The sequence below is a fragment of the Streptomyces sp. NPDC059788 genome (genome assembly GCF_042732265.1).
Taxonomy (GTDB): Bacteria; Actinomycetota; Actinomycetes; order Streptomycetales; family Streptomycetaceae; genus Streptomyces.
This window is the reverse complement of record NZ_JBHWHY010000001.1, coordinates 102,113-159,783: the sequence shown is the minus strand read 5'-3', so window position 1 is coordinate 159,783 and position 57,671 is coordinate 102,113. Positions and strand designations below refer to the sequence as shown.

Annotated in this window: 36 protein-coding genes, 1 pseudogene and 1 riboswitch (2 of these 38 running past the window's edge); of the genes and pseudogenes, 11 read left to right on the top strand and 26 right to left on the bottom strand. The window is 73.5% G+C overall.

What is annotated here, in order from left to right; all coding sequences use genetic code 11:
• Window positions 1-351: the beginning of an SDR family oxidoreductase gene (locus ACFV57_RS00920; protein WP_385224262.1), read on the bottom strand. The gene continues 399 nt to the left of window position 1, outside the view; 351 of the gene's 750 nt are visible here — the first part of the coding sequence; it begins with the start codon at window positions 349-351; its stop codon lies beyond the left edge, outside the window.
• Window positions 352-743: 392 nt separating this feature from the next.
• On the opposite strand from ACFV57_RS00920, the gene ACFV57_RS00915 reads away from it, so the two are divergent.
• The 3 genes from ACFV57_RS00915 (at window position 744) to ACFV57_RS00905 (ending at window position 4,321) form a co-directional block, all read left to right on the top strand.
• On the top strand, window positions 744-1,754 hold the full coding sequence (locus ACFV57_RS00915) for a hypothetical protein (RefSeq protein ID WP_385224260.1): 1,011 nt from the start codon (window positions 744-746) through the stop codon (window positions 1,752-1,754).
• Window positions 1,755-1,865: 111 nt separating this feature from the next.
• Window positions 1,866-3,401: an amino acid permease gene (locus tag ACFV57_RS00910; RefSeq protein WP_385224258.1), complete on the top strand. Its 1,536-nt coding sequence runs from the start codon at window positions 1,866-1,868 to the stop codon at window positions 3,399-3,401.
• A 179-nt stretch (window positions 3,402-3,580) separates the two neighbouring features.
• The gene (locus ACFV57_RS00905) at window positions 3,581-4,321 is read left to right on the top strand and encodes a GNAT family N-acetyltransferase (protein ID WP_385224622.1); all 741 of its coding nucleotides are present in this window, start codon (window positions 3,581-3,583) and stop codon (window positions 4,319-4,321) included.
• Between the two features lie 54 nt (window positions 4,322-4,375).
• Here ACFV57_RS00905 and ACFV57_RS00900 read toward each other — a convergent pair whose 3' ends face one another.
• A complete protein-coding gene (locus tag ACFV57_RS00900) occupies window positions 4,376-7,663 on the bottom strand; it encodes an ATP-binding protein (RefSeq protein WP_385224256.1) in 3,288 nt (1,095 codons plus the stop codon).
• A gap of 162 nt (window positions 7,664-7,825) precedes the next feature.
• On the opposite strand from ACFV57_RS00900, the gene ACFV57_RS00895 reads away from it, so the two are divergent.
• Window positions 7,826-9,346, top strand: coding sequence for an FAD-dependent oxidoreductase (locus ACFV57_RS00895; RefSeq protein WP_385224254.1), 1,521 nt, complete (start codon window positions 7,826-7,828; stop codon window positions 9,344-9,346).
• Window positions 9,347-9,413: 67 nt separating this feature from the next.
• The gene (locus tag ACFV57_RS00890; protein WP_385224252.1) at window positions 9,414-10,082 is read left to right on the top strand and encodes an SGNH/GDSL hydrolase family protein; all 669 of its coding nucleotides are present in this window, start codon (window positions 9,414-9,416) and stop codon (window positions 10,080-10,082) included.
• Between the two features lie 52 nt (window positions 10,083-10,134).
• Here the strand turns inward: ACFV57_RS00890 and ACFV57_RS00885 are convergent, their stop codons facing one another.
• The 20 genes and pseudogenes from ACFV57_RS00885 to ACFV57_RS00790 form a co-directional block, all read right to left on the bottom strand.
• Window positions 10,135-11,097: a GNAT family N-acetyltransferase gene (locus ACFV57_RS00885; protein ID WP_385224250.1), complete on the bottom strand. Its 963-nt coding sequence runs from the start codon at window positions 11,095-11,097 to the stop codon at window positions 10,135-10,137.
• Window positions 11,098-11,133: 36 nt separating this feature from the next.
• Window positions 11,134-13,107 carry a CocE/NonD family hydrolase gene (locus tag ACFV57_RS00880; protein WP_385224248.1) on the bottom strand — a complete coding sequence of 658 codons (1,974 nt, stop codon included), beginning with the start codon at window positions 13,105-13,107 and terminating at the stop codon, window positions 11,134-11,136.
• Window positions 13,104-14,300 carry an alpha-hydroxy-acid oxidizing protein gene (locus tag ACFV57_RS00875; RefSeq protein WP_385224246.1) on the bottom strand — a complete coding sequence of 399 codons (1,197 nt, stop codon included), beginning with the start codon at window positions 14,298-14,300 and terminating at the stop codon, window positions 13,104-13,106. Before ACFV57_RS00875 ends, ACFV57_RS00880 begins: the two co-directional genes overlap by 4 nt.
• Window positions 14,297-14,620, bottom strand: a complete 324-nt coding sequence (locus ACFV57_RS00870) for a hypothetical protein (RefSeq protein ID WP_385224244.1) — start codon at window positions 14,618-14,620, stop codon at window positions 14,297-14,299. Before ACFV57_RS00870 ends, ACFV57_RS00875 begins: the two co-directional genes overlap by 4 nt.
• Window positions 14,617-17,733, bottom strand: coding sequence for an amino acid adenylation domain-containing protein (locus tag ACFV57_RS00865; protein ID WP_385224242.1), 3,117 nt, complete (start codon window positions 17,731-17,733; stop codon window positions 14,617-14,619). The genes ACFV57_RS00870 and ACFV57_RS00865 overlap by 4 nt, the downstream gene beginning before the upstream one ends.
• Window positions 17,734-17,738: 5 nt before the next feature.
• Window positions 17,739-19,076: an MFS transporter gene (locus ACFV57_RS00860; RefSeq protein ID WP_385224240.1), complete on the bottom strand. Its 1,338-nt coding sequence runs from the start codon at window positions 19,074-19,076 to the stop codon at window positions 17,739-17,741.
• Window positions 19,073-19,333, bottom strand: a complete 261-nt coding sequence (locus ACFV57_RS00855; protein ID WP_385224238.1) for an acyl carrier protein — start codon at window positions 19,331-19,333, stop codon at window positions 19,073-19,075. The genes ACFV57_RS00860 and ACFV57_RS00855 overlap by 4 nt, the downstream gene beginning before the upstream one ends.
• Before the next feature lie 4 nt (window positions 19,334-19,337).
• Entirely contained in the window at window positions 19,338-20,264 is a 927-nt protein-coding gene (locus ACFV57_RS00850) for an acyl carrier protein (protein WP_385224236.1), read from the bottom strand.
• A complete protein-coding gene (locus ACFV57_RS00845; protein ID WP_385224234.1) occupies window positions 20,261-21,247 on the bottom strand; it encodes an acyl carrier protein in 987 nt (328 codons plus the stop codon). The genes ACFV57_RS00850 and ACFV57_RS00845 overlap by 4 nt, the downstream gene beginning before the upstream one ends.
• Window positions 21,244-22,602: a condensation domain-containing protein gene (locus ACFV57_RS00840; RefSeq protein ID WP_385224232.1), complete on the bottom strand. Its 1,359-nt coding sequence runs from the start codon at window positions 22,600-22,602 to the stop codon at window positions 21,244-21,246. The genes ACFV57_RS00845 and ACFV57_RS00840 overlap by 4 nt, the downstream gene beginning before the upstream one ends.
• Window positions 22,599-23,630, bottom strand: coding sequence for a MupA/Atu3671 family FMN-dependent luciferase-like monooxygenase (locus tag ACFV57_RS00835; protein WP_385224230.1), 1,032 nt, complete (start codon window positions 23,628-23,630; stop codon window positions 22,599-22,601). Before ACFV57_RS00835 ends, ACFV57_RS00840 begins: the two co-directional genes overlap by 4 nt.
• A 2-nt stretch (window positions 23,631-23,632) precedes the next feature.
• Window positions 23,633-28,411, bottom strand: coding sequence for an SDR family oxidoreductase (locus ACFV57_RS00830; RefSeq protein ID WP_385224228.1), 4,779 nt, complete (start codon window positions 28,409-28,411; stop codon window positions 23,633-23,635).
• On the bottom strand, window positions 28,404-30,326 hold the full coding sequence (locus ACFV57_RS00825) for a non-ribosomal peptide synthetase (RefSeq protein WP_385224226.1): 1,923 nt from the start codon (window positions 30,324-30,326) through the stop codon (window positions 28,404-28,406). The genes ACFV57_RS00830 and ACFV57_RS00825 overlap by 8 nt, the downstream gene beginning before the upstream one ends.
• Window positions 30,323-31,444 carry a 3-hydroxyacyl-CoA dehydrogenase NAD-binding domain-containing protein gene (locus ACFV57_RS00820; RefSeq protein WP_385224224.1) on the bottom strand — a complete coding sequence of 374 codons (1,122 nt, stop codon included), beginning with the start codon at window positions 31,442-31,444 and terminating at the stop codon, window positions 30,323-30,325. The genes ACFV57_RS00825 and ACFV57_RS00820 overlap by 4 nt, the downstream gene beginning before the upstream one ends.
• 12 nt (window positions 31,445-31,456) lie before the next feature.
• The gene (locus tag ACFV57_RS00815) at window positions 31,457-32,689 is read right to left on the bottom strand and encodes a Coenzyme F420 hydrogenase/dehydrogenase, beta subunit C-terminal domain (protein ID WP_385224222.1); all 1,233 of its coding nucleotides are present in this window, start codon (window positions 32,687-32,689) and stop codon (window positions 31,457-31,459) included.
• Window positions 32,686-34,017 (bottom strand): aminotransferase class III-fold pyridoxal phosphate-dependent enzyme, encoded by a 1,332-nt coding sequence (locus ACFV57_RS00810; protein ID WP_385224220.1) that lies wholly within the window; start codon window positions 34,015-34,017, stop codon window positions 32,686-32,688. Before ACFV57_RS00810 ends, ACFV57_RS00815 begins: the two co-directional genes overlap by 4 nt.
• The gene (locus tag ACFV57_RS00805) at window positions 34,017-35,498 is read right to left on the bottom strand and encodes a 3-phosphoshikimate 1-carboxyvinyltransferase (RefSeq protein ID WP_385224218.1); all 1,482 of its coding nucleotides are present in this window, start codon (window positions 35,496-35,498) and stop codon (window positions 34,017-34,019) included. Before ACFV57_RS00805 ends, ACFV57_RS00810 begins: the two co-directional genes overlap by 1 nt.
• A gap of 541 nt (window positions 35,499-36,039) precedes the next feature.
• Window positions 36,040-38,527, bottom strand: a pseudogene (locus ACFV57_RS00800) (SpoIIE family protein phosphatase).
• A gap of 76 nt (window positions 38,528-38,603) precedes the next feature.
• Window positions 38,604-42,908 carry a HAMP domain-containing protein gene (locus ACFV57_RS00795; protein ID WP_385224216.1) on the bottom strand — a complete coding sequence of 1,435 codons (4,305 nt, stop codon included), beginning with the start codon at window positions 42,906-42,908 and terminating at the stop codon, window positions 38,604-38,606.
• Between the two features lie 281 nt (window positions 42,909-43,189).
• Window positions 43,190-43,939, bottom strand: a complete 750-nt coding sequence (locus ACFV57_RS00790) for an SDR family oxidoreductase (protein WP_385224214.1) — start codon at window positions 43,937-43,939, stop codon at window positions 43,190-43,192.
• Between the two features lie 317 nt (window positions 43,940-44,256).
• Window positions 44,257-44,484, top strand: a riboswitch (cobalamin riboswitch).
• Between the two features lie 167 nt (window positions 44,485-44,651).
• Here ACFV57_RS00790 and metE point away from each other — a divergent pair.
• Together metE and aceB are read left to right on the top strand one after the other, a co-directional pair.
• Window positions 44,652-46,970 (top strand): 5-methyltetrahydropteroyltriglutamate--homocysteine S-methyltransferase, encoded by a 2,319-nt coding sequence (gene metE, locus ACFV57_RS00785; RefSeq protein ID WP_385224213.1) that lies wholly within the window; start codon window positions 44,652-44,654, stop codon window positions 46,968-46,970.
• Between the two features lie 281 nt (window positions 46,971-47,251).
• Window positions 47,252-48,886, top strand: coding sequence for a malate synthase A (gene aceB / locus ACFV57_RS00780; RefSeq protein WP_385224211.1), 1,635 nt, complete (start codon window positions 47,252-47,254; stop codon window positions 48,884-48,886).
• 150 nt (window positions 48,887-49,036) lie between these two features.
• Here aceB and ACFV57_RS00775 read toward each other — a convergent pair whose 3' ends face one another.
• From ACFV57_RS00775 to fdh, 4 genes are read right to left on the bottom strand one after another with little or no spacing between them, the layout of a single operon-like run.
• The gene (locus tag ACFV57_RS00775) at window positions 49,037-49,423 is read right to left on the bottom strand and encodes a hypothetical protein (RefSeq protein ID WP_385224209.1); all 387 of its coding nucleotides are present in this window, start codon (window positions 49,421-49,423) and stop codon (window positions 49,037-49,039) included.
• Window positions 49,420-50,460 (bottom strand): NrfD/PsrC family molybdoenzyme membrane anchor subunit, encoded by a 1,041-nt coding sequence (nrfD, locus tag ACFV57_RS00770; protein WP_385224207.1) that lies wholly within the window; start codon window positions 50,458-50,460, stop codon window positions 49,420-49,422. The genes ACFV57_RS00775 and nrfD overlap by 4 nt, the downstream gene beginning before the upstream one ends.
• Complete coding sequence (locus ACFV57_RS00765) at window positions 50,457-51,404, bottom strand: 4Fe-4S dicluster domain-containing protein (RefSeq protein ID WP_385224205.1); 948 nt, start codon at window positions 51,402-51,404, stop codon at window positions 50,457-50,459. Before ACFV57_RS00765 ends, nrfD begins: the two co-directional genes overlap by 4 nt.
• Entirely contained in the window at window positions 51,401-54,649 is a 3,249-nt protein-coding gene (gene fdh / locus ACFV57_RS00760) for a formate dehydrogenase (RefSeq protein ID WP_385224203.1), read from the bottom strand. Before fdh ends, ACFV57_RS00765 begins: the two co-directional genes overlap by 4 nt.
• 352 nt (window positions 54,650-55,001) lie before the next feature.
• Here fdh and ACFV57_RS00755 point away from each other — a divergent pair, with 352 nt between their 5' ends.
• The 4 genes from ACFV57_RS00755 to ACFV57_RS00740 form a co-directional block, all read left to right on the top strand.
• The gene (locus ACFV57_RS00755) at window positions 55,002-56,480 is read left to right on the top strand and encodes an aminotransferase class I/II-fold pyridoxal phosphate-dependent enzyme (protein ID WP_385224201.1); all 1,479 of its coding nucleotides are present in this window, start codon (window positions 55,002-55,004) and stop codon (window positions 56,478-56,480) included.
• A 1-nt stretch (window position 56,481) separates the two neighbouring features.
• Window positions 56,482-57,027, top strand: coding sequence for a cysteine hydrolase family protein (locus ACFV57_RS00750; RefSeq protein ID WP_385224199.1), 546 nt, complete (start codon window positions 56,482-56,484; stop codon window positions 57,025-57,027).
• Window positions 57,028-57,229: 202 nt separating this feature from the next.
• A complete protein-coding gene (locus ACFV57_RS00745) occupies window positions 57,230-57,418 on the top strand; it encodes a hypothetical protein (RefSeq protein ID WP_199930990.1) in 189 nt (62 codons plus the stop codon).
• Window positions 57,415-57,671: the 5' portion of a hypothetical protein gene (locus tag ACFV57_RS00740; RefSeq protein WP_385224197.1), read on the top strand. The gene runs 571 nt beyond the window's last position; only the first 257 of its 828 coding nucleotides appear in the window; it begins with the start codon at window positions 57,415-57,417; its stop codon lies beyond the right edge, outside the window. The genes ACFV57_RS00745 and ACFV57_RS00740 overlap by 4 nt, the downstream gene beginning before the upstream one ends.

The following is a 57,671-nucleotide window of genomic DNA, read 5'->3' as shown; positions in this document are numbered from 1 at the left end:
CAGTGTGCCCCGCACGTTGATCCCGAAGATGTGGTCGTAGTCCGCTTCGGTGATCTCCCCCAGTTTCACCAGCGAGGCGGTCGCCGCGTTCGCGAACACGACGTCCAGCCCCTGACCCCGGGTGCGGACGGCGTCGTACAGCCGGTCCAGGTCGTCCATGTTCGAGATGTCACCCGCGACCGCCGTGACCCGCTCCGGGCCGATGGTCTCCACGGCGGCGTCCAGTTCGGCCTCGCGGCGGCCGGTGATGAACACGTACGCGCCCTCGTCCGCCAGCCGTACGGCGGTGGCCAGGCCGATGCCGGTGCCGCCGCCGGTGACGACGGCGGTCTTGCCTTCAAGCTGTCCCATGTCGAGCTCCACTTTTTTCTGTACCGATCGGTGCTGAACGAGACGGTAGCACTTCTGTACCGATCGGCATAGAACTCATGTGGTCGAGGACGGCGGACCCGGCGCGGGACGCCGACGGCGCCCGTCGCACGTATGGCCAAAACCTGCGTCTGAAGAACCGAACAACCGTGGTTTCCTCTGGCCATGTGCCTCCCCAGGCACTTAAGTACCTGTCGGGCACCCGCCGTCGGCCAAGGACGGCCGCCCGGCCGGACGCTGCGCCGACGGGCCCGCCCGCCCTGCGCGGCGGCCCGCACCACGCCCCTCGCACGTCCCCGTGCCACCCCGTCCCACCTGCCCTAAGGACCCGCGCTTATGGCCGCCGCCGCTCCGCCCGGCCGAGGGGAACGCTGATGCCCGGCTTCCACCCGGCCGGCCGCGACACGGACCTCTACCGAGCGGTACAGGACATCCAGGCGAGTTACTGGATGCAGATGCGGCAGGTGCTGGCCCAGACGGGCAACTGGCCGCAGTGGACGACCCGCACCCAGGTCCTGGGGGTCGTCGCGGCCGAGACCAATGTCGTGGAACTGTGGCTGGAAGAAGAACCGGAGAGCCGCGACGCGCGAGTGATGTACGCCAGAGTCGCGACCGAACGGGTCCTGCGGGCCCACCGCAGACGTTCGGCGCACGACTCCGGGCAGGCACGGGACCTGGAGAAACTGGCCGACGGGGCCCGTCAGGCGTGCCTCAGGGCGGGCGAGGGGAACTCCGGTGACCCGGTGCTCTACATCTGCCGCCTGGCCCTGGCCGAAGCGGACACGGCAGAGCGCTGTCCGGAGCACCGGGTGGCTCCGCCGCGGCCGGAGCACCTGCTGCCGCCGGGTCCGTGGGGCCTGCTGGGCGAGGCGCACCGGCGCGATCCGTTCAACCGCGAGGCCTGGCACCGCATGTCCCAGGCGCTCCAGGCCCGCCCCGGGCCGGCGGGCCGACGCGCGGTCGCGATGGACTTCGCCCGCTGGACGGTCTCGTTCGCGCCGGCCGACTCGCCACTGCTGATGCTGCCGGTCTACGCCCGCGTCCAGGAGCACCGGGAGCGGCGGGACCGGGGCGAAGCCGTCCTGAACCTGCTGTGGACCAGGGAGGACATCACGCAGGCCGTCGCGAAGGCGTACACCGGCTGGTTCAAGCGGTGCGATCCGGCGGGCAGTTCCCAACTGGACCTGAACTACCTGGCGTACGCCCTGCTGAGAGGCGGGTTCCCGCACTGGGCGGCCGAAGTGTTCGAGGCGATCGACGACTTCGTCACGCGGGACCCGTGGCAGTACCACGCGCCGCATCCGAACCAGTGGCGGGAGGCTTTCGAGGAGGCCCGCGACGCCTGCCTGAGAAGCCACCCGCCGCGCGCGGGGGGATACACGTGAGCGCCGGCCGGCCTCGCGGACGGGCTCCCCCGCGGCCCGCCGGAAGCCCGTCAGCGCCCGCCGCCCTTCCCCTTCCCCCTCCTTCTTCCAGCTTTCCTGTGTGGAGATCCGATGCGTACTTCGGTAAGAGCACGGCACCGGCTGCCGGGGCCACTGAACGACAACAACGAGGACGCGCGCATCCTCCAGTCACTGGGCTACACACAGCAACTGCACCGGCGCATGGGAGCCTTCGGCAATTTCGCCGCCTCCGTATCGGTCATCTCGATCATGTCCGGGACCTTGCTGCTGTTCGGCTACGGCCTGAACTCCGGAGGCCCCGCGGTGATCATGTGGGGATGGCTGGTCGTCGGGCCGCTGGTGCTGTGCCTGGCGGCGGCCCTGGCGGAGATCACCTCCCGCTACCCGACCAGCGGCGGCCTGTACTACATGGCCCGCCAGCTCGGCGGTGAGCGGTGGAGCTGGTACACCGGCTGGCTCAACCTGATGGGCCTGCTCGGCGGGATCGCCGCCCAGGACTACGGCATCGCGACGTTCACCGGCGCGTGGCTGCACCTGCAGTTCGGCTACACGCCGACGCCGGGTTCCCTGCTGACCCTCTACGCGGTCGTCCTCGCGCTGCACGCGGTCCTGAACCTCTTCGGCACCCGGCTGATGAACTTCCTGACGTCCCTGAGCGCCTGGTGGCACCTGACGGGGGCCCTCGTCATCATCGGCGCCCTGACGCTCGTACCCGCCCACCACCAGCCGGCCGGCTTCGTGTTCTCCGAGTTCACCGACAACACCGGCTGGAACGCCCCGGTATACGTGGTCCTGCTGGGCATGCTGCTGCCGGTCTTCGCCCTGGCCGGTTACGACACCTCGGCGCACCTGAGCGAGGAGACCAGCCGGGCGTCCGTCGCCGCCGCGCGCGGCATCATCCGCTCGGTGGCGGTGTCCTGGGTCGCCGGCGGCGTCCTGCTGCTCGCGCTGCTGTTCGCCGTCCAGGACTACGCCGCGACCCTGTCCGGTCCGACCGGCGTGCCGGTGGCCCAGATCCTCCTGGACGCGCTCGGCGTGGCCACGGCCAAGTCCCTGCTCCTGGTGATCATCGTGGCGCAGTTCCTGTGCGGCTACACCGTGACCGCCTCCGCCAGCCGCATGATCTACGCCTTCGCCCGGGACGGCGCCCTGCCGGGCTCGTCGCGCTGGCAGCAGGTCAGCCGCCGCACCGCCATTCCGGCCAATGCCGTCTGGCTGGCGGTCGGTGTCGCGTTCGTGCTCGCGCTGCCGTCCCTGTATTCCGCGACGGCGTTCTCGGCGGTGACCGCGATCTCCGTCGTGGGCTTCACCCCGGCCTACGCCATCCCGGTGCTGCTACGGCTGCGCCACCGCGACCGGTTCACCCCGGGCCCCTGGCATCTGGGCCGCTGGAGCCGGCCGATCGGCTGGGTGGCGGTGGTGTGGGCCGCCGGGGTGACGGTGCTGTTCCTGCTGCCGCAGACCAGTCCGGTCACCGCCACGAGCTTCAACTACACCCCTGTCGCCGTGCTGGTGGCCCTCGTCCTGGCCGCGCTGTGGTGGCGTGTCGGACGCCGCTCCTACCGCGTCCCCCGGCCCACCTCCTCGTCGGCGCAGGAGGCCGAGTTCGAAGGCCGCATCGTCTGACGACACCGGATTCCTCCGGCACACGTGACACAAACGCACACACCGCTGTCCCGGCTGTGCCGGAGTCGTCCACCATCTGCTCAGGGCTTTTCACACACTCGACGAATCATGGGGGTACGGTGCCTGTTCTCGCGGAGTCCGCCGAATCGGTGCGGCAGTTGGCCGTGGTCTGGCGTGCCATGGTGCTCGACCACGACGCGGACGCGGACGTGCGCGACCTGCCGGGTATCGCCGTTCGCTGGGCCGACTGCCCGTTCCCGTTCTGGAACTGCGTCACCTTGACCGAGGCGGGCGCGGGAAAGGAGACCGTACGGCACCGTCTCGACCAGGCGGCGGACATCATGCGCGCGAAGAAGCACCCGGGCTTCCTGTGGCTCTTCGAGGGCCTTCTCGACGACGACGCCCGCGCCACGTTGCAGGGCGCGGCCGAGCAGGCCGGCTTCCGGTACGCCTTCCCCGGTACGGGCATGGCCGGGGACCTGCTCCCCGTCCCCGAACCGGTCCATCCCGACCTGACGTTCACGCGCGTGCGCACCGAGGAGCAGTTGCGGGCCTTCGCCGATCTCCAGTCGTACGCCTACGGCTTCCCTTTGGAAGAAGTACGTGAAGCCCTCGCCGGGTCCGCGCTCTGGAAGAACGAGGTGTTCGCCTACCTCGGATGGCGAGGCGACGCACCGGTGGCGTGTGCCGCCACGATCGAAGCGGAGGGCCGCCTCTTCGTCGCGTTCGTCGCCACCGACCCGCAGTGGCAGCGGAAGGGCTACGGCGAGGCAGTCACCCGCAAGGCGCTGTACGAGGGCGGCCGGGCCACCGGACTGACCCGCGCCACTTTGCACGCGACCGCCGCCGGAGCCCCCGTGTACCCGCGTATCGGCTTCCGGCCGAACTCTCCGATCCACTTCTACCGTCTCGGAGACTGAGCCGACGAGCCGGGCGCCGCACCCGACGCGCACCAGGCGTTCGCCGCTGCGGGCTCAGGCCTGCCGTGCCGGTGCGCCGCCCGGTTCGGAAGGCGGGGCGGACGGCTCCGCGCGGCGCAGCCGTGCCGGGTCGGCCCGGGTCAGGGCCGCTGTCGTGTCCAGTTGCCAGCCGGTCCCGTACGCCTCGGCGAAGCGCTCGTCGCCGAGCGCGGCCCGGGCGCGGCCGCTCAGCGTGCGGACCTGAGGATCGGTGGGGTCGTGGGCGCCGCGCAGCCGGGCCGCCGCGCCGAGCACGACGGCGGCTTCGCGGTGCCGCCCGTACAGCGCGGCAAGGCCGGCCACGGCCACCGCCACCGTCGCCACGATCGGCATGTCCCCGCTGTCGCCCGCCGCCGCGTACGCCGGGCCCAGCGCCGCTTCGGCGCCCGGCCCGTCGCCGAATTCGAGACAGAGCGCGCCCCGCACCGCGCCGACCAGTGCCTGCCCCTGGTCGCCGGCGAACAGGGCGTGCTCGGACAGTCCGGCCTCGACCGCCTCGACCAGCTCGCGCGCCCGCGCCGGTTCGCCGGTTCGCAGCCGCAGGGCGGCTTCCCGCGCGTCGAGCAGAATCGCCGTCTCGGGCGACGCCGAGCGCAGCGCGCGCTCCCGGGCCAGGCCGATCATCTCGGCCGCCCGCGCGGTGTCGTCGAGCCGTACGTGCAGATCGATCAGGCGCAGGTCGACGAAGATCTCGTCGCTGAGGCTGAGCGAACCGAACTCGCCGGCCAGCCGCTTGGCCTCGGTGAGATCGGCCAGTGCGCCGTCGAGATCGCCGTCGTACTGCCGCACCAGGGCGTGCAGGGGCAGCGCCTTGGCCAGGCCCCAGCGGTCGCCCGACCGGAGGAAGCACTCCAGCGCGGCGCGCACGTCGCTGCGGACCTCGTCGAAGTGGCCGTCGTTCTCGGCGAACTGGGCCCGGAACATGTGGGCCATCCCGGCCAGCCACTCGTCGGGCCCGTCGACCAGCCGCTGGAGGACCGTCGGCGGCACCTCGGTCCGGGCCAGGGAGGCCAGGCCGACGGCGGTCAGCACGCCGCGCAGGCCCGGCAGCTCCGGATGGCTCAGCAGCCGGTCGGCGAGGGCCCGCAGTTCCCCACGCCGTTCCCTGATCCAGGGGCCGGCCGACACACCGCGGGTGGCGACGGTGTTGAGGAGCAGCAGCCCCTCGGCGATGTCGCGTTCCCTGCCCGGCCGCCCGGCCGGCAGCGCGAGCGCCTCACCGAGCCAGTAGGCCGCGTCGGGGTGCCGGCCGAGCATCTGCCAGTACCAGCTCAGGTTCACCGCCAGCGCGATCGCTCCGGCGGCGTCGTCGGTGTCGCACAGGTGGCGCAGGGCGGCGAGGGCGTTGTCGTACTCGGCGTGCAGCACGCGGAGCGCGTCGAGCTGCCCGGGGCCGCGGAGCAGGGGGTCGTGGCGGGCGACCAGCTCGGCGAAGTAGCGGGCGGCCAGGTCCCGCGCGCTGGTCAGGGTGCCCTGTTCTGCCAGGCGCTCCAGGCCGTATTCGCGCAGGGTCTCCAGCATCCGGTACCGGCCGGTGTCCGGCGCGAGCTGCAGCAAGGACCGGTCGACCAGGTCCGCGAGCAGCTCCGGGACCTCGGCGGCCGGCACCGCGGTGCCCGCACGGACCGCGGTGGCCGAGGCCGGTGTGACGCCCCCGGGCAGGACCGAGACGCGCTCCGCGACCACACGGGCGTCGGCGCCGAGCAGGTCCCAGCTCCACGCGATGACCGAGCGCAGCGTGCGGTGCCGGGGGAAGGCGGTCCGGCTGCCGGTGGTGAGCAGGCGGAACCGGTCGGACAGTCCGGCGGCCAGGCCGGTCAGCGAGAGCGTGCGCAGGCGGGCGGCGGCCAGTTCGAGTGCGAGCGGCAGACCGTCCAGGCCGCGGACGACGCGCAGTACCTCGCCGAGGTTGTGCTCGTCGACGTCGAACCCGGGCCGCACGGCCGCCGCCCGCTCGGTGAACAGGCGCACCGACGCCCTACGGCGGGCCCGCGCGACCTCGTCGTACGGCTCGGGCAGGGGCAGCGGGCCGAGCGGAACCAGCACCTCGCCGTCGACCGCCAGCGGCTCCCGGCTCGTGGCCAGCACCCGCAGCGCGGCGCAGCGGGCCAGCAACGCCGCGACCAGGTGTGCCACCGCGTCGATCAGGTGCTCGCAGTTGTCCACCACGAGCAAGGTCTCCCGGCCGTCCAGCCGGTCGGCCAGCAGGTCCGTTTCGCCGACCGGGTCGCCGCGCAGCCCGGCCGAGGTCTCGAACAGCGCCGAGCCGCGCAGGCCGGTCGCGGCCAGCAGCGCCGCGCCGACCTTGGCGGGTTCGGTGACCGAGGCGAGGTCGATCATCCAGACGCCGTCGCGGTACTCGTGCCGGTGGCGGCGGGCGGCCTCGACCGCCAGGCGCGTCTTGCCGGCGCCGCCGGGACCGAGCACCGTCACCAGGCGCCCGGCGGCGAGCAGGGTGCCGATCCGGGCGAGGTCGTCGTCGCGTCCGATGAAACTGGTCAGCGGCGCGGGCAGGTTGCCGTGCCGGACCGGCGCGGTGCCGGGGGCGGGCCGCTCGGCGCGCAGCAGGCGCAGGTGGCGTTCGCCGAGCGCGGCGCCCGGGTCGGTGCCGAGGGAATCGGCCAGGCTTTCGCGGACCCGCTCGTACAGGGCGAGGGCCTCGGCCTGGCGTCCTTGGGCGGCGAGCGCGTCCATGAGCAGCGCGGCGGCGCGTTCGTGGACGGGGTGCTCGGAGAGCAGCGCGGTCAGGCGGGCGGCGGCCGCGGCGGCACGGCCGAGCGCCAGCTCGGCGTCGGCCAGGTCGGCGACGGCCTCGATCGAGGCGTGGGCCAGCCGGGTCGCGACGGCGGGCGCCACCGCGGCGACGACCGCGGGTTCGGCGCCGGGGCGGTCGCCCCACAGCGCCACGGCCTCGCCGAGTACGGCCGCCGCGGTGCGCGGATCACCGGCGCTCAGGCGGTCGCGGCCTAGGGCGGCGAGCTGTTCGAAGCGCAGCGCGTCCACGTCGGCCGCGTCCACGGCCAGCCGGTAGCCGCCCGCGAGCTGCGCGATGTCGCCGGCCGGGCCGAGGGTACGGCGCAGCCGCGAGACGAGGGCCTGGAGGGCGTGGGCGGGGCCGGCCGGCGGGTCCTCGGCCCAGATCGCGTCGATGAGGCCGCTCTGCTCGACCGCGTGCCCGGCGGCGAGGGCCAGCCGTACGGCCAGGGCCCGCAACCGGGCGCCCGGCACGGGCAGGACGGTGTCACCGCGGGACACCTGAAAGGCGCCGAGCAGCGTGACCCGAAGCCGCACACCCCCGTCCATGGCGCGATCCTCGCACGCGGCCAACCGGGTGCTCACATCAGGGCGGTGGCCCGTGTGCCCTCGTGTCAGCGCCGTGTGAGCCCCATGTGAGCGGCCCTCGGCAGCCTTTGCGTGTCGGGGCCGCGGGAAACCGGCCCCGGTCCTTGGGAAGGGGTTTTCTTCATGCATGACGTAGTGATCGTGGGCGCCGGGCCGGTCGGTCTGTTCCTCGCCTGCGAACTCGGCCTCGCGGGCTGCTCCGTCCTGGTGCTGGAGCGGGAGCCGGAACCCGGCTCCCCGTGGCGGGCGGACCCGTTGGGGATGCGGGGCCTGTCCGCCGGGTCGGTCGAGGCGTTCTACCGCCGGGGGATGCTGCACCCGCTGCTGACGGCGTCGGGCGTCGACGACGGTTCCGGTCCGGGCCCCGGGGCGGAGAAACCGTCGCGTCCCCGTGGCGTGGGCCACTTCGCCGGCATGGTGCTCGATCCGGACAAGGTCGACCTGGACGCGCTGCCGTTCCGGCTTCCCGGCCCGGTGACGGACGGCCTGCTGACAAGCCTCGAAGCGGTCGAGGGGGTGCTGTCCGAGCGGGCTCGCGAGCTCGGCGTGGAGATCAGGCGGGGCGTCACGGTCTCGGCCGTCGCACAGGACGACGAGAGCGTGACCGTGCACGCGGGTGAGCAGGCGTACGCGGCGCGCTGGCTCGTCGGCTGCGACGGCGGACGCAGCACGGTGCGCGGGCTCGCGGGCTTCGCGTTCGACGGCACCGAGCCGCTGTTCACCGGCTACGTCATGCTCGCCACGGTCGACCATCCCGATGTGCTGCGTCCCGGGATCAACCTGACGCCGACGGGCATGTACATCCGGATGCCCACCGAGGGGCACATCGGCATGATGGACTTCGACGGCGGTGCGTTCGACCGTTCGCGGCAGCCGACTCGCGACCACCTCCAGGCGGTGCTGCGCCGGGTGTCCGGCACCGGCGTGACGCTCGGCGGCGTCCGGCTCGCGTCGAGCTTCACCGATCGGGCGATGCAGGCGACGACGTACCGGCTCGGCCGCGTCCTGCTCGCGGGCGACGCCGCACACATCCACTCCCCGCTCGGCGGGCAGGGGCTCAACCTCGGCATCGGCGACGCCATGAACCTGGGGTGGAAGCTGGCGGCGACCGTGCTCGGGCACGCGCCGGACGGTCTGCTCGGCACCTACACCGGCGAGCGGCATCCGCTCGGCGCCTGGGTGCTGGACTGGACGCGCGCCCAGGCGGCGGTGATGCGGCCGGGCCCCCATGGCCAGGCGCTCCGGGAGGTAATGCGCGACCTGCTCGGGACCCGGGACGCAACGACCCACGTCTTCGAGAAGACGTCGGGGACCTCGATCCGCTACGACCTCGGCAGCGATCGGCCGCTGGTCGGCCGCAACGCCCCGGATCTGCGTCTCGAAGACGGCACCCGCCTCGGCGAGCTGTTGCGGGACGGACGGGGTGTCGCGCTCGATTTCGGCACCGAGCGCCGCCTGCGCGACGCGGCGGCGGTCCGGCGGAACCGACTGCGGTACGCGGCCGGGTCGGCGGACGACGGCCTCGGGCTCGGTGCCGTGCTCATCCGGCCGGACGGCATTGTCGCCTGGGCGGGCGACCGCGACTTCGACCGTACGTCCTTCGAGCGGGCCGCCGACCGGTGGTTCGGCAAGGCGGCGAGCTGAGCCGCCACGCCGTTGCCCGACAGGCCTTCCCCTTCTGTCCTCCCCCTCCACATTTCAAGGAGCACCCATGACGATCACCCTGCGCCCTGGAGCCACCGTGATGTTCACCGGCGACTCGATCACCGACAGCCAACGCCTTCAGACCGAGCACGGCCTCGGGTCCGGCTACCCGCTCCTCATCGCGGGCGAGTGGGGCCTGCGGCACCCGGACCGGCCCGTGACCTGGCTGAACTCGGCGATCGGGGGCCACAAGGTCATGGACCTCGAACCCCGCTGGCAGACGGACGTGCTCGACGCGCGCCCGGACGTGGTGTCGGTCCTCGTCGGGGTCAACGACATGGGCTGGCACACGCTGGACCCGGAGGGATACGTGATCTCCGTGGAGGAGTTCGCGGCGGGTTACGACCGGCTGCTCGCGCCCCTCGCCGAGGCGGGCACCGGGCTGATCCTCATCGAGCCGTTCCTCCTGCCGGTCCGCGGCGACGTCGAGGCCGGTAGCGCGCTGCTGCCCATCGGGGAGAAGGAGCGCAAGGAGTGGCGCGCCGACCTGGACCCGAAGATCCAGGCCGTGCGGCGCCTCGCCGACGCGTACGGTGCCCAGCTGCTCACCGCCGACGCCATGTTCGCCGGACTCGCCGCGACGACCGGGCCGGAGTACTGGGCCGAGGACGGCGTACACCCGACGCCGGCCGGTCACGCCGCGCTCGCGGAGGCCTGGCTGCGCCTGGTCGCGTGACGGTGTCACGCGGTCGCCCGCGACCGGGCGCCCGGCCCGCGCCGGGGGCGGGTCACAGTTCGCGGCGGAAGGTGACCCGGTCCAGCGCGGGACCGTCGTAGTCGGCGATCGGGTCGGAGGGGGTGAAGCCGAGGGCGCTGTGGAAGGCGATGGAACGGTCGTTCTGCGGTGAGGTGATCGCCTTGACGACGGTGCGGCCGTTCGCGCGTGCCATGTCGAAGAACCGCTCGTAGAGGAAGCTGCCCAGGCCGCTGCGCCGCCAGGCGGGGGCGACCCCGGTGAAGTGGATGTAGGCCTCGTCCGGGTGGGACGGGGACAGGAAGCCGATCACGAAGCCCGCCAGTTCGCCGTCGCGTTCGGCGATCAGGCTGGTGTCGTGGAAGTGGTTCACGAAGACCCGGGTCAGGTCGCGGGAGGCGGCGCGGCCCCACCAGTCGTCGACCACCCCGACGACGGTGTCGAAGTCCCGCGGCACCGCCGCGCGTGTCGTGAAGGGCTCCAGGGTGCGCGCCTGCGGCGCGCCGAGCTTCCGGCGGAAGGCCACCCGGTCCTGGTCCGGACCGTCGTAGTCGCTGTGCACCGGCAGGCCGTCCACCTCCCGGTCGCCCGCCTCCAGTTCGAAGCCCATGGCCTGGTGGAAGGCGATGGACCCGGTGTTCTGCGGCGAGGTGACGGCGCGTACCTCGGTACGGCCCGCCGCCGCGGCGTGTTCGAAGAAGGCGGTGTACAGGCGGCGGGCCACTCCCTTCTTGCGCAGCGCGGGGTCCACGCCGACGAAGTGGATGTACGCCTCGTGGGCGTGGTCGGCGGAGTGGAAGCCCACCAGGAACGCCCGGACTCCGGTCTCGTCCTCCAGCACCAGACTGGTGTCCGCGAAGTGCTGCAGGAACAGCCGGGGCAGCAGCAGCGAGAGCTCCCGTGACTGTTCGGGGGTGCGCGAGTCGCCCCACCACCGCTGTACGCACTCCACGAGCGTGGTGTGGTCGGTCGTACGGGCCCGGCGTACGTCGTGCATGTCCTGCCTCTCGGTCGATGTCGGTGTGGGGTGACGTTACTTCTGCGGCGGCGTGGCGCTGCCCTTGTCCCGGCCGCCGTCGGGGATCACCGGCAGCGTCACCTTCGAGGGGTGCGCCGCGTCGTGCAGCACAGTCTGCCGTGCGGTGCGCCGCTCCGTGGACTCGCCCAGCCAGCTGCCGGTGTTCGGATTCGGGTCGTATTGCGGGTAGTCGCTGGAGGATATGTCGAGGCGGATGCGGTGGCCCTTCTTGAACAGGTTGCTGGTCGGCCACACCTTGATGGTGTAGGCGTACACCTTGCCGGGGACGATCGGCTTCGGGTCGCTCTTCGACTCGCGGTAACTGGCGCGGAGGATGCCGCTGTTCAGGTTCACCGCGGTGCCGTCGGGGTGGACGTCGACGAGCTTGGCGGTCCAGTCGGTGTCCGGCGCGGAGGACCTGGCGTACAGCTTGACCGTGACGGGGCCGGTGACCTCGGTGTCCTTGGACAGGGGTGCGCCGGTGTAGACGGCGACGTCGGGGCGCTGCTCGATCTGCTGCTGGTCGTAGGGGCCCTGGGTGCTGATGGCCGCCGTGCAGCAGGAGTGTCCGCCGACGCTGGGGACCGGGTTGCGCGGGTCGTAGGTGTAGTGGTCGTCCGGGGTGTCCCCGGCTGGCGGTGCCGTGGAGAGCGTGCCGTCCTGGGTGTTGCCGGCCGCGTGGCCGGTGCTGGAGAGGTAGTAGTCGCTCCAGCGGGTCTGCGGGAGCGGCCAGGAGGGCGCGGTACGCCACTTGTTCGCGCCCATGACGAAGTAGTCCACGCCGTTCTTCCGGACGCCGTTGTCCTTGCCCTTGAGGTGGTGGTCCCACCAGGCGAGCATCATCTCGTTCACGGGGCTGTTGCCGGCCGGGCCGATCTGCTTGAGGAGGGGGGCCGGGTTGCTGGTGGGGCGGCCCCAGCCGGTGTGGTCCCAGGGGCCGACGACCAGGCGCTGGTTCGCGCGGGTCCGGGGCGAGCCGCCGTGCCGGACCATGCCCTGGTAGTTGCGGATCGATCCGTCCAGGAAGGCGTCGTACCAGCCGGCGTAGTCGAGGACCGGGATGTCGACCTTCTCGTGGTTCTCCTTCGGGGCCCACCGGCGCCAGTAGTCGTCGTACGTACGGTGCTTGATCCAGTCGAAGAAGTACGGGGCCACCTTGGGGTCGCCGGGGTGCAGGGGCTTGAAGCGGTTGTACGGGGCGCTGCCCAGCCACTGCTGGATGTCCTGGTAGTCCCGGTTGACCTGGTGGTAGGTGTCCCAGTCGCCGCGGTTGGCCGCGGCGGACGGGACGATCTTGCGCATGGCCCAGGGGGTGACGAAGTTCAGCCGGAACGCGCCGCCTTCGTAGGTCCAGCCGTCGTAGTAGTCGTCGGAGGTCTTGTCGGGGACGATCGTCTTGAGATGCGGCGGGCGCTCCTGGGCGGCGAGCCACTGGGTGGCGCCCACGTAGGAGGAGCCGTACATCCCCACCTTGCCGTTGGAGCCGGGCAGCCGGGCCGCCCACTCCACGCTGTCGTAGCCGTCCTTGCCCTCGTTGGCGAACTCGTAGAAATCGCCGTCCGAGGCGTACTGGCCGCGGACGTCCTGCACCACGACGAGGTAGCAGTGCGAGGCGAACCACTGCGGACTCTGGTAGCTGGAGGGCTGGACCTCGGCCGCCGTCTTGCCGTACTGGGTACGCATCAGGATGACCGGGACCTTCTTGCCGGTGCGCGGCCGGTAGACGTCGGCGCGTAAGACGGTGCCGTCCCGCATCCGGGCGCCGACGTCGTTGGTCCTGCCGACCTCGCAGGGGCCCTTGCCGGTGCTGGGCGGCCAGGCGCCGTCGTCGGAGGCGGCCGCGGCAGCCGTGCGGGCGCCGGCCGCGCCGCTGTCCGCCGCCTCCGCCCGGTTCCCGGTTCCGGCCAGGGCCATCGGCGTGAGCGCCAGCGCACAGGCTCCGGTGAGCGCCACCGCGGTCCAGCCGGCCTTCCGTGCGCGCCGGTTCATCGCCGCACCTCCCCTCCGCCGCCCGCGTGCAGGGTGTCCGGGCCGATGTCCGCGATGGTCGTACAGCCGGACAGGCCCATCGTCAGATCGAAGTCCGCGAGCAGGCCGCGTACGACGTGCTCCACTCCCGCGGCGCCGCCGAGGGCGAGTCCGTAGACGTACGGACGTCCCAGCAGCACCGCCCGCGCGCCCAGGGCCAGCGCCTTGAACACATCGGCGCCGCCCCGGATACCGGAGTCGAAGAGCACCTCCGTTTCGGTGCCGACCTCCGCCACCACGTCGATCAGCGCGTCCAGGGCGGCCACCGCCCCGTCCACCTGGCGGCCGCCGTGGTTGGACACCACGATGCCGTCCATCCCGGCCCGCACCGCCCGGCGCGCGTCCTCGGGGTGCACGATGCCCTTCAGCACGATCGGGCCGTCCCAGTGCTCCCGCAGGAAGCCCAGCTCGTCCCAGGTGTGGGCCTTGCCGCTGAAGATCGGCAGCCACTGCATGGCCGCGCCCTGCGGGTCCTCCTCCACCGGCCGCTCCAGCCGGGAGCAAAAGACCGGGTCGGACAGCGGGATCGCCACGCCGCCACCGCGCAGGAACGGCAGATGGGCCTGGTCGAGGTCGTGCGGGCGCCAGGCGAGCTGCCAGGTGTCGAGGGTGACGACCAGGGTGGTGTAGCCGGACGTGCGGGCCCGCTTGAGGATGCTGGCGGTCACCTCGTCGTCGTGCGGCCAGTACAGCTGGAACCAGCGCTGCCCGTCGGGCCCGTTGGCCTCGGCGACCTCCTCGATCGTGTGCGAGGCGGCGGTGCTCAGCACCATCGGCAGACCGGCCGCCGCGGCGGCGCGGGCGGTGGCCAGCTCGCCTTCCGGATGGACCAGGGACTGCACACCGATCGGGGCGAGCACGACGGGGGCGGCCAGTTCGCTGCCCAGTACGGTGGTGCGCTGGTCGCGGGCGGTGGCGTCGCGCAGCATCCGCGGGACGATGCGGTGCCGGTCGAAGGCGGCCCGGTTGGCACGGGCGGTGGCGCCGGTGCCGGCCGCGCCGGCGATGTACCAGTACGGCTTGGGGCCGAGGCGGTCGCGGGCCACGTCCTCCAGAGCCGAGCAGTCGGTGGTGAACGGCGGGATCTCGTCCTGGAGTCCGCGCACGTAGATCTGGTACTGGTAGTCCGCGTAGCCGCGTTCGGGCGCTGTCATGTGCTGGTGTGCTCCTTCGTCCGTTCTTCCGGTTCCCCTGCCGGCCCCGGGGGCGTGCCGCGGCCCAGCCCCAGCAGGGTCAGGGCCAGTTGCGCGCCGGCCGGGCCCAGCGCCTCCTGGTAGCCGCGCAGTACGGCGTTCTCCCAGGCCAGGTCGGTACGGGGATGTCCCACGGCGCGGCGCGCGTCCTGGAGGCGGCGGTCCTCGGCGGTGCGCAGGCGGATGAGCCGGGCGATGTCCCGGTCCAGTTCGTGGATGCGGGTCCGGTGGCGGGCCGGGCCGTCCACGCCGCCGTTCACCGCGTCGGTCCGCTCGTTCACGGCCGGTCCGGCTGTCGCAGGAGGCGGTGGTACGCGGTGGCCACCTGTGCCACGAACGCGGCGGGCACCTGGTGCGGCCGGTGCCCGAAGACCACCTCCGCGCCGCCCGCGCCGTCCGGCCACACCTCCACCTCCAGTTCGTGCACCGCCCGCGGGCGCGGCTCCCGTACGGTCCCGGTCACGCAGCCCGTCAGGTCCAGGCGCCGCGGCGGGCCCTCCTGGAGCGCGAACATCGTCTGGAAGAGCGGATGCCGGGACCGGTCCCGTGCCGGGTCGGCGGCCAGCCGCACCACCTCCTCGAACGGCACGTCCTGCGCGGCCAGCCCGGCGTGGATGCCCTCCAGGAGCCGGGGCAGCGCGTCCGCCGTGCCGTCCCCCGCCGGGCGCATCCGGAAGCAGACCACATCGATCAGGCAGCCGACGGCGTCCGCGGTGTCCGGGTGGTAGCGCTTGGCGACGGGCGCGCCCACCGCCAGGTCGCGCTGTCCGGTCACGGCGCCGAGGGCTTCGGCGTAGGCGGCCAGCAGCACCGCGAAGCGGGTGCTGCCGTGGTGCCGGGCCCGCTCTTCCAGGGCCGCGTACTCGGTGGCGGAGAGGGTGAAAGTGGAGGGCTCGCTTTCAGGGAGCCTCCCGGGGGGCGGCAGGGCCAGCGGTGGCACGCCGGTCAGTCCGGTGCGCCAGTACGCGCGCTGCTCCTCGCCCGCGGCCTCGTTCACCTGCGCGCGGTGGCCCGCCAGTACGGCCGCCAGCGGGGCGGGACGGACAGTCCGGGGCGCCTCGCCGCGCAGACGGGCCGCGTAGGCCGCCGACAGGTCCTCGGCCAGCGGCCGTTCGGAGCCGCCGTCGAAGGCGATGTGGTGCACCACGATCCCCAGCAGCCAGGAGGTACCGCTCCCCCACGGTGCGACGACGCACCGCCAGTTGCCGCCGGCCCCGATGTCCAGCGGCTGGAGGAGCACGGTGTGTACGGTCGTGAGCGCGGCCGTCTCGTCCGCGGCCGGGTCCAGGACCCGTACGTCCACCGGTGCGGCCGGCCCGTCCAGGAGCGCCACCGGCCGGCGGTCGAAGACGTACCGGGCGTGCAGCGACTGATGCCGCAGGTGTACGTCCTGCGCGGCGGCCCGGAACGCGTCCGGGTCGAAGTCGCCGGTCACCCGCCACAGCAGGACGCAGTGCGCGGAGGTCCCGGCCGGGTCGAGCTGATGCTCGAACAGGAAGCCGTTCTGGACGGGGAGCAGGGTCAGCGGTCCCTCGTGCGCGAGGCTCCCGGGCTCCCCGCCCGAAGGCGCTTGCGCCCGCTGTTTCTCGATCCAGCGCGTCACGTCGCGTACGGTCGGTCCCGCGATCAGTACGGAGGCCGGTACGGGGACGCCGGTACGCACGCCGATGCGGACGCACAGCCGGGCGCCGTCCAGCGAGGTGCCGCCCAGTTCGAAGAACGAGGCGTCGTCGGGGACATCGCCCGGGGCCGTACGCAGGATCTCGGCGAAGGCGACGGTCACGTGCCCCTCCACCGGGCCGTCCCCGGGCCCGGGAACCGGATGCGGGCGGGCGTCGTCCCCGGGCCGGGCCGCGCCCGTGCGCGCGGTAACGAGGTCCAGCAGCGCGGCGGTGTCCAGCTTCCCGTTGTCGGTGAGCGGGAAGGAGTCCACGGCGGCCAGCGCCCGCGGCACCAGGTACTCCGGCAGCCGCCCGGCGAGCGCGCGGCGGACCGTTTCCTCGCGCACCGGCTCCTCGCCGTCCCGCACCGTGTACGCGGCGGCCAGCCCCACGCAGTTCCCGTCCGCCGTCAGCGGGACGACGGCACACCGGAGCACCCCGGGCACCCGGGCCACCGCGGCCTCCACCTCGCCCGGCTCGATGCGGTGCCCGTGCACCTTGACCTGGCGGTCGCCGCGGCCCGCGTAGTGCAGGGTGCCGTCGGCGGAGCGGAAACCCAGGTCGCCGGTGCGGTAGACGCGGCGTACGGAGCCGTCGTCCTGGGGGATCGCGACGAAGGCGCGCGCGGTCTGTTCCGGGTCCGCGAGGTAGCCGCGGGCGAGTCCGGCGCCGGCGACGCAGATCTCGCCGGTGGTGCCCGGCGGGACCGGCCGGAGGTCCGCGTCCAGGACGAACACGTCGGTACGGCCGACCGGGCGGCCCACCGGGATCTGCGTGCCGCGCGCGCCGGGGGACGCGTCGTCGGCGACGTCGGCGGCCGTGATCCGGTGGGTGGTGGTGAAGACCGTGGTCTCGACGGGGCCGTAGCCGTTCACGAGGGTGATGCGGGGGTGTGCCCGTACGAAGCGGCGGACGTGCGCGGGCGAGAGCCGCTCGCCGCCGGTCATGAGCTGACGCAGCCCGTGGAAGCAGTCCGGGTCCTCCTCCACGAGCAGGTTGAACAGCGACGCGGTGAGCCACAGCGTGTTCACGCCCGCCCGGCGTACGAGGTCGCGCAGCCCGTCCGCGGTCAGGTAGGGCTCGTCCACCAGCACGGCGGTGCCCCCGTTCAGCAGCGCGCCCCACAGCTCCAGGGAGGCGGCGTCCCAGGGCAGCGGGGCGGCCTGCGGCCAGACCGTGTCCGGGCCGAGGTCGGCGAAGCGGGCCGCCGGGTCGGCCGGGGTGAACAGCCGTACCGTTCCGGCGTGCGGGGAGAGCACGCCCTTGGGGCGCCCGGTGCTGCCGGAGGTGAAGAAGACACAGCAGATGTCCGTCTCCCGTACGGTCGCCGGAGGCGGGGCGCTGCCGGTGGCGGCGGCCTCCTCGATGTCCGTACCGGGCACCCATACCGGGGCCGCGCTCGAATCCCCGGGCTCGTGTCCGGGGGCCGCGGCGGTCAGCGGGGCGCCCGCCCGCCGCGTCAGTTCCGCGATCCGGGGAGCGGGCCAGCGGGGGTCCAGGGCCGCGTAGGCGGCGCCCAGTTTCAGGATCGCCAGGATGGTCGCCACGTACCGCGGGGAGCGCGGCATCAGGACCGGCACGATGTCCCCGGCGCGTACGCCCGCCGCGGCGAGTTCCGCCGCGTAGGCGTCCGAGGCGCGGTCCAGCGTCCGGTAGCTCACGGCCCGTTCCCGGTGCAGGAGCGCGGTGGCCTCCGGGCGCTCCGCCGCCCGCCGCCGGAAGATCTCGTGCACCACCGTCATCGTCCACCCCCGGATGCCAGCCGCCGCGGCCCGTCCTCGTCCATGTACGGATCAGTGTTCTGCCGGACGTCCAGCTCCACCTGGGCGACGGCGGGCACGCCGCCCGGCGTGCCGTGCGCGCGCCCGAGCCGCAGCGACGCGCCCGCGCACACCACGCAGCCCGCGCCCAGGACGACGGCCAGCAGCCAGGGCCGCCCCCCGGTGAGCAGCCAGCCGCCCAGCAGCGGGCCCACGACCAGACCCGCCGACATGGCCGCTGAGTAGGCGCCGTTGTACCGGCCGCGCACATGATCGTCGGCCAGGTTGTTGACGAGGGTGGGCAGTGCCACGGCCAGCAGCGCCTCCCCGACGGCGAACACCGCCAGCGCGGCGACGACCAGCGGCGCCTGCACCGCCGTACGGTCGCTCACGGTGGCCAGCAGGAGCAGCAGCCAGCTGCCCGCCCAGGTTCCGGCGGTCCCGGCGAGCAGGACGGCGGGCCGGGACCGGGAGATCCGGGTCACCGCCGCGAGCTGGATCAGCACGATGCAGCAGGTGTTGGCGACGAACCCCCAGGCCATGATCCGCGCGTCCATGCCGCGCACCGCGACCAGCCCGGGAATGCTGGACTCCAGCTGCCCGTACCCCACCACCATCAGCGCGACGGTGAAGGCCAGCACCTTGAGCAGCGCGCGGTCCCGGAGGACGACGGCATAGCCGCGGGGCCCGTCGGGGACCTGCGGCACGTCCGTGGCCGGTTCCCCGGTCCGCCGTCCCACGGCGAGGACGAGGACGGCGCCGGCGGCCAGGAACGACAGGCCGTCGCAGACGTACAGCAGCTGGAAGCGGCCGGGGTCGGCCGTCGAGGCGAAGATCCCGCCGAGCAGGCCGCCGAGCCCGACACCCGCGTTGAGCCCGACGAACTGCAGCCCGAACGCCGCGGAACGCGCCTCCCCGGACACGCTCCGGGCGATGGCGGTGTTCCATACGGAGACCATCGCGCCGTACGCCAGTCCGTAGGCCAGCCCGGCGAGCACCGCGCCGCCCGCCCCGGTGACCAGGGCGAAGGAGGCCGTGCCCACGGCCGCGAGGGCCATCGCGGCGGCGGCCGTACCGCGCAGCGAGCGGCCGTCGGCCAGCCGTCCGGCCAGCGGGCCGCCGAGCAGCGACGCCACGGCGATCACCGAGATGACGGCGGTGGCGGTGCCCACCGGCAGTCCGCGTACCCGGGTCAGATAGAGGACCAGGAACGGCTGCACCAGTCCGGTGCCCACCGAACTGACGAGGTTGGCGCCCATCACCGCCCGGGTGCGCGGCGGGAGCCGCCGCAGGGCGGCCACTGACTGGATCTTCACGGCCGGGCGGTCTCCTCGTGCCCGGCCGCGGCCGCCGTCACCGCGGCGCCGACGGCCCGCAGCGAGGCGTCCGCCAGCAGCGCGCTCAGCGCCACGGGGACGCCGAACTCCTCGCCGAGCCGCTGCACCAGGGTCATGGCCTGGAGGGACGTACCGCCCAGGGCGAAGAAGTCGTCCTCCGGACCGAGGGGTGTCCCGGCGTCCAGGTCCAGGATCTCCCGCCAGATTCCAGCGGTCCTCTCCTCTACCGTCGGCATGTGTTCATTCCTCCGTGGGACGTAGTAGCACCGCGGCGACGTGCGCCGCGCTTGAGCCCAGCAGTACGACGGGGGACGGACCGGCGCCCCCGGCCGCCGTACGGTCGGCGAGATTGATCAGCGGGTCGCTGCCCAGACAGTGCGCGATACGCGGGACGTTGTCCAGATAGAGCTGGCCGTCGGCGAAGCCGGCCTCGCCCAGGAACATCCGCAAGGTGTCCCGGGCGAGGTTGCTGGGCAGCACGGCGCCGGTTCCCAGGTCGCGCGGCGCCAGCCCCGTGGCCTGCCACAGGTCGGCGAACACCTCCTGGTACATCGCGAGTCGGGCCCGCATCCGACGGGCCGGCGGGCCGGGCTCCAGGGCCTCGTGGGCGATCCGGCGGGCTCCCGCGAGCATTTCCCACCCGTGCCGCCGCCCCGAGACCACGGCCGCCGCGGCACCGTCGGCGGCGACCGCCGTGCCGCCCAGCACCACCCGGCCGTCCGGCAGCACCGTACGGACCAGGTCCCCGCAGGCCACCAGCACCGTACGGGACGCGCCCGACCTCACCAGGGACGCCGCGACGTCGAGGGCGGCGAGGGCGGTGGAACAGTCGGCCAGGCCCAGCATCAACGGATAGGCGCGGCGCAGGCCGAGGCCGCTCAGCAGCCCCGTGACGGCGTGCCGGTCCGGGCCGTCGGCGGGCAGCGACTCGGTGGCGAGCAGTACGGTGTCCACCGCCGCCGGGTCGGTGCCGGAGGCGTCCAGGGCGCCTCGCAGGGCCGGGCCGAGGAGTTCGAGGATGCCGCCCTCCGCCTCGCGGTATTCGGCGAAGCCGGTGCCCGGGGCCGGTGGTGCCGCCGCGTATTCGGGGAGTTCGGCGACCTTCTTGCGTATCGGGCCCAACTCCGCGGCGCAGCCGTTCACATAGGCCGGCGCTCCGGCGCTCACCCGGCGCCCTCCCCGGTCCGGGCCGCCGCCGGCAGCGGGCGCGCGCCCAGCAGCACGGCCGCCAGGTGGGAGATGCCCGCGCCGAGGAGGATCAGGCGGTCGTCCCCGGCACCCGCCGGTTCCTCCCCCGCGGCCTTGTCCTCCGCGAGCCGGTCCGCGAGGTTGATCAGCGGGTCGCTGCCCAGGCAGTGCCCGATCCGGCCGACGTTGCCCAGGGCGAGCTTGGCGCCGCCGTAGCCGACGTCGGAGAGGTAGATCTCCAGCACGTTGCGCGCGAAGTTGCTGGGCAGCACGGCCCGCACCTCCTCGGGCCGGACGGGGTGGCGCTCCGCGAGCCGGGCGAACAGTTCGCGGTGTGCCGCGACCCGGGCCGCCAACTGGCCTCTGGCCGAGTCCCCTTGGGCGGTCTCGGGGGCGGTGTGGTGGGCCATGCCCAGCACCGGCAGTCCGGCCGCGGTGGCCGACACCAGGGCGGTGGCCGCGGCGTCGCCGGCGATGGCCGCGCCGCCCGCGACGACGCGTTCGCCGCCGGTGGCGTGGTCGGCCAAATCGCCGGAGAGCACCAGGACATGGCGGGCGCTGCCGTCCCGGACCAGGGAGGCCGCGGTGCCCACGGCGGCCATGGCGGTGGCGCAGTCCATCAGGCCGAGCGTGCTGGCGGTGGCCCGGGTCAGCCCGGTCTCCTGGAGCAGTTCGGCGACGTCGCGGTGGGCCGAGCGGCCGCGCGGCAGCGAGTCGGTGGCCAGCAGTACGAGATCGACCTCGTCGCCGGGCACCCCGGCCTCGCCCAGGGTGCGCTGGGCGGCGGCGGCCATCAGCTCCACCACCTGCCCGTCCGACCAGCGGTAGGTGTCGAACCCCGCGGCCGGGGCGGTCAGCCGGGCCGCGGCCTCGGGGTCCGCCAGCAGCTCCGGCAGCTCGGCGACGGGGTCGGCGTACTCGCCCAGCTCGTAGGCCGGGGCGCACAGCCGTGCGGTGATCACTCCTGCCCCCCGTCCGTGTCGGCCGCCGCCGTGGCCAGGGCCGTGAACCGCTCGGCGAGGCGGCGCACGGTGGTCTCGTCGTACAGCTCGGCGTCGTACTCGAACCAGCCCTCGGTGCCCTCCGGGCCGGGATAGACGGCCAGTGTCAGGTCGTAGCGGGCGGTGCCCTTGTCCAGGTCGGCGGTGGCCGCGCGGGCGCCCTGGATTTCCCGGCCGCCCTCCCCGAGGTTGTCGAAGACGAAGACGGCGTCCAGGAGGGAGTCGGCGCCCGGCACCCGGGCAGGCCGCACCTCCGCCGCGATCAGCTCGCCCGGATACGCGGCGTGCCGGAGGCCGGCCCGGGTCGCCGTGCGCACCGCGCGCGTACGGGCGGCGTGCGAGCCGTCGCCCGCGTCCCGCAGCCGTACCGGCAGCACATTCAGCAGATAGCCGGCCACCTCGGCGGTGCCTGGGCGGTCCCGGCCCGCGGTGAACGTGCCGAGCAGGACGTCCGGCCGGCCGCCGAACTCCGCCAGCGCGGCCCAGGCCACGGCCAGCCAGCCGGTGTACGCGGTGCCCGCCTCGCGCTGCGCCGCCGCGGCGATCGCTTCGGTGACGGCGCGGGACACCGTGAAGTCCACCCGGCCGCCCTGGCGCGAGGTGCCGTCGGCGGGGCGCGGCCGGTCGGTGGGCAGCGGCGGCGGCGCGTCGGCCACTTCACCGGCCCAGTACGCGGCCGCCTCCTGTCCCGCCGGGCTGCCGATCCACTGCCGGAGGCCCTGGGCGTAGTCGCCGAAGGCGGGTGCGACGGCCGGCTCGGTGCCGGCGGGGCGGGCCAGTTCGTCCAGCAGCAGTTCGAACGACCAGGCGTCGAAGACCAGGTTGTGCACCACGACCAGCAGCCAGGCCTCGTCGGGCGCGGGCCCCTCGGCGACGGTGACCCGCAGCAGCGGTCCGGCCGCCAGGTCGAACGGCTCGGCGGCCAGCTCCCGGGCCAGCCGGTGTGCCTCGTCGGCGTCGGCGCAGCGGGTCCGGTCCAGCCGGGGCGCCAGTTCGCCGTGCACCACCGGCCGGACGCCGGAGCCGCTCTCCTCGAAGGTGGTGCGCAGCGCCTCGTGCCGGGCCGCGAAGCCGCGTACGCGGTCGGCGAGCAGGTCGAGGTCGACGGGGCCGCCGGTGAGGTGCACGGCCTGGCAGACCACGTCCACCGGGCGGCCCGGCAGCCGCTGCTGGGTCAGCCACAGCCGGCGCTGCCCCGGGGTCGGCCGGTGTTCCGCCAGCGCCTGGGGCATCCGGGCGCGCAGGCGGGCGCGCTGGCCGGGGGTGAGGCCGGCGAGCCGGGCGACGAGGTCGGCCCGGGTGGGGGCGGCGGTCATGCGTAACGCCTCCGGAGTTCGTTGAGGTGGCTCAGGCTCTGTACGACGAGGTCCTCGTCGACGCCGAAGTCGATCAGGCAGGCGATCTCGTTGACGCCCATGCCCTGGAAGCGGTCGACCACCGCCGCGCAGGAGTCCGGGGTGCCGAGCAGCGCGCCCTTCTCGAAGTACTTGTCGAAGGCGAACCTGATCAGTTCGTCCTGGTCGTCGGCGGAGATGTCGCGGACGCCGGCGCCGGGCGCGAGGTTCTTCTTCTGCGAGTCGATGACGGTGAAGAAGGAGCGCAGGTAGTCGCTGAAGGGCGGCCGGACGGTCTCCCGTACCTCTTCCAGGTCGGTGCCGATGAAGGTGTGCAGCATCAGCGTGACCGTGGTGCTCTCGGGGTCGTGCCCGTACTCCTCCAGGGTCTTGTAGTAGAGGGCGAGCTTTTCCTCCAGCTCCTCGTTGGTCATGTCGATCAGCGCGGTCAGTACGTTGCAGCCGAGCCGGCCGGCCGTCTCGAACGTCTCCGGGCTCTTGGTGCAGGTGAGCCAGATGGGGAGTTCGGGCTGTACGGGCTGGGGGTGCAGCTCCACCTCGACGTGGTTGCCCAGGCCGTCCTGGACGTAGACGGGCGCGCCTTCCCACAGTTCGCGGATGGTGCCCACCGCGTCGAAGGTGCGCTGCCTGCGGTCGGACCAGCCCTCCGGCCGGATGGCGAAGTCCAGCGGGCTGAAGCCGGTGGCCAGGGCGATGCCGGCCCGGCCGCGGGAGAGGTTGTCGACGACCGCCCACTCCTCGGCGACCCGGATCGGGCTGTGCAGCGGGAGGATGACGCTGCCGGCCCGGATCTGGAGGCGCTGGGTGTGCATGGCCAGCCCCGCGCCGAGTACCGAGGGGTTGGGGTAGAGGCCGCCGAAACGGTGGAAGTGCCGCTCCGGGGTCCAGATGGCGGTGAAGCCGTTCTCGTCCGCGTAGCGGGCCGCGTCGAGCACGAAGCGGTATTTGTTCTTCTCGTCCCCGGAGAAGAAGATCAGGCTGAAGTCCACGGTCAGCGCTCCTGTTCCTGCTGGTCCTGGTCGTCCTGCCGCGCCTCGGCCAGCAGGCGTTCGATGTCGTGCGGGTCGAGCGCGGCCAGCTGCGCCGCCAGCGATCCGATGTCGCCTTCGCCGTCCCCCTCGGGGGCCTCGGCAGCCCCCGTACCGGCCGCCGCCCGCGCGTCCAGCCGTTCCTGTACGAGCGCGGCCAGCGCCCTGGGCGTCGGCTCGCCGAGCACGTCCGCCAGCGGCACCTCCGCCGAGAACTGCTCCCGCAGGTCCGACAGCAGCCGCACGATCAGCAGGGAGTCGCCGCCGAACTCGAAGATGTCCCCGTCCAGCGGCATGTCCTCGGCACCCAGCGCGCCGCGCACCAGCCGCGCCACCTGCCCCACGAGGTCGTCCGCCGTTTCCGGCCCTTCGGTGTCGGCCAGGGCCGCGGCGGCGCCCGCCGTCGGGCGGGCGATCCGCTCGTCGCGCACCCACTGGTCCAGCCGGTGCCCGATGTCCCAGGTGGACACGGCGACGTGGGAGACGTCGCGCAGCGTCAGCAGGCGGCGGATGGCCTCCAGGCCCTCTTCGGGCTGGATCGCCTTGTCGTCCATGCTGCGGCCGATGGCGGAGATGGCCCGCTTCTCGTCCTGGTGGTGCTGCCACACGTCCCAGGCCGCGCTGATCCACACCGTACGGTCCAGGCCGCGGTTGGCCCGTTCGGCGGCGGCGTCCATGAAGTGGTTGGCGGCGCCGTAGCCGAGCAGCCGCAGCCCGCCGAGCACACCGGCCAGCGAGGAGAGCAGCAGGACGAAGTCCACGTCGTGGCCCGACAGGACCTTCTCCAGGGCGATCTGGCCGTGCGCCTTGGGGGCGAAGTGCCACCGGCACTGCTCGGCGCTCGCGGCGGTGATCGCGCGGTCCCACTGCTCGCTGGGCAGTCCGGCCGCGTGCACGACACCGTGCAGCGCGCCGAAGTGCGCGGTGACCCGGTCCGTCGCGGCGCGCAGCGCGTCCTCGTCGGACACGTCGGCGTGCACGAGCAGGGGCTCGCCGCCGCCGTCCGCCAGGGCCCGCAGCCGCTTGATGCGCAGCGCGGTCCCGTCGTCCTCGTCGTGGGTGTCCAGCCAGCTGTCCCACGCGGCGCGGTCGGGGAGCGGGTCGCGGGTGAGCAGCGCCAGGCGGACGCCGGGGCATTCGCGGCGCAGCCAGTGCGCGATCGTGGCGCCGATCTCGCCGAGGCCGCCGGTGATGAGGTAGACGCCGTCCTCGCGGAGGCGGGAGACGGCCTTGGCGGTCCAGTCGGCGCGTACCGGCTCCAGGTCGGTGATCCATCGGGTGGCGCCGCGCAGGGTGGTGGCGATCTCGGGGCGGCGCTGCCCGGCCAGTTCGGCGGCCAGGGTGCGCAGCGAGCGGTCGTCCACGGCGGCGGGCAGGTCGAAGTGCCGGGCGCCGATGTTGCCGTGCTCCTGGCCGATGACCCGGGCGGCGACGGCCAGCGGGACGAGTTCGGACGCCGGTTCCGGTTCGGCCGGGCTGACGGCGTAGGCGCCCGCGCTGATCACGTCGAGCTGGACGGGCTTGCTGACGTCGTGTGCGCTGAGCGCCTTGACCAGGGCGATCAGGCTGTACAGGCCGTGCCGCTGTGCGGTCTCGAAGCGTTCTTCGCCGCGTTCGGCGGGCAGTGGTGCGGTGGACCAGGCGTGCAGTATCCGGTCCGGGAGCCGTTCCTCGGCCAGCAGGTCGGCGACGAGGCGGGCGTGGTCCTCCTCGGAGTCCGGCCGCAGCGTCCAGGTGTCGCCGTCCCGCCCGTACGCGGTGCCCGCGCGTACGGTGAGAAGTTCCCCGGCGCAGGCGTGCGCGGCGAGCCGGGCGGCGGTGCCCTGCGCGTCGGCGAAGAGCAGGACGGGGTCGGCGACCGGCTCGGCGGGCGCGTCGAGGGTGCCCACGGCGGTGCGCCACACCGGGGCGGAGAACCACTGGTCCAGGGGGAGTTTGCGCACGCCGCCGGTGCCGCCGCCGGTGCCGGTCAGGGTCCCGGTGCCGGGTTCGACCCAGTAGCGGGTGCCTTCGAAGGGGTACGTCGGCAGCGGTACCCGGCCGCGCCCGCGCCCGGCGTGGTGGCCCTGCCAGTCCACCGGCAGGCCGGCCGCCCACAGCCGGCCGAGCGCGGCGGTCAGCGCGGTCAGGTCGGCGCCGGCGTCCCGGCCGCGGGCGGCGGAGGTGAGGACCGGTACGCCGGTCTCGCGGTCCGGGTGCCGCCGGGTGAAGGTGGCGAGTGTCTGGCCCGGCCCGGCTTCCAGGAAGACGGGGGCGTCGCCGTCCAGCACGGTGGCCACGTTGTCCGCGAACCGTACGGTCTCGCGCAGCTGACGTCCCCAGTACGCGGGGTCGGTGGCCTCCTCGTCGGTGATCCAGGTACCGGTCCGGTTGGACAGGAACGGGGTCTCGGGGCGGCGCAGCGGGATGTCGCGCAGCAGGTCGGTGAGCGGGCCGACGGCCGGGTCCATCATGGCCGAGTGGAAGGCGTGCGAGGTGACGACCTTGCGGTGCGCGACGCCGTCGGCGGTGAGCCGGGTGGTGAGCGCGCGTACGGCGTCCTTGGGTCCGGCCACGGTGCACACCGCGGGTTCGTTCACCGCGGCGAGCGCGACCTGTCCGTCCTCGGAGCCGTCTTCGAGGTACGGGGCCAGTTCGCCGGGCGGGAGCATGACCGCCGCCATCACGCCGCCGGACAGCTCGTCCATCAGCCGGCCGCGCTCGGCGATCACCCGCAGGGCGTCGGGGAGCCGGAAGACCCCGGCGAGGGTGGCGGCCACGTACTCGCCGACGCTGTGCCCGATGAGGGCGGCCGGGCGTACCCCCCACGCCGTCCACTGCCGGGCCAGCGCGTATTCCACCGCGAACAGGGCGGGCTGGGTCAGCCGGGTGCGGTTGAGGTCGTGCGGCGCGCCCGTGTACTCCCGCAGCCGCGGATAGAGGGCGTCCCGCAGGTCCAGGCCGAGGTGCGGCTCCAGCAGCTCCGCGCACTCGTCCAGCGCCTCGCGGAACACCGGGAGGTGCTGGTACCAGCCCTGGCCCATGCCGGGGTGCTGGGCGCCCTGGCCGGGGAAGAGGAGTACGACGGGGCGGTCGGCGGGCTGCCCGGAGTCCTGGTGGGTGAAGCGCGGGTCGCCGCTGCGCAGCGCGCGCACGGCCGTCTCCCGGTCCGGGGCGGTGATCACGGCGCGGTAGTTGAAGGTACGGCGGGCGGTGGCCAGGGTGTAGGCGGCGTCCTCCAGAGCGGTGTCGCCGGAACCGGGTGCCCCGGACGCCTCCTCCCCGGGTGCCGTGGCCTCCAGGTGGTCGGCCAGTTCCCGGCGTGCGGTCTCCAGCGCGGCCGGGGACTTGGCCGAGACCGGCAGCAGCACGACGGGCGCGGCGGGGCGCGCCGCGCGGGCGGGCCGCGGGGCTTCCTCCAGGACGACGTGCGCGGTGGTGCCGCCCATACCGGTGGAGGTGACCGCACAGCGCAGCGGGCCGCCGTCGGTCGCCGGCCGCCAGGGCTCGGCCTGCGTCCCGATACGGAAGCGGGTGCCCGCGACCTCGCACTGCGGGTTCCACTCGGTGAAGTGCGGGGTGGGCACCAGCGTGCGGTGCCGCAGCATCAGCACGCACTTGATGAGCGAGGCGACGCCCGCCGCGGTGCTCAGGTGGCCGAGGTTGGCCTTCACCGACCCGATCGTCAGCGGCGGCGCGCCGTCCACCTGGTAGGACTGCGCGGCGGCGGCCAGTTCGATGGGGTCGCCCATCTTCGTCCCGGTGCCGTGGGCCTCCAGGTAGCCGACGGTCGCCGGGTCCACGTCCGCCACGGCCAGCGCCTCGGCGAGGACGGCGGCCTGGCCGGTGACGCCCGGCGCGGTGTAACCGACCCGGTCGGCACCGTCGTTGCCGATGGCGGAGCCGCGCAGCACCGCCCAGACGGTGTCGCCCTCGGCGAGGGCGTCCGCCAGCCGCTTGAGGACCACCACGCCGACGCCGTTGCCGAAGACCGTGCCGTCCGCCTCCGCGTCGAAGGGCCGCACCGTGCCGGAGGCCGAGGCGATCCCGTCGGGCTCGTGGACGTACCCGGCCTCCTGCGGGAAGCGCAGGGCCACCCCGCCCGCCAGCGCGACGTCGCACTCCTGCGCCAGCAGGCTCTGCGCCGCCTGGTGCACCGCGACCAGCGAGGTGGAGCAGGCGGTCTGTACGGACAGGCTCGGGCCGGTGAGGTTGAGGTGGTACGAGACCCTGGTGGCGAGGTAGTTGGGGTCGTTGCCCATCAGCGTGGCCAGGTCCTGGCGCAGCCTGGGCAGCGAGCCGGCGAAGCCCTGCTCCCCGGTCAGCACGTTGTTCAGCAGGTACGTGCTGTTCAGCGCGCCGGCGAAGACGCCGATGCGGCCCTCGTACTGCTCGGAGTCGTGACCGCTGTGCTCCAGCGCCTTCCAGGAGGACTGGAGGAACAGCCGCAGCTGCGGGTCCATCCGCTCGGCCTCGCGGGCGCTGAGGTAGAAGAACGAGGCGTCGAAGAGGTCCGCGTCCTCGACCGTGGCGGCCCGGCGTACGTAGCGGGGGTCGGCCAGGGACTTGGCCTCCACCCCGGCGGCGGTGAGCGCTTCCTCGTCCACGTCGCTGATCTGGTCGGTGCCCGCCAGCAGGTTGCGCCAGAACGCGTGGTGGTCGCGGGCGCCCGGCAGCCGGCAGTCCAGGCCGACGACGGCGATCCGTCCGTCGAGGTCGGCGCCGTCCGCCGCGGCGGCGTCGGCGTAAGGACGGTCAGTCACTGGTTCCTCCTGGTTGCTGGGGGTGCGGCGGCGGACCGGCGGGGCGCGTACGGGCAGCGGCGCGGCGGGCTCCGCCACGGGCGGCGGCGCGCCTGCGGGCGCCCCGTACGGCGCCCGCGGCGGAGTCCTCCCGGCCGCTGCCGATGAGCCGTACCAGGCCCCGGATGGTCGGCGCCCGGTACAGGTCGGTCATGCGCAGTCCGGGCGCGACGGTGCGGGTGAGCCTTTCGTGGACGGCGGCCACCCGCAGGGACGTCCCGCCCAGGTCGAAGAAGTTGTCGTCCAGGGCGACCGCGCCGGTGCCCAGCACCTCGCGCCACGCCTCGGCCACGGCCCGCTCCAGCGGCCCGGCTCCGGGCACACCGGCGGCAGGTCCGGTCTCCCGTGCCGTGAGCGGATCGGGCAGCGCCGCCCGGTCGATCTTGTGGTTGGGGGTCAGCGGCAGCGCGTCGAGCCGTACGTACGCGGTGGGCACCGCGTGGTCGGGCAGCACGCCGCGCAGCGCCGCCCGCAGCACGGCCGGTTCGGTCCGCGCCCCGTCGGCGGCCACCAGGTACGCCGCCAGCTGCCGTTCGCCCAGGCGGTCGGTGAAGGGCATCACCACCGCCTCGCGCACCTCGGGCAGCTCCTTCAGCGCGCTCTCCACCTCCCCGGTCTCCACCCGGATGCCGGAGATCTTCACCTGGAAGTCGCGGCGTCCGATCAGCAGCAGGGTGCCGTCCGCCAGGCGCCGGGCGAGGTCGCCGGTGCGGTACGTCCGGCCGTCCGCGACCGCGCCGGGCGCCAGGTAGTCGCTCTGTACGACGAGTTCGCCCTCGCCCTCCCCCTCTACGGGCCGCCCGTGCCCGCCCCGGAGCCACACCTGCGTTGCGGCCACCGGGAAGCCGAGCGGGAAGACGCCGGTCGGCGGCCGGTAGTCGCGGTCGGCGACACGCAGCAGCGCGCAGGAGCACTCGGTCGAGCCGTACGCCCCGGCCACCCGGCAGTGTGCCGCGAAGGACCGCCGGGCGGCGTCGAGATCGGCCAGGTGCAGGGTGTCGCCCCCGAGGGCGAGCATGCGCATCGCGGGCAGCGCGGTACCCCGGGACTCCATGGCCCGCACCAGGGCCCGGAACACCGGAAGCGTGGAGTGGTAGACGGTGATGTCCTCGGCCGCCATCCACTCCAGCAGGCCGCCGATGCCGAGCGACTTGAGGTCGACGGGGTACAGGGCCGCGCCGTTGAGCAGGGCGGCGAAGGTGTCCTGCACCGCCGAGTCCCAGCTGTAGGCGGACTGGAGGGTGAGCCGGTCCAGCGGGCCGATGCCCAGGCCGTCGGTCCACGCCCGCGCGTGGTGCAGCACGTTGCGGTGCAGCTGCGCGACCGGCTTGGGCTGCCCGGTGGAGCCGGAGGTGTAGAGGACGTACGCCTCGCCGTCGGGCCGGGCCCGTACGGCCGCCTCCTCGTCCGCCTCCGCGTTCACCAGCTCCGCGTACGCCAGCACCGGCTGGTCCGCCGCCAGCCGGCCGGCGAGCGGCAGGTGCCGCTCCGCGGCGACCAGGGCCCGTACGCCCGCGTCCCGCGCCATGAAGGCGAGGCGCGGCTCGGGGTAGGCGGCGTCCAGCGGTACGTAGGACAGTCCGGCGCGCAGTACGCCGAGCAGCGCCGCGATCATCTCGGCGCCGTGCGAGAAGAGCAGCCCGACGCGGTCGCCGGGGCGCAGTCCGGCCGCGGTCAGCGAGGCGGCGACGCGGGCCGCGCGCCCGGCGGTCTCCTGGTAGGTCCAGCGCGCCTCGGGGGTGACGACGGCCTCCCGCCCGGGGTGGGCGGCGGCCTGTTCCAGGAAGCGGTGCACCAGGGTCCCGGCCTGCTCGGCGGGCGGGAAGGGCCGGTGCCCGGTGGGGACTTCGGCGGGTGCCGCTGACGTGGCGGTCATGGCGCGGTGCTCCCTTCCGTCCCGGCGGCCGGGCCGTGGGAGAAGAGGACGGCGGGGTGCGCGGGCCGCTCGCGCAGCTGCGCGTAGGCCTCGGCGGCCCGCTCCAGCGGCAGGCGCGGCAGTCCCATCAGGGCCGGGCGGACCGCGTCGGAAGCGATCAGGTCCAGCGCCCGTTGCAGGTTCTCGGTGACCGTGCCCTCGCCGTCCGGCGCCACCACCTCGGTCAGCCCGCGGGCGTAGGAGGCGTCCCGGTACCCGGCTCCGCAGCGGGCCGCGTACCGGATGTCGAGGTTGCCCAGCTCCACGCTGAAGTCGATGTGCGCCGCGAACCGGCCCACGCCGACCAGCCGGGGGCGCCCCGGGGCCCGGCCCGCCCAGCGGGCCGCCGCCGCGACGGTCGCCCCGGCGTCCCCGGTGCCGCACAGGAAGACACACCGGCCGCCACGCCCGGCGGACTCCCCCTGATCCGACAGGAAGCGCTCCCCGTCGGCCGCGGACAGCCCGAGCGCCGGGGCGGTGCGCAGCCGTTCCGGGCGCAGGTCCAGCAGGGTGGTCCGGACGCCCCGGGCCGCCGCGATCTGGGCGACCAGCTGGCCGACCATCCCCGCGCCCACCACGGCCACCTCGTCCGCGGGTTCCAGTACGGCCCGGTCCACCGCGTGCACCGCGGTCGCCGCCAGCCCCGCCACGACCGCGTCCGCCAGGTCCAGGCCGTCCGGAACCCGGCGGCACAGCCGGTAGGGCACGGTGACGGCCGCGCTGTGCACGGCCTCGCCCCACCCCATGGCGATCACCCGGTCGCCGGGCGCGAACCCGCCGGCCTGCGGGCCGACCGCGTCGACCACTCCGGCCGAGCAGTATCCGAGGACGAAGCGCTCGCCGGTGCGCGCCGAGCGGTCCAGGTAGTGCAGTTCGGTACCCGGGCTCACCAGGCTCCAGTCGGCCCGCAGCCGTATCTCGCCTCGCCCCGGGGGCTGCCGCAGCACCTCCTCGACGACCGGGTCCGTGCCCCCGTCCGCCACCAACTGCCGTACGCGCAGCGGAGACACGTCACCGAACGGCGCCGCGTCGGCAGCCGGGTCCTCCGGCACCCGCGGAAAGGGCATCTCTTCCGTCATCGCCCCGCTCCCTCATCGTCCCCTGGCCGCATGGCTCCCCTTGGGCTCGGGTGCCGCGATCCACCGCTCGTCCGGCACGATCTCCAGTTCCTCGCGGTGTCCGGGTATCGGGCCCAGCGGCACCGGGTGCCCCGAACGTTCGTAGGTGGCGCGCCGGTTGCGCTTGCGCTCCAGACCGAGGTTGAGGCCCGCCAGGTCGACGGGTTCGTGGGTGAGCAGCCCGTGCTCCAGCCCGGCGGCCACCACCTCGACGCCCGCCCCGGTGCGGATGAACACCCGGCCGTGCTTGGCCTGTCCCTCGCCGCTCACGCTCGCGGCGAAGATGTTCGGGTCGCCGTCGCTGACACTCACGTCGGCCAGTCCCGACATCCAGTCCCCGCAGGACAGGCAGCGGTGCGTCTTGTTCCCGGCGAAGTCCCTGACCGCCTGCCAGAACTCCACCTGGTGATCCGTGCCGTCCTGGGTGCGGATGCCGATGTTCCCGGGGTACTCGCCCTCGCGGTACCGCAGCCGCACCACCGACTCCAGCGGTACGTGGGCGCGTTCCCGTATCACCGCGGCGGTGCCCTCGGGGCGCGTGCTGGAGGAGCAGGCGGGCTCGACGAGCAGGACGACCTTGTCGCGTGCCCACCGCCCGGCCTCGGTGTCCATCGCCTGGAGCTTGCGCATCGCCTGGATGTGGCAGGCCACTCCGGACATGGCGACCCTGGCCTCCGGCTCCTCCTTCAGCATCCGGCGCAGCGCGCCCAGGTAGGGCGCGAGCTGGTAGGTGGACTGCGAGGTCTCCACCAGGTCGCCGGGGTCGCGCAACAGCGCGGGCGCCGCCCGCCAGGGCTCGTCGGCGTCCCGCCCCATGGAGAGCACCGCCGTCACGCCCAGCACCCGCATGGCCGTCTGCAACACCGCGGTGAGGCTGCCGCCGCTGGCGGACGCCTCGTACACCACGGGGTCCAGCGACTGCCCGGCGACCACCTCCTCGAAGACGCCGGTCCAGCGCTCCTCCGGGGTGCGGGTGCGGCCGAACAGGCGCTGCTCGGCGGCCGGGGTGCCGGGGTCGGCCCCCGGGCAGACGTCCAGGCAGTCGGTGCACTCCCCGCAGTCGGCGGCGGTCCAGGAGGCCACGGTGAGCACCGGGTCCAGCTCGTCGAAGCCGATCACCCCGGCGGGGCAGGCCAGTTCGCAGGCCCCGCAAACGGTGCACAGCTGAGGCGCAAGGACGTCCTTTTCGAGCTGCTGGAAGGTCATATGAGGCCGCCGTTCCCGGCGGGGGCGCCGGTTCGGGCGGGGTCCGGCACAGCCCCGGCCGCTTCTCCTTCCGGTGCGGCCGCGGCCACCGCCGCCCCGAGCGCCTCGATCAGGAACCGGTAGCCGTCGTCGTCCAGCAGCGCCGGGGGCACGATCTTGACGGTGGCGCCCTCCGGGCCGCCGCCGAACAGCAGCAGCCGGCCGCGCAGCGCGCCGCCCGTGACGGCCCGCGCCAGTTCCGGGTCCGGCCGCCCGTCCCGTACGCAGTCGAAGGCCGCCAGCGCGCCGGTCGTCCGCACCGCCCGCACCCAGGGGTGCCGGGCGGCCAGCGCCTCCAGGTCGGCGCGCAGCCGCTCCCCCAGCTCCCGTGCCCGGCCCGCCAGATCCTCCCGTACGACGACGTCCAGGACGGCGGCGGCAGCGGCGCAGGAGACCGGGTGCCCGGAGAAGGTCGAGGTCTGCACGCTCGGCGGCAGCGCGTCGACCACCGCGCGCTCCCCCACCACGGCGCCGACCGGGAAGCCGTTGCCCAGCGTCTTGCCGAGCAGCGTCAGGTCCGGCTTCCCGGTCATCAGCTCGGCGGTGAACAGCCGCCCCGCCCGGCCCAGTCCGGTGTAGATCTCGTCCAGGATCAGCAGCGCGCCCCGGGAGTGCGCCTGCCGGGCGATCTCGTCCAGCAGCTGCGGCGGCACGTCCAGCACCCCTTCGGTCACCTGCACCGGTTCCAGGATCACCGCCGCGGTGCCGCCGCGCCGGTCGGCGGCGTCCAGCGCCGCGGACAGCCCGGCCGCGAACCCGGCCGCGTCGCCGGGCCCCGGCTCCCGGGGGTCGGGTAACTCCGCGATGACGACCGGCGCCCGGCCGTCGCCGTCCTCGAACGCGCTGTACGCCTTGAACTCCGCCCGCCAGGTGAGCCCCAGCGCCCCGGCCGTCTTGCCGTGGAAGCCGTAGCGGAAGCCGACCACGGCCCGGTGCCCGGTGGCCGCGCGGGCGATCTTCAACGCCGATTCCACCGCCTCCGCACCGGTCGCGGTGGGCAGCACCGCGGGCTCCGCGTACGGGGACAGCGCACCGATCCGCTCGATCATCCGCCTGCGGGCGTCCGAACCCAGCTTGCAGCCGGTGTGTGTCAGACGGCCCGCCTGGGCCACGGCGGCGGCGGTGACGTCCGGGTGCTGGTGCCCCAGGGTCGCCGCGCCGCTTCCCGCGGTCCCGTCGAACCAGGCCGTGCCGTCCTCGGCGTACAGCCAGGGACCGCTGCCGCCGCTGAACTCCGGTCCCAGGGTGCTGCCCGTGGACCGCGCCTCGGTACTCGCCTCACTCAACATCACACGGGGTCCTTTGCGATCCGGGCGCCGACGGCCCGTTGCACATCGGCGAAGTCGGGAAATGACGTGCGGTGGCAGGCGCCGCCGCGCACCGTGGTGCGCCCGGGCAGGCAGCCCGCGAGCGTCGCGGCGGCCATGGCGATCCGGTGGTCCTCGAAGCCCGGCACCGCGCCGGCCCGCAGCGGCGCGCCGCCGCGCACCGTCAGCCCGTCCGCCGCCACCTCGACCCGGGCGCCGAACGCCGCGGCCATCCGTGCCGTGGTCGTCAGCCGGTCCGTCTCCTTGAAGCGCAGCTCCTGCGCGCAGCCGATCCACGACGTCCCCGGCAGCCGGGCCGCGACCACGGCCAGCAGCGGTACCTCGTCGATCAGCGCGTGCAGCAGCCAGGGCTCGTCGACCCGTACGGACCGGACCTCGTCCAGTCCGCCCCGGACCACCACGGTCCCCACCGGCTCACCGCCGCGCGCACGTCCCCCCTCGGCGCCTCCGTCTTCGTACGCGTTCTCGTACGCGCCCTCGTACTCGTAGGAGATGTCGGCCCCGCCCCACCGCAGCACCTCGAAGAATCCGGTCCGGGTCGGATTCAGGCAGACGCCCGGCACCCGCAGCGTGCCGCCGTCCCCCCACAGCAGGTGGGCCGCCACGGGATACGCCGCCAGCGACGGATCGGCCGGCACGTCGACGGCCTCCGGCACCTCGAACGCCCCGCCGCCCCAGACGAGTTCGCCGTCCCCCTCCTCCAGCTCGCCGCCGAACGCGGCGAGCATCCGCTCGGTGTGGTCCCGCGAGCGCACCGGGTGCCGTACGGTCACCGGCAGGCCCGCCGCCGCGGCGGCCAGCAGCACGCCGGACCGCGCCTGCGCGCTTCCCACGCGCAGCTCCACCGTCTTCCCGGGCCGGCACACCGGGCTCTTCACCCACACCGGAAGACAGCCGTCGTCCCCGAGGCAGACGATGTCGGCGCCCAGTTCGGCCAGCGGCTCGACCAGCCAGTCCATCGGGCGGTGCCGCAGCACCTCGTCCCCGTCCACCACGGCCGCGGTGCCGCTGCCCGCGAGCACACCGATCAGCAGCCGGGCCGCGGCGCTCGAACCCCCGGTCTCCACGTACGGCACGCCCTCGGGCCACCCGGTGACGGCCGGATGCTCCCGCACCCGCTGCGGCACCGGTAACGCGCCACGCCGCGCGGTCAGCGTGCCGCCGTCGGCCGCGACCTCCACCCCCAGCGCCCGCATCGCGGGCAGCAACGCCCGTACGGCGCCGCCCAGGTTGGCGTTGCGTATCGTCAGCACGTCGGGCGCACCGGGAAGCAGTGCCGCCAGCAGCGCCCGGTGACTGACCGACTTGTCCCCCGGCACCTCGACGCTCAGCGCGCCGGCGGCCACGGCCTCCCGGTCGCGCCCGCCGTCCACCACCAGATCCGCCGAGTCGGTACCCGGCTTGTCGAATTCCCTCCGGGCCCCGCTGCGGGCGTCAAGCACACCTTGCTCCTGTTCCTGGACATCGGGACCGGCAAGCTGCCTGGAATCTCCTGCCGATGGCCGGAGCCGGCACCGCCGTCGCCACGTCGCCGGAATTCACCGGGCACGACCGCGCGAACGCCGCAACGGCACCGGGAAAAGAATGGGGAAATCCCTGAATCAGAACCACGGCCGAAGCGGCGGACACAAATGGGCGGGAGATATGGACTCGGCCGACAGGACTCGATGGACAGCGCGCCCCTTTCCCGCAATTCGGCAAACTGTGGACAAGATCCCCGTGGCGCCCCGACTCAACCACCCACATGGAGCAACTGTCAATGGAGAGTTGACCACTTCATCAAGTCCTGCGCGCCCCTCGGCGCCGCTTAAATTCACCATCATTCCCACGCACCGACAAGCACAATCTCGCCGCCCCGAAAAATATCCGAAGCGCCGCCCCCTATACCCCGGGTTCCCGCGAAAGTAACTTCTCGGCCCAGGCTGTGGTCAGGGCCACGGCAGTCATCGAATGCGCTGCCTCGTCGACACGTCGGACAGCTCCTCACACCACCTGAATTCCGACAAGACACGTGTCGTCGTCGGTGTCGGATTTGCTGTGGGTCAGCAGGTGGTCGAGGCGGTGTTCCAGAGTGGGGGCGGGGGTTCGCGCGGTGGCGAGGAGCTGGGCCAGGGAGTCGTGGATGGCGGTGTCCCGCCGTTCGACCAGGCCGTCGGTGTACATCAGGAGGGTGTCGTCGGCGGCCAGCTGGAGTTCGGCCTCCGCGTACGCCGCTTCCCCGGCGGCTCCCAGGAGCAGACCGCCGATCAGGGGCAGTCTGGTCGCTTCGCGGCCGCGGACCAGTACCGGTGGCAGATGGCCGGCCCTGGCCCAGCGCAGGGTGCGGGTCGCGGGGTCGTAGAGACCGCACACGGCCGTGGCGGTGACCTGGTCGGTGAGGTGGTGGGCCACGATGTTGAGCCAGGAGAGGAGCTGGCCGGGGCCGGCTCCGGTGATGGCGAGGCCGCGCAGGGCGTTGCGCAGGACCACCATGCCGGTGGCGGCCTCTATGCCGTGGCCGGCTATGTCGCCGACGCAGAGCAGGACGCGCCGGGAGGGCAGGACCACGGCGTCGTACCAGTCGCCGCCCACCAGGGACTCGGTCTCGGCGGGCCGGTAGCGTACGGCGATCTGCAGGCCGGGGGCGTCGATGGGGCCGCGGGTCGGCGGCATGATGGCCTGCTGGAGTTGCAGCGCGAGCCGGTTGCGCTCGGCGGATTCCTGCTCGGTGTGCGCGAGTTGGTCGCGGGTGGCGGCGAGCGCCACCTCGGTCCAGTGCTGGGAGGAGATGTCCTGGTAGGCGCCCCGTACGGCGAGGAGCCGGCCGTCGGCGTCGTGTACCGGCTCCGCGATCACCCGGATGTGCCGGGTGACGCCGTCCGGGCGGCGCAGGCGGAAGGCGGCCGAGGCGGAGCGGTGGTGGTGCAGGACGGCGCGCAGGAAGCGGCCGATGGCGATGCCGTCGTCCGGGTGCGCGTGGGCGGCCAGGTCGTGCAGGGACACGGGGATGTCGGTGGCGGGCCGTCCGTACAGCGCGAAGAGCTGGCCGTTCCAGGTGATCTCGCCGGTCAGGAGGTTTTCCTCGAAGCCGCCGATGCGGCCGAGGCGCTGGGCGTGCTGCAGGAGGCTGGCGAGCCGGGCGGTCTCGTCCTCGATGCGCCAGATGAGCAGCACGCTGTCCCCGTGGCGGCTGACGCTGATGTCGGCGACGGCGGCCAGCGGCACCTGGTCCACCAGGGCGGTCAGGGTCATCCGCTCGGCGCGGAAGGGCTCTCCGGTGGCGTAGACGCGCTGGACCTTGTCGAAGAGCTGGCTCTCGTCGGCGGCCATCGGGTACGCCTCCAGCAGCAGCGCGCCGTCGACGGAGCTGCGGGGGCGGCCCGCGGGGTCCATGAAGCGCCCGTTGACGTGGTGGATGCGGAAGTCGGTGAGGTGGCCGTCGGCAGCGAGGTGGGGGGTGAGGACGAGCGCCGGATCGTAGAGTCCGTCCGCCAGGTCCACCAGCTCGGCCACGGCGGGGACCCGGCGTGCGGCGGACGGGCCGGGCTCCCGCGGCTCGGGGGCGCTCTCAAGGGTGTGGGCGCACAGCTCCGCCAGGGCCTCGATCTGGCGGACGATGACGGGCGGCTGCGGGCTGAGCGGCTGGTGCCAGCAGATCTCCAGGACTCCGTGGACGCGGCCGCCGGTGCCGGTGGGAAGCGCCACGCGGCCGCCGTGCGGGGCGTGTGCGCGGCCGATCGAGGGGATGCCCGTCTCGGACAGGGAGGCGAACCACACGGTGTCGCGTTCGGTCAGCGCCTGCCGGGCGACGGTGACCACGCCCGGGGGCACGTACCGCCAGCGCGTCGCCTCGTCGGCGGAGAATCCCGCGTGGCCGGACAGGGTGAGGGAGGTGTCCGGTCCCGCGGACCAGATGGCGACGGCCGTCGCTCCCAGCGGGGTCAGGGCGTGTTGCAGCAGCGAGTCGGCGACGGCTTGTGCGTCCCCGGCGGCCAGGGCGGCGCTCTCGGCCGTGCGCAGGCGCACGCCGACGGCCGGATCGGGCTCGGCGCGCCCGGCACGGGTCCGCCGCAGGATCACCGGCGATATCGGTCACGCGGTCGCGGGCCGCCTGGTTGATGATGTCCACGGCCAGTTCCAGCTGGGAGACCGCGGCCTTCTCGGCGAGTTCGGCGAGCTGCCGGGTCGCCTGGGCCGGTCCGCAGTGCAGCCGCTCGATCATGATGCCCTTGGCGAGTTCGATCAGGGCCCGGCCGTCGGCCGCCGCGTGCGCGGCCCGGACTTCGCTGCGCAGGCGTTCGACCGTGGCGGCCAGGCGTCCGACGGCGGACGTCTGCTCCGGCCGGGTGCCCGCCGGTACGGGGGCGTGGCCCGTACCGGCCTGCTGGGGCGGGGGGCCGCCGGGTGCGGCTGGGACCTGGCCCCGCCCGGTCTCGGGCGTCGGCGTCACATCGTCCCCGGAGGGGGTGCCGACGTGCTCGGAGATGCTCATGATGCTGCCGATTCCTCGATGCGGTGGGTGCGTCTCGTGAGCGGGGCGGTGCGGGGCCCGGCCGGGCGGGTGGTTCCTAGGATGTCAGCCAGCGGCGGACGCAGCCGATCAGGTCGTCGGCGTCCACCGGCTTGGTGACGTAGTCGCTGGCTCCCGAGGCGAGGCTCTTCTCGCGGTCCCCGGGCATGGCCTTGGCCGTGACGGCGATGATCGGCAGATGGGCGTGGGCCGGCATGTTCCGGATCTCCACGGTCGCGGCGTAGCCGTCCATCTCCGGCATCATCACGTCCATCAGGATCAGATCGATGTCCGGGTGCGCGGTGAGCGTTTCGATGCCCTTGCGTCCGTTCTCCGCGTGCCGGACCTGAAGTCCGTGCAGTTCCAGGATGCCGCTGAGGGCGTACAGGTTGCGGGCGTCGTCGTCCACGACCAGGACGGTGCGCCCGCTGAGGCTGTTGTCGACGGGCGGTGGCGCCTGCTGGAGGGACTCCTCCGGGCGCACCAATGGCAGTACGTCGCCGGGCTGTTCGGCGGACAGGTGCAAGGCGATGCGTTCGCGCAGCTCGTCCAGGCTGGAGAGGAGTTCCAGCGGCTGGGTGCCGGCGCGCGCCTGGAGGGACCGTTCCTGTTCCGCTTCCAGGCGCCGGCTGTTGTGGGCGAGGACGGCCACGGTCCGTACGGCGGCGTCGCCGTCCATGGCCTCCAGGAAGCGCAGGGCTTCGCCGTCGGCCATGTCCAGGTCGAGGACCACGCAGTGGAACGGTCCGGCGGCCAGCGCCCCGGCCGCTTCCTGCGCGCCGACCGCGGAGATGACCTCGATGTTCTCCTGACGGTCGCCGAGGTCCTGGCCGCCGGCGAGTTCGGCGACCGCGCTCTCGGCCACGTGGGAGAGCAGTCCGCGGGGACGCTCCTCGATCACCAGCAGGCGGCGGGATGGTGCGGGGGCGGCCGCGGGGATGCGGGGGCGGCTCTCGCGCTCCTTCCCCGTCCCGCCGGCCGGCAGGGCACCGACGGCCGGTACGCGGCCGGTCTGCTCCTGGAAGTCGGTCCGCGCGACCGGCAGGTAGAGGGTGAAGGCGCTGCCCTGCCCCGGCGTGCTCTCGGCCGTCACGGCGCCGCCCAGGAGGTGGGCGATCTCGCGGCTGATGGACAGGCCCAGGCCGGTGCCTCCGTACTTGCGGCTGGTCGTGCCGTCCGCCTGCTGGAACGCCCCGAAGATCACCGCCAGCTGCTGTTCGGCGATGCCGATGCCGGTGTCCTTGACGCGGAAGGCGACGACGGCGCCGCCGCGGCGGACGGTGTCGGGCAGCTCGCTGTCGGCGGCGGGCTCGATCCGCAGCTCGACACTGCCGCGTTCGGTGAACTTGACCGCGTTGGAGATGAGGTTGCGCAGGACCTGGCGCAGCCGCGCGTCGTCGGTCAGCAGGTCCACCGGGACGCCGGGCGCGGCGCTGATCGTGAAGTCGAGGCTCTTCTGTGTGGTCAGCGGCCGGAACGTCGCCTCCACGTAGTCCAGGAGCGGCCGCAGCGCGACCCGTTCCGGGTTGATGTCCATCTTGCCCGCCTCGACCTTCGACAGGTCGAGGATGTCGTTGATGAGCTGGAGCAGGTCGGAGCCTGCGGAGTGGATGATGCCCGCGTACTCGACCTGCTTGGGTGTGAGGTTGCGCGTCGGGTTCTGCGCGAGCAACTGCGCGAGGATGAGCAGGCTGTTGAGCGGGGTGCGCAGCTCGTGGCTCATGTTGGCCAGGAACTCCGACTTGTACTTCGACGCCAGCGACAGCTGCCGCGCCCGGTCCTCCAGCGCCTGCCGCCCCTGCTCGATCTCCAGGTTCTTGGTTTCGATGTCGCGGTTCTGGGAGGCGAGCAGCGCGGCCTTCTCCTCCAGTTCCTCGTTGGAGCGCTGGAGTTCCTCCTGCTGCCGCGTCAGCTCGCCGGAGCGGGACTGCAGTTCCCCGGCGAGCCGCTGCGACTCGTCCAGCAGCTCGTCGGTGCGCGCGTTGGCGACGATGGTGTTGACGTTGACGCCCACCATCTCCATGAGCTGTTCGAGGAAGTCCTGGTGCACGGGGGTGAAGGAGGTGAAGGAGGCCAGCTCGATGACGCCGAGGACCTGGTCCTCCACGGTGATCGGCAGCACGATCAGGCTGCCGGGCGCCGTCCGGCCCAGACCGCAGGAGATGCTGATGTACGCGCCCGGCACTCCGTCGGCGACGATCGTACGGCGGCTGCGGGCGGCCTGGCCGACGAGCGACTCGCCGAGCTCGAAGCGGTCGTGCCCGGTGCTGTCGGCGGGGCGGCCGTACGCGCCGACGAGCCTGAGCACGGTGCCGTAGTCGGTCTCCTCCGCCAGGTAGAAGGCGCCGTACTGCGCCGAGACGAGCGGCGTCAGTTCGTCCATGACCAGCTCGGCGACGACGGCGAGGTCCCGGTGGCCCTGCATCAGGCCGGAGATGCGCGCCAGGTTGCTCTTGAGCCAGTCCTGTTCCTGGTTGGCGCGGGTGGTCTCCCGCAGGGACCGCACCATGGAGTTGATGTTGTCCTTGAGCTCCGCGACCTCGCCGGAGGCGTCCACCGTGATGGAGCGGGTGAGGTCCCCCTCGGCGACCGCGCTGGTCACCCCGGCGATGGCCCGCACCTGGCGGGTGAGGTTGCCGGCCAGCTCGTTGACGTTCTCGGTCAGGCGCTTCCAGGTGCCCGACACGCCCTCGACCTCGGCCTGTCCGCCGAGCCGGCCCTCGCTGCCGACCTCGCGGGCCACCCGGGTCACCTCGGAGGCGAAGGAGGAGAGCTGGTCGACCATCGTGTTGATGGTGGTCTTCAGCTCCAGGATCTCGCCCCGGGCATCGACGTCGATCTTCTTCGACAGGTCGCCGTTGGCGACCGCGGTGGTGACCTGCGCGATGTTGCGTACCTGGCCGGTCAGGTTGTTGGCCATCGAGTTGACGTTGTCTGTCAGGTCCTTCCACGTGCCGGCCACATTCGGTACGCGGGCCTGGCCGCCCAGCATCCCTTCCGTGCCGACCTCGCGCGCCACCCGCGTCACCTCGTCGGCGAACGCGGACAGCGTGTCGACCATCGTGTTGATCACGCCGGCGAGCGCGGCGACCTCGCCCTTCGCCTCGACCATGATCTTCTGTGACAGGTCGCCCTTGGCGACCGCGGCGGCCACCTGGGCGATGGAGCGCACCTGGCCGGTCAGGTTGGAGGCCATCACGTTGACGTTGTCGGTCAGGTCCTTCCAGGTGCCCGAGACGCCCCGCACGGTGGCCTGGCCACCGAGGTTGCCCTCGGTGCCGACCTCGCGGGCCACCCGCGTGACCTCGTCGGCGAACGCCGAGAGCTGGTCCACCATCGTGTTGATGGTGCTCTTCAGCTCCAGGATCTCGCCCCGGGCGTCCACGGTGATCTTCTGCGACAGATCGCCCTGGGCCACGGAGGTCGCGACCGCCGCGATCGAGCGCACCTGCGACGTGAGGTTCCCGGCCATGAAGTTGACCGAGTCCGTCAGGTCACGCCACGTACCGCCCACGCCGGGCACCTGCGCCTGCCCGCCGAGCCGGCCCTCGGTACCGACCTCGCGCGCGACGCGGGTGACCTCGTCGGCGAACGCCGAGAGCTGGTCCACCATCGTGTTGATGGTCGTCTTCAGCTCCAGGATCTCGCCCCGGGCGTCCACGGTGATCTTCTGCGACAGATCGCCCCGGGCGACCGCGGTGGTGACCTGCGCGATGTTGCGCACCTGCGACGTCAGATTCCCGGCCATGAAGTTGACCGAGTCGGTCAGATCCCGCCACGTACCGCCCACGCCGGGCACCTCGGCCTGCCCGCCGAGCCGGCCCTCGCTGCCGGCCTCCCGGGCCACCCTCGTGACCTCGTCCGCGAACGCCGACAGCTGGTCCACCATCGTGTTGACGGTGTTCTTCAGCTCCAGGATCTCGCCCTGCGCATCGACATCGATCTTCTGCGACAGATCACCCCGGGCCACCGCGGTGGCCACCTGCGCGATGTCGCGCACCTGGGTGGTGAGGTTGCCGGCCATCACGTTGACCGAGTCGGTCAGGTCCGCCCAGGTGCCGGAGACGCCCGGGACCTCGGCCTGGCCGCCGAGCCGGCCCTCGCTGCCGACCTCGCGGGCCACCCGGGTCACTTCCGAGGTGAACTGGGACAGTTGGTCGACCATGCCGTTGAAGACGGTCGCGATCTCACCGAGCAGCCCGTCGGCCCCGTCCGGCAGGCGCGTACCGAAGTTTCCGTCGCGTACGGCCGTGAGCCCCGCGAGCAGCTGTCGCAGCTCCGGTTCCCCGACCCTTTCTCCCGTACGCGCCGACTTCGTCCGCACCGCCGGACGCGCGCTCCCGCCCGCCGTCTCAGCAGCCATGACCCAACCTCGTTCCACTTACCGGACCCCCTGCGCAAGGCACGACGGCGCTGTGGCTCCTGCTTCGGAAGGCGCGCACACCTGTGCCTCACGCCGACACCTCGTGACCTTGCCGCACGGCAAGTACCGGCAAGACTACCCCTGGGCATCACAACGGAAGACATGACGACCTCACTTTTCGGGTCCGTCCGCCGCGCCGGGGCCCCGGGCGGTAATGCCCGTGTGGACGCGGGAATTCACCTCCCACAGGTTCGATCACGATCCGGGGGCCGCTGCCGTACTCACGGGGAAGCGCGCAGCCAGTCGTCGAAGCGGATCGCGGCCGTCCGGGCACGGCCCTCGTCGGGGACGAGGCTGCGCTCCGCCAGCTCGGAGCCGAAGTAGCGGGCGTGCGGATCGGGCACGACCTCGCGCGGGTCGTGCCACGCGCGCAGCGCTCGGGCGACCAGCTCGTCGAAGCGGAACCGCTCGGGCCCGGCCACCTCGACCACGCCCTTCAGCGGGGCGGCCCCGGCGGCCCCTGCCACCGCTTCGGCGACGTCCTCGGCCGCCATGGGCTGGAAGAGCACCGGCGGCACACGCACGAGGTCGCCCTCGGTGGCGGCATCGGCGATGCCCCTGACGAACTCGTAGAACTGCGTCGCCCGGACGATCGAGTAGGGGACCGCCCCTTGGGTGATCAGCCGCTCCTGGGCCGCCTTCGCCCTGAAGTACCCGTTGCCGGGCAGGCCGTCGATGCCGACGATCGACAGCGCCAGGTGGTGCGACACGCCCGCCGCCGCTTCGGCGGCCAGCAGGTTGCGGGTGGAGGTGGTGAAGAACTCCAGCACAGCCGACTCCTCGAAGGACGGCGAGTTGGACACGTCCACGACCACCCGGGCTCCGGCCAGCGCGGCGTCCAGGCCCTCGCCGGTGAGGGTGTCGACGCCCGTGCCGGGCGCGGCGGCCACCGCCTCGTGCCCACGGCCGGCGAGCTTGGCGACCACCTTGCCGCCGATGAGGCCGGTGCCTCCGATGACCACGATCTTCACGTCGCGTCCTCCTCGCTCCGGGGTGACCACGCGTCAGGACTGCCGGGTCACGCGGCTGCGCGCGCCACTGCGGTTCCTCGTCGGCGGCCAGACGTACATGGGCCGCTCCGGCACGTCCTCACGTACGCGTTCTCCGGGGTGGCCGGAGGGCTTCCATTGTTCAGCGCCCCGGCACGCCCGGTGAGCGCCGATCCGGACACACCTCCGGCATCCCGCGGGCCGTTCCCGCGCAGGTCGCGCGGCCCGGGGCCGCACCCGTGTCCCATTTCACGTACCGCCATGTGAACAAGGGTGTCCGCGCGGGGCGTGATCGATCTACTCTGGGCGGTGCAGCTGGTTCGCCCTGCCCGCCAGGCAGACGCGTCGTAAGAGGGAACCCGGTGGGAATCCGGGACTGCCCCGCAGCGGTGAGCGGGAACGACCGCCGTCATACGCACTGGATCCGGGCCGCGGATCCGGGAAGCGACGGCCAGTAGGGGCCCGCCGGGAGCACCCGGCAGGCGCGCCCGCGAGTCCGAAGACCTGCCCGTTGCCCGGGTACGCCCACGCGTACGCGGACACCTCCGGTGACCTTCGAGGGCGGGTCGGCGTGTCACAGCAGGCGGGCATGGGCGTCCTCAGGCGCCCTTCGGTCCGCCCGATGCGTCACACCTTCGCGTTCTCGTCCCGTCACCGGGGCTCGGAGAAGATCACGCTCGCGAAGGAGAGTTCCGTGACAGCGAAGCCCGCAGCCGCGGCAGCACGGGCCACCGTGTACGGCTACCCCCGCCAGGGACAGCACCGGGAACTGAAGAAGGCCGTCGAGGGCTACTGGAAGGGCCGCGTCACCGCGGACGCCCTGCTGGAGACCGCCCGGGACCTGCGCCGTTCGAACTGGCGGCAACTGGCCGACGCCGGCCTCCACGAGGTGCCGACCGGCGACTTCTCGTACTACGACCACGTGCTGGACACCAGCGTCATGGTCGGCGCCGTCCCGGAACGGCACCGCGCCGCCGTCGCGGCCGACCCCCTGGACGGCTACTTCGCGATGGCGCGCGGCACGCAGGACGTGGCGCCGCTGGAGATGACCAAGTGGTTCGACACCAACTACCACTACCTGGTGCCGGAGCTGGGCCCGGACACGGTCTTCGCCGCGGACTCCGGCAAGCAGGTCGGCGAGCTGCAAGAAGCGCTCGCCCTCGGTCACACCCCGCGCCCGGTCCTGGTCGGCCCGGTCACCTACCTCCTGCTCGCCAAGCCCGCCCCCGGCGTCGCCGCCGACTTCGACCCGCTGACCCTGCTCGACCGGCTCCTGCCCGTCTACGCGGAGGTCCTGGCCGACCTGCGCGCGGCGGGCGCCACCTGGGCGCAGCTGGACGAGCCCGCCCTGGTGCAGGACCGCACCCCGGCCGAACTCAACGCCGCCGAGCGCGCCTACCGCGACCTCGGCGCTCTCACCGACCGGCCGAAGCTGCTGGTCGCCTCGTACTTCGACCAGCTCGGCGAGGCTCTTCCGGTGCTGGCCAAGGCCCCCGTCGAGGGTCTGGCGCTGGACTTCACCGAGGCCGCCGCGGGGCATCTGGACGCGCTCGCCGCCGTGGGCGGGCTGCCCGGCAAGCGCCTGGTCGCCGGTGTCGTCAACGGCCGCAACATCTGGATCAACGACTTCGAGAAGTCGCTGGGCACGCTCGGGACGCTGCTGGGCCTGGCCGACCGGGTCGACGTGGCCGCCTCCTGCTCCCTGCTGCACGTTCCGCTCGACGCCACCGCCGAGCGGGACATCGACCCGCAGGTCCTGCGCTGGCTCGCGTTCGCCCGGCAGAAGACCGCCGAGATCGCCACGCTCGCCCGCGGACTCGCGCAGGGCACCGACACGATCGCCGCCGAACTGGCCGCCAACCGCGCCGACCTGGCGTCCCGCGCCGGTTCCGCGATCACCCACGACCCCGCCGTACGCGACCGCGCCGCCGCCGTCACCGACGCCGACGGCCGCCGTTCGGCCCCGTACGGGGAGCGGGCCGCCGCCCAGCGGGCCCACCTCGGCCTGCCCCTGCTGCCGACCACCACCATCGGCTCGTTCCCGCAGACCGCCGAGCTGCGCACCGCCCGCGCCGATCTGCGCGCGGGCCGCATCGACGCGGCGGGGTACGAGGAGCGCATCAGGACCGAGATCCGCGACGTCCTCGCCTTCCAGGAGAAGGCGGGCATCGACGTCCTCGTGCACGGCGAGCCCGAACGCAACGACATGGTGCAGTACTTCGCCGAGCAGCTGACCGGCTACCTCGCCACGCAGCACGGCTGGGTCCAGTCGTACGGCACGCGCTACGTCCGGCCGCCGGTCCTCGCCGGTGACATCTCGCGGCCCGAGCCGATGACGGTGCGCTGGACGCAGTACGCGCAGTCGCTCACCGACCGGCCCGTCAAGGGCATGCTGACGGGCCCGGTCACCATGCTCGCCTGGTCGTTCGTCCGCGACGACCAGCCGCTCGGCGACACCGCCCGCCAGGTGGCGCTGGCCCTGCGCGACGAGGTCGGGGACCTGGAGGCGGCCGGCACCTCGGTCATCCAGGTGGACGAGCCGGCCCTGCGCGAGACGCTGCCGCTGCGCGCCGCCGGCCGCGCCGCCTATCTCGCCTGGGCCACCGAGGCGTTCCGCCTCACCACCGGCGGGGTGCGGGACCGTACCCAGATCCACACGCACATGTGCTACGCCGAGTTCGGTGACATCGTCCAGGCCATCGACGACCTCGACGCCGACGTCATCAGCCTGGAGGCCGCCCGCTCGCACATGCAGGTGGCGCGCGAACTGGCCGGGCACGGCTACCCGCGGGAGGCGGGCCCCGGCGTGTACGACATCCACTCCCCCCGCGTGCCGAGCGCCGAGGAGGCGGCGGGCCTGCTGCGCAAGGGCCTCGGCGCCATCCCGGCCGAGCGCCTGTGGGTCAACCCGGACTGCGGTCTGAAGACCCGCGGCTGGCCCGAGACCCGCGCTTCGCTGGAGAACCTGGTCACCGCCGCGCGGACCGTACGGGCGGAGCTTCCCTCGGCCTGACCCGGTGACGGCCGGGAGGGCGCGCTCGTGCCCCTTCCCGGCCGTCGCCGTTCCCGTCCGAGGATTGGCAGTCTTCGCATTCCGGCGGGCGAAGATGCACAGAAGTTGGCATCGCTCCACGCTTGTTGGCACTCAGTGCCACTGCCAGAGTCTCCGTACGGCCAGCGGTTCCCGGTCAGGAGCGGGGACGGCGGGCCGTGTGCAGACCGGACGGCACCACGTGCCCTGCCGTTCGCATCCTTCGCACGAACGACGCGCCGCACGCGATCCGGGAGACGCCCATGTCCACCACCGAACTGACCGCCCACGTCGAGGTGCTCGGCATACCGGGCCACCGCTTCGACGAGATCCTGACGCCCGCCGCGCTGGACTTCGTCGGGCGCCTCGCCACCGTCTTCGCCGACCGGTACCACGAAATGCTCACCGAGCGGCGCCGCCGGTCCCTGCGCCTGTCCTCCGGTTCGCCGCTCGACTTCTCGCGGGCCACCGCCGCCGTCCGCGCCGACCCCGCCTGGCGGGTCGCGCCGCCCGCGCCGGGGCTCACCGACCGCCGCGTGGAGATCACCGGCCCGCCGGACCGGCGGACGACGGTCGAGGCGCTCAACTCCGGTGCCCAGGTGTGGCTGGCCGACTTCGAGGACGCCACCTCGCCCACCTGGGACAACGTCATCGGCGGCCAGCTGAACCTGTTGGACGCCATCGAGCGGCGCATCGACTTCACCGGCCCCGACGGCAGGGCGTACCGGCTGGGCGAGCGCCTGGCGACCATCGTCGTCCGCCCCCGGGGCTGGCACCTGACCGAACACCACCTGCGCGTCGACGGGCGTCCGGTGCCCGCCTCGCTCGTCGACTTCGGCCTGTACTTCTTCCATTGCGCGCAGCGGCAGATCGACGCCGGCTCGGGCCCGTACTTCTACCTTCCCAAGCTGGAGAACGCCGGCGACGCCCGGCTGTGGAACGACGTCTTCCTCCTCGCCCAGGACCTGCTGGGCATCGCGCGCGGGACCATCCGTGCCACCGTCCTGATCGAGACGGTCACCGCCGCCTTCGAGATGGAGGAGATCCTCCACGAGCTGCGCGAGCACGCCGCCGGGCTCAACGCGGGCCGCTGGGACTACCTCTTCAGCCTCATCAAGACGTTCGCGCACCGGCCCGACTTCTCCCTCCCGGACCGTACGAAGGTCACCATGACCGCGCCGTTCCTGAGGGCCTACACCGACCTGCTGGTGCACACCTGCCACAAGCGCGGCGCGCACGCCATCGGCGGGATGGCGGCGCACGTGCCGGGTCACGACGCGGCGGCCGACGCGGCGGCGCTCGCCGCGGTGCGGCTCGACAAGGAGCGGGAGGCGGAGGACGGTTTCGACGGGACGTGGGTCGCCCACCCGGGGCTCGTACCCTTCTGCCGCGACATCTTCGACGGCGTGCTGGGCGGGCGCCCGCACCAGATCGACCGCACCCGGGACGACGTCGGCGTCACGGCCGACCAGCTGCTGGCCGTACGGCGCACCGCGGGACCGCCCACCGAGCACGGCGTGCGCGCCGACATCGCGCTCGCGCTGCGCTACTTCGACGCCTGGCTGCGCGGCACCGGCGCGGTGGCCCTCGACGGGCTGATGGAGGACGCGGCAGCCGCCGAGATCGCCCGCTCGCAGCTCTGGCAGTGGCTGCGGCACGGCGCCGTCGCCCGCGAGACCGTGGTCGGGTTCCTCGACGAGGAGTGCGCCGCGTGGGCGAAGGAGAATCCGCGTGCCCTGATCGCCGAGGCCCGCGAGATCCTCGAACGCACGGCCCTCGCCCGCGAACTGCCCGCGTTCTTCACCGCGGAGGCCTATGCCCGCTACCTGGTCCGTCCCGCGGGACCGGGGACCGCATGGGCGGCCGGGGTCGGGGACCACACGAACTGCCGGGGCTGAGGGGCCCTGGTACGCCGCCGGGATGAGGGTCCCGGTGTCGGCGGGGCGGGCGCGGGGCGGAACTGAGGCCGCTCCGCGCCCGCCCGCGGCGGACAGCGGGCGCCACAAGCCCCGCCCCGGCCCGCCGCGGTCGCCGCTCCCGGGGTGCGGTCAGCCGCTGTCCGTGCTCTCCAGCACGAGTTGCAGCTCGACTTCCTGATCGCCCGACACCGTGCCTTCCGTACGGACCGAGAACGCGCGCGTCAGCACGTCCCGCAGCCGGTCCACGGCCAGGGGGCTGCCCTGGAGGTTCACCGTGACGGAGGCGGACGGCTGACTGCCCTCCCGGACGTCTCCCTGAACTTCCGAGGTCTCGAAGTTCTCGGTCCAGACCATCGGGTGGCCGGGCTGCTTCGGCTCGTCGTGCGGGGTGTCGCCGTCCGCGCGGTCGGAGGCGAAGCAGCTGCGCAGCGTGCCGAAGACGGCCTCGGCGTCGGCCGGGGACTGCGCGCTGAGCACGACCTGTGCCGGCTCGTCGTTGTGGGGTGTGCGGGTCATGTGGGCTGTGTCCTCTCCGCGTGGGGCGTTGGGGTGGTGCGGCGGGCTTCCTTGGCCGCCCGTTGGGGTACGACGGTGTACTTCGGGTCCTCGGCGGAGGCGATGCCGGCCGCGAAGATCCCGAAGCGGGTGCACGCGGAACCGGCGAGCAGGGCCAGACCGCTCGCGGCGGCCGTCGCCCGGGAGCGGCCCCCGAGCAGCGCGCCGCCCGCGGCGCCGGCCGCGGTGAGGGCGCGCGCCGTGCGCAGCAGCGTGCCGGCCCGCCCCTGGCGGTAGGTCTCCGCGACCATGCCGAGCCGCCGTTCGGCGGCCTTGGTCGCGGCTTCCTCGGCCACCGCGGCCAGCAGCGCGGCGCAGCGGGCGGGCCCGGTCTCCCGGGTGGGGCCGGCGACGAGCGCCATCCCGGAGGCGGCGGCCGTCGCCGAGGCGGCGAAGACGTACGGGAGTTCGCGGTGGGCGCCGTGCCAGGCGGGGACGGCGGTGTCCGCCGCGAGGACCGCGGTGTACGTGGCGACGGCCGGGCCGAGGAGCGCGGCGGCGCCGGTCGCCGCGGCGCCCGCCCGGGGCAGCCGTCCGGTGACCGCGCAGGCCGCCGCGGCGCCCGCGGCGGGCCCGTAGGCGGCCAGCAGCCAGGAGCCGACGCTCATCGGCGAGGTCGGCTTGAGGACCCGCAGCATGTTCGCGAACCGGTCCGGTCTGCCGAGGTCGTTGATGAGCGCGGCGGTGGCCAGGGAGACTCCCGCGAGGGAGGAGAGCTTCAGCGCGGTCGCCGTCGTGGTGCGGCCCGTCGCGTGGGCACCGGCGGCGAGCACCGATCCCGCGCCGGCCAGGCCGCCGAGGAAGAAGTATCCGGCGATGTCCCTGGCGCGCCAAGCGGGTGCCTTGATGACCGGCCTGCCGTAGTACGACTGGAACTCGGCCGGTGGTGCCATGAGCTGCTCGCCCTTGGCGCCGCGACCGCCCCGGCCGCGCCTGCCGCCGGTCCGTGCGGGCCGCCCGCCTTCCGGCCCCTCGTGGGTGCCGTCGGAACCGGTCATCGCCGCCCCTTCCGTCCGGTGGTCCTGGCTGCCAGGTGTTTCAGCGCGGGCGCGGCGAACGACAGCGCGACGCCGCCGGCCAGCGAGAGGGCCGCGGCGCCCGCGTGCTTCCACATGGCGGGCAGGTCGCGGGTGGTGACGACGGGGTCCGGTGGCAGTCCGTAGACCTCGGGTTCGTCGAGGAGCAGGAAGAACGCGCCGTCGCCGCCGACGCCGTCGGTCGGCTCGTGCCCGTACAGCCGCGCGTCGGTGACACCGGCGGCGTGCAGCTGGTCGACGCGGAGCGCGGCCCGCTCGCGGAGTTCGTCCAGCGGGCCGTACTGGATGGACTCGGTCGGGCAGGCCTTGGCGCAGGCGGGTTCCTGGCCGGCGCCGAGCCGGTCGTAGCACATGGTGCACTTGAAGGCGCGGCCGTCGGCGGGGCGCTGTTCGATGACGCCGTACGGGCAGGCGGGGACGCAGTAGCCGCAGCCGTTGCAGATGTCCTCCTGGACGACGACGGTGCCGAACTCGGTGCGGAAGAGCGAGCCGGTGGGGCAGACGTCGAGGCAGGCGGCGTGGGTGCAGTGCTTGCAGACGTCGGACGACATCAGCCAGCGCAGGTCGCCACCAGGGTCCCCCGGTCCTTCGCTGCCCGGCGCGTCGGCGAGCGGCAGTTGCGTACGGCCTTCCGGCGACGGTGACGGTGAAGGCGACGATTGTTCGATGAACGCGACGTGCCGCCAGGTCGATGCCCCGAGCCCCTGGGTGTTGTCGTAGCTCATCCCGGTGAGGGACAGCCCGTCCTCGGGGATGGCGTTCCACTCCTTGCAGGCGACCTCGCACGCCTTGCAGCCGATGCACACCGATGTGTCGGTGAAGAAGCCCGCGCGGGGCGGTGCGTCCGCGTGGCCCGCGTCCCCGGCCGGGTCCGGTTCGACGCCGCTGAGCAGCTGGCCGGTCATGTGCGGGTCTCCGTCCCGGTCGTCGCGTCGATGCCCGCGCGCTCGCGGTAGGCCGCGACCAGCCGGGGCAGGTCGGGTCCGCGCGGCCGGCGTCCGGGGCGGATGTCGGCGGTCAGCGCCTTGTCCTCCTGGATGTGGGCGTTGGGGTCGAGGGCGATGGCGACCAGTTCGTTGGCGGCGTCACCGGTGACCACGCCGTTGGGCCCCCAGTGGAAGGGCAGACCGATCTGGTGGACCGTACGGCCCTGCACCGTCAGCGTCCTGATCCGCCGCGTCACCATGACGCGGGCCTCGACGGCGTTGCGGGCGGTGATGATGGTGGCCCAGCCCATGTGCTCCAGGCCGCGTTCGGCGGCGAGCTCCGGGGAGACCTCGCAGAAGAACTCCGGCTGGAGTTCGGCGAGATAGGGCGACCAGCGGCTCATGCCGCCCGCGGTGAAATGCTCGGTGAGGCGGTGGGTGGTGACGACGTACGGGTAGACGTCGGCGCCCGGTTCGTCGCCGCTGGGGTGGTAGCGGTTGCCCTCGCGGGGGTGGATGCGGCGGACCGGTGAGCGCGGCGTGGACGGGTACAGGGCGTTGCCGAACGGGGAGTCCTGCGGCTCGTAATGGGTGGGCAGCGGCCCGTCGACCAGGCCGGCGGGCGCGTACAGCCAGCCCTTGCCGTCCGCCTGCATGATGAACGGGTCGTCGCCGCGCAGGGCGTCGGGGCCGCTCGCGCCGTCCGGCGGTTCGTGGTCGGGGGCAAGGTCGGGGATGAAGTCCGGGACGTCGTGGCCGGTCCACTTCCCCGCGGCCCCGTCCCACCACACGTACGCCTTGCGTTCGCTCCACGGGGAGCCGTCGGGGGCGGCGGACGCCCGGTTGTAGAGGATGCGGCGGTTGGCGGGCCAGGCCCAGGCCCATTCCCCGGCCACCCAGTCCTGTTCGGTGTGCGGCTTCCGGCGGGCCGCCTGGTTGACGCCGTCCGCGTACACGCCGCAGTAGATCCAGCAGCCGCACCGGGTCGAGCCGTCGTCCTTCAGCTCCGTGTAGGCGCTCAGCGGGGCGCCGTCCGGGCCGTGGCCGTTGATCTCGGCGAGCACGGCGGCGGCGACCGGCTCCCGCAGCGGCCCCTCGACGGGGTAGTCCCAGGTCAGGTCCTGTACGGGCCGGTCCATGGGGTCGGTGGAGGCGGCCAGTCGCGCCTTGATGCGCCGCCCGAGGTGGTACATGAACCACAGGTCGCTGCGGGCGTCCCCCTCGGGGGCGACGGCCTCGTGGTGCCACTGGATCCACCGGTTGGTGTTGGTGAAGGAGCCGGACTTCTCGGTGTGCGCGGCGGCCGGGAAGAAGAACACCTCGGTGCCGATGTCCTCGGTGCGCAGTTCGCCGGTCTCGGTCTCCGGGCCGTCCTGCCACCAGGTGGCCGATTCGATGAGCGAGAAGTCCCGTACGACCAGCCACTCCAGGTTGGCCATGCCCAGGCGTTGCAGGCGGGTGTTGGCGGAGCCGACGGCGGGGTTCTCGCCCATCAGGAAGTAGCCCTTGCAGTCGCCGTCGAGCTGCGCCAGCACGGTTTCGTAGGTGCCGTGCGCGCCGGTCAGCCGTGGCAGGTGGGCGAAGCAGAAGTCGTTGTCGGCGGTGGCCGCGTCGCCGTAGTACGCCTTGAGCAGGCTGACGAGGTAGGACCGCATGTTGCCCCAGAAGCCCTTGTCGGTACGGATCGCCTCGACGAAGGTGTCCAGGTCCTCGTGGGCGTGGGCGTGCGGCATGGGCAGGTAGCCGGGCAGCAGGTTGAAGAGGGTGGGGATGTCGCTGGAGCCCTGGATGGAGGCGTGGCCGCGCAGCGCCTGGATGCCGCCGCCGGGGCGGCCGATGTTGCCGAGGAGCAGTTGCAGGACGCTCGCGGCGCGGATGTACTGCGCGCCGACGGAGTGCTGGGTCCAGCCGACGGCGTAGGCGAACGCGCTGGTGCGGTCCGGTCCCGAGTTGGCGGTGAGGTCCTCGCAGACCCGCAGGAACGTTTCCTGCGGCACGCCGCAGATCCGCTCGACCATCTCGGGCGTGTAGCGGGCGTAGTGGCGTTTGAGGACCTGGTAGACGCAGCGCGGGTGCCGCAGCGTCTCGTCGCGCGACGCGCGGTGCCCGGTGGGCGGGCCGCCGGAGCCGTGCGACTCGGAGCCGCCGGCCTCCTGGACGCGGGCCTCGTACTGCTCGTCCACCTCTCCCGACGGCGCCTGCACGCCCACGCCCTCGTACTGCCAGCTCATCGGGTCGTAGTGGTGCTCGGTCTCCTCCAGGCCGGAGAAGACGCCGTCCAGGTCCTCGGTGTCCCGGAAGTCCTCGCCGACCAGGGTGGCGGCGTTGGTGTAGTTCAGGACGTACTCGCGGAAGTCCTTCTCCTCGGTCAGTACGTGGTTGACGATGCCGCCGAGGAAGGCGATGTCGCTGCCGGCCCGGATGGGTACGTGCAGGTCGGCCAGGGCGCTGGTGCGGGTGTAGCGCGGGTCGACATGGATGACGCGGGCGCCGCGGGCCTTGGCCTCCATCACCCACTGGAAGCCGACGGGGTGCGCCTCGGCGAAGTTCGAGCCCTGGATGACGATGCAGTCCGCGTGCTGGAGGTCCTGCATGAAGGTGGTCGCGCCGCCGCGCCCGAAGGAGGTGCCGAGGCCGGCGACGGTGGAGCTGTGGCAGACCCGGGCCTGGTTCTCCACCTGGACCACGCCGAGGCCGGTCAGCAGCTTCTTGATGAGGTAGTTCTCCTCGTTGTCGAGGGTGGCGCCGCCCAGGCTCGCGATGCCCATGGTGCGGGCGGTGCGGAGCCCCTCGGCGGACTGCCACTCCCAGGTGCGGCGGCGGGTCTCGACGACGCGGTCGGCGACCATGTCCATGGCCGTCTCCAGGTCCAGCGGCTCCCAGTCCGTGCCGTACGGGCGCCGGTAGAGCACCTGGTGGCGGCGGGACGGGCCGGTGGTGAGCTGGAGCGTCGCCGATCCTTTCGGGCAGAGCCGGCCGCGGCTGACGGGCGAGTCGGGGTCGCCCTCGATCTGGACGACCTGCTCGTCCTTGACGTACACCTGCTGGCCGCAGCCGACCGCGCAGTACGGGCAGACGGAGCGCACCATCCGGTCGGCGGTGCCGGTGCGCGGGCGCAGCCGCTCGGTGTACGGCGACATGGCGGCGCGGCCCCGGCCCAGCGGGTCGCCCCCGGTCAGCTGCCGGTACACGGGCCAGTCGCGAACCCGTTTGCGCACGCCCATCGCTTCTCCTCCAGCGTGTCTGCGGTCTGCCGCGGCGGGTGGCCCCTACGGCGGGGCCTCCTCAAAGGCTCGCCCGCCGGCGCTCCGGCTGCGAGCGGGGGCGGCAGGCGGCGCACCGGTGCGGCAGTCGGTGCCACCGGTGTCCGACCGGCGGCGCGAGGGCGGGTTCCCCTCCCGGTGCGGGGGAAACCCGCCCGGAAGAGGAAAGATCCACCGGCGCCCGGCGTCGTCCCCGCGCACGGCCGGGGCGGGTGGGGGCGCGTCCGGCCGGTGCCGTGCGGGTGAGCCGCACCGCGGGCGGAATCGAACGGCGCGGTGATTGACCCGTCCGGGCCCGGGGAACCCCTGGCGCATGGCTGTCGATCACACACAGGCCCCGGTACTGGAGGCGCTGGCCCGCTACCGGCAGGCCGGGACGGTCTCCTTCACCCCGCCGGGCCACAAGCAGGCCCGCGGCGCCGACCCGCTGGTGCGCGAGGTGCTGGGCGACGCGGTCTTCCACAGCGACCTGCTGGCCTCCGGCGGGCTGGACGACCGGCTCGGCACGGGCCGGGTGCTGGAGCGGGCCGAGGCGCTGATGGCGGACGCGGTGCGCGCCTCGCACACCTTCTTCTCCACCTGCGGCAGTTCCCTGTCCGTCAAGGCGGCGATGCTGTCCGTGGCGGGCCCGCACGAGAAGCTGCTGATCGGCCGGGACGCGCACAAGTCCGTGGTGTCGGGTCTGATCCTGTCCGGCGTGCGGCCGGTCTGGGTGGACCCGCGGTGGGACGCGGAGCGCCGGATCGCCCATCCGCCGTCGGCCGAGGCGTTCGAGCGGGCCTTCGAGGAGCATCCCGACGCCCGCGGGGCGCTGGTGACCAGCCCGACCCCGTACGGCGCCTGCGCGGATCTGCGGGCGCTGGCGGAGGTGTGCCACCGGCGTGCGCGCCCGCTGGTCGTGGACGAGGCGTGGGGAGCGCATCTGCCGTTCCATCCGGATCTGCCATCCTGGGCGATGGACGCCGGCGCCGACGTGTGCGTGACGAGCATCCACAAGATGGGCAGCGGCCTGGAGCAGGGGTCGGTGTTCCACCTCCGGGGCGATCTGGTGCGGCCCACCGTGCTGAAGTCACGGGCGGACCTGTTCGGCACGACCAGCCCTTCGGTGCTGCTGTACGCGGGCCTGGACGGCTGGCGGCGGCAGATGGCCCTGCGGGGCCGGGAACTGCTCGGCCGGGCTCTGGACCTGGCCGCGCGGGTCCGGGCCGCCATCGAGGAGATCGACGGGCTGCACGTCCACGACCGGGCGGACTTCTGCGGCGCCGGAACGGCCGACGACTTCGACCCGCTGCCCGTGGTGATCGACGTGAGCGGGCTGGGCACGTCCGGCTACCGGGCCGCCGACTGGCTGCGCGAACACCGCGCCGTCGACGCCCACCTCGCCGACCACCGCCGGATCAGCGCCCAGCTCACCCACGCGGACGACGACACGACCGCCGGAGTGCTGCTCGACGCCCTGCGTGACCTGTCGCGGCACGCGGCGGACCTGCGCCCGGCGCCCGAGCCCGAGGTGCCGGTGCCGGGCGATCTGCGGCTGGAGCAGGCGTGCCTGCCGCGTGACGCGTACTTCGGGCAGGTGGAGGACGTACCGGCGGGCGCGGCGGCCGGCCGGATCGTGGCCGAGATGCTGACGCCCTATCCGCCGGGCATCCCGGCCGCGTTGCCCGGCGAACGGCTCGACGGGCCGGTGGTGCGGTACCTGACCAGCGGCGTACGGGCCGGGATGAACGTGCCCGACGCGGCGGACCCCGGGCTCGCGACCATCCGGGTGCTCGTCGGGGAGACCGGCTGACATGCGTACGGCGCTCATCGTGATCGACATGATCAACACGTACGAACACGCGGACGCCGAGCACTTGCTGCCGTCGGTGCGCGAGGCGCTGCCCGGCATGCTGCGCACGCTGGAGCGGGCCCGCGCATGGGACTCGGACGTCGAAGTCATCTACGTCAACGACAACTTCGGCCGGTGGCGCTCGCACCACGACGAGCTCCTCCGTACGGCGCTGGACGGACCGCACGCCGACCTGGTGGAGCCGCTCCGTCCCGACGACTCGTCGATGTTCGTGGTCAAGGCCCGGCACTCGATCTTCTTCGAGACGCCGCTGGAGTACCTGCTCGGCCAGCACGGCATCGGGCGGATCGTGCTCTGCGGCCAGGTCACCGAACAGTGCGTCCTGTACTCGGCCCTAGACGCGCACATCCGCCACCTGAACGTCACGGTCCCGCGCGACGCCGTCGCGCACATCCACGCGGACCTGGCCGACGCCGCCCTGCGGATGATGGAGCGCAACATGGGCGCCGACGTGACGGATTCGACGGCGGAGCGGCTCTTCGGATGAACAGGGCGACACAGCCCACGAGTTGACGGTCGGCCGGGGCGGCGCAGGTGGCCATGCTCTCCGGGCCGCGCGTACGGGCAGGCCCACGATCCGGCGCCCCAGTTACCCCCAATGGTCGATATGTCGATTTAGGAGTACTTTGGGAGGTGGCATCGGGGGCATCACCGGAGTTGGTGATGACATCTCTTCGAGGGAGCGAATGATGCTTGCCCAGACCCTTCAGCCCACCGGCCTCACACTCGACAAGGAAGCACTGGGGTGGGTGGCCGCCCAGCCCGAAGCGCCGCTGAGCGACGCGCCGGTCCCCGCACCGCACGGCGCCGCATGGGGCGTCCTGCTCCTGGGCCTCCTGATCTCGCCCAAGGAGCCGAAGGAAACGAAGCGCCGGTGATCTCCGAGCGCTCACGGACCGCCCACAGCGAATCGGCCGACCAGTTGGCCCGTCGCGCCCTCGATGCCCTCCGGGGCACCGGGGGCGCCGCCGTGGCCGCGGTCCACGTGGAGGCCGCGGCGTCGGAGTCCGGGAGCGACCCGGCGGTGGCGCTGGGCGCGATCCGCATTCTGGGGGCGGACGTCCTCGCGCCGTACGTACTGACCGGTCAGCCCCCGTCCGCCGGTGACACGGCCGCCGTCGGCCTCGCGCT

What these genes read in the sequence shown, in the direction of transcription:
- ACFV57_RS00915 (WP_385224260.1), top strand. Translation starts at nt 744, where the DNA reads ATGCCCGGCTTCCACCCGGCCGGCCGCGACACGGACCTCTACCGAGCG.
- ACFV57_RS00855 (WP_385224238.1), bottom strand. Translation starts at nt 19,333, where the DNA reads ATGCCGACGGTAGAGGAGAGGACCGCTGGAATCTGGCGGGAGATCCTG.
- ACFV57_RS00795 (WP_385224216.1), bottom strand. Translation starts at nt 42,908, where the DNA reads ATGGCTGCTGAGACGGCGGGCGGGAGCGCGCGTCCGGCGGTGCGGACG.
- fdh (WP_385224203.1), bottom strand. Translation starts at nt 54,649, where the DNA reads ATGGGCGTGCGCAAACGGGTTCGCGACTGGCCCGTGTACCGGCAGCTG.
- ACFV57_RS00745 (WP_199930990.1), top strand. Translation starts at nt 57,230, where the DNA reads ATGCTTGCCCAGACCCTTCAGCCCACCGGCCTCACACTCGACAAGGAA.
- ACFV57_RS00890 (WP_385224252.1), top strand. Translation starts at nt 9,414, where the DNA reads ATGACGATCACCCTGCGCCCTGGAGCCACCGTGATGTTCACCGGCGAC.
- ACFV57_RS00840 (WP_385224232.1), bottom strand. Translation starts at nt 22,602, where the DNA reads ATGACCGCCGCCCCCACCCGGGCCGACCTCGTCGCCCGGCTCGCCGGC.
- ACFV57_RS00765 (WP_385224205.1), bottom strand. Translation starts at nt 51,404, where the DNA reads ATGACCGGCCAGCTGCTCAGCGGCGTCGAACCGGACCCGGCCGGGGAC.
- ACFV57_RS00885 (WP_385224250.1), bottom strand. Translation starts at nt 11,097, where the DNA reads ATGCACGACGTACGCCGGGCCCGTACGACCGACCACACCACGCTCGTG.
- ACFV57_RS00910 (WP_385224258.1), top strand. Translation starts at nt 1,866, where the DNA reads ATGCGTACTTCGGTAAGAGCACGGCACCGGCTGCCGGGGCCACTGAAC.
- ACFV57_RS00880 (WP_385224248.1), bottom strand. Translation starts at nt 13,107, where the DNA reads ATGAACCGGCGCGCACGGAAGGCCGGCTGGACCGCGGTGGCGCTCACC.
- ACFV57_RS00775 (WP_385224209.1), bottom strand. Translation starts at nt 49,423, where the DNA reads ATGACCCGCACACCCCACAACGACGAGCCGGCACAGGTCGTGCTCAGC.
- ACFV57_RS00820 (WP_385224224.1), bottom strand. Translation starts at nt 31,444, where the DNA reads ATGACGGAAGAGATGCCCTTTCCGCGGGTGCCGGAGGACCCGGCTGCC.
- ACFV57_RS00825 (WP_385224226.1), bottom strand. Translation starts at nt 30,326, where the DNA reads ATGACCGCCACGTCAGCGGCACCCGCCGAAGTCCCCACCGGGCACCGG.
- ACFV57_RS00755 (WP_385224201.1), top strand. Translation starts at nt 55,002, where the DNA reads ATGGCTGTCGATCACACACAGGCCCCGGTACTGGAGGCGCTGGCCCGC.
- ACFV57_RS00905 (WP_385224622.1), top strand. Translation starts at nt 3,581, where the DNA reads ATGGTGCTCGACCACGACGCGGACGCGGACGTGCGCGACCTGCCGGGT.
- ACFV57_RS00810 (WP_385224220.1), bottom strand. Translation starts at nt 34,017, where the DNA reads ATGTTGAGTGAGGCGAGTACCGAGGCGCGGTCCACGGGCAGCACCCTG.
- ACFV57_RS00750 (WP_385224199.1), top strand. Translation starts at nt 56,482, where the DNA reads ATGCGTACGGCGCTCATCGTGATCGACATGATCAACACGTACGAACAC.
- ACFV57_RS00875 (WP_385224246.1), bottom strand. Translation starts at nt 14,300, where the DNA reads ATGACAGCGCCCGAACGCGGCTACGCGGACTACCAGTACCAGATCTAC.
- ACFV57_RS00895 (WP_385224254.1), top strand. Translation starts at nt 7,826, where the DNA reads ATGCATGACGTAGTGATCGTGGGCGCCGGGCCGGTCGGTCTGTTCCTC.
- nrfD (WP_385224207.1), bottom strand. Translation starts at nt 50,460, where the DNA reads ATGACCGGTTCCGACGGCACCCACGAGGGGCCGGAAGGCGGGCGGCCC.
- ACFV57_RS00900 (WP_385224256.1), bottom strand. Translation starts at nt 7,663, where the DNA reads ATGGACGGGGGTGTGCGGCTTCGGGTCACGCTGCTCGGCGCCTTTCAG.
- ACFV57_RS00815 (WP_385224222.1), bottom strand. Translation starts at nt 32,689, where the DNA reads ATGACCTTCCAGCAGCTCGAAAAGGACGTCCTTGCGCCTCAGCTGTGC.
- aceB (WP_385224211.1), top strand. Translation starts at nt 47,252, where the DNA reads ATGTCCACCACCGAACTGACCGCCCACGTCGAGGTGCTCGGCATACCG.